Origin of the sequence: Comamonas sp. wu1-DMT (assembly GCF_040187805.1) — a bacterium.
In the GTDB taxonomy this organism is placed as follows: Bacteria; Pseudomonadota; Gammaproteobacteria; order Burkholderiales; family Burkholderiaceae_C; genus Comamonas; species Comamonas thiooxydans.
On sequence record NZ_JBANEM010000023.1, the window covers coordinates 1 to 55873 of the forward strand.

Here is a 55873-nt window from a genome sequence, read left to right on the forward strand (position 1 = left end):
CCCCTGGCCGACAAGCTGGGTGCGGCCATCGGTGCCAGCCGTGCGGCCGTTGATGCGGGCTACGCGCCCAACGACCTGCAAGTGGGCCAGACGGGCAAGATCGTGGCGCCCCAGCTGTACATCGCCTGTGGCATCTCGGGCGCGATCCAGCATCTGGCGGGGATGAAGGATTCCAAGGTGATCGTGGCGATCAACAAGGACCCCGAAGCACCGATCTTCTCGGTGGCCGATTACGGTCTGGAAGCCGATCTGTTCACGGCCGTGCCCGAACTGGTCAACGCGCTGTAATTTGGCGCACATCAAAAGAGGGGCTTCAAGCCCCTCTTTTTCCATGGGCGCCTGGCTCGTACAGGTCAGGTCATCAACAATAATTCGGCAGCTGCATGGGCGCTTCAGACCCACTGCATTGATGGAGAGGGAGACTCTGAATGAATCGCAAGCATTGGGTGTTGGCGCGAGCCGGTTTGGTTGCCATGTGTGCAGGTGCTGTTTTGGTGGCACAGGCCTGGACGGTAGGGCAGGTGGCCCCGATGTCGGGGGCTGAAGCCAGTCAGGGGCGGGCCTATGCGCAGGGCATGCGTCTGTACTTTGACCAGGTCAACAAGGCTGGAGGTGTGCAGGGCCAGTCTGTGGAGCTGGCCGTGCTCGATGATGTGGGCCATCCCGAAGAGACCGTGACCAAGACGCGCAAGCTGCTGAGCGAATCCAAGCCCGTGGTGCTGGCAGGCTATTTCGGCAATCGCAATCTCTCGGCCTTGCTGGAGAGCAAGGCTCTGGATGGCTCGCAGATTCCGCTGGTGGGTTATCAAAGCACGGACACCCGTGTGCTGGCATCACCCCAGATGTTCTCCACGCGTGCAGGGCTTGTCGAGCAGATCGCAAAGATTTCCACCCATCTGGCCACCGTAGGCATCACGCGGCTGGCGTTGGTGTTCGAGGAGCGACCCGATGCACAGGAGCTGACGGCCTTGGTGACCAAGGCCGTGAACCCCAGCGGGGCCAAGCTGGTCGCATCGGCCATGCTCAAGAGCCGAGGTGGCTCGGACAAGGCTGTGCAGGAGCTGCAGGCTGCGAAGACTTCGCCTCAAGCCATTCTGTTGGTGGCTTCCAGCCCTGCCACGGCGGCATTTGTCGAGGCATATCGTATGGAGGGCGGTACCGCCCAGGTCTATGCCACGGCCGAGGCCGATATCGAGCAGTTGGCCAAGCGTCTTCCTGTGGAGTACATGAGCGGTCTGTCGATTGCCCAGGTGGTGCCCAGTCCCTACAAGGTCTCGGGCAAGCTCAACAAGGAGTTTCGCGACGCGACGATTGCTGCGGGCAAGTCCCTGGACGTTCCGGTGAGCTTTGCGATGATGGAAGGCTTTGTGAATGCCAAAGTCATCGTGGAGGCCATGCGTCGCAGCCAGCCGGTGACGCCGGAAAAAATGAGTGCCGCCTTGCGCGGACTGGAGTCTTATGACCTGGGTGGCTATTGGGTGAACTTCAAGCCCGGTCAAGTGGGATCCAAATATGTGGACCTGTCCATCGTCAATGCCGCCGGGCGTGTGACGCAGTAAGAAACCAAGGCCTGACGCAGCACCGCGCTCAGGCCTTTTTTGCGGCTGCGCCCATCACGATGATCCTCCGTGCACAGAGAAGGCAAAAACTGTTGCCCTGGGGACAGGGAGTGGCGCGATGGCAGGCGAAACTGGCCAAAGGCCAGTCGGACGGCTTCACCGTCGGCACAGGGGTGCAAACAGTGAGCCGTCCTTCGAACTGCTTCTGAAATAAGAGCTGCCTGCGTATTTGGAACAAACGCTACAGCCCTTTTTATTTATAAAACGAAGAAGGAGACAACATATGTCCAATCTGCCACCCGCCCTCAAAAAGCTGGCTCTGCCTGTCATCGGCTCGCCGCTTTTCATCATCAGCAATCCCAAGCTTGTCATCGAGCAGTGCAAGGCCGGTATCGTCGGCTCCATGCCTTCTCTCAATGCCCGCCCGGCCGAGCAGCTGGAGGACTGGCTGGCAGAGATCACCGAGACTCTGGCGGCCTGGGACAAGGCCCATCCCGATCGCCCTTCGGCACCATTCGCCATCAATCAGATCGTGCACAAGAGCAATGACCGTCTCGAGCACGACATGCAGGTCTGCGCCAAGTACAAGGTGCCCATCATCATCACCAGCCTGGGCGCGCGTGAAGATGTGAATCAGGCCGTGCATGGCTGGGGCGGTGTGGTGCTGCACGACATCATCAACAACAAGTTTGCTCGCAAGGCCATTGAAAAAGGTGCCGATGGCCTGATCGCCGTGGCAGCCGGTGCTGGCGGCCATGCGGGTGTGAAGAGTCCATTTGCCCTGGTGCAGGAAATTCGTCAATGGTTTGACGGCCCTCTGGCGCTGTCCGGCTCGATTGCCACGGGGGGGGGCGGTTCTCGCGGCCCAGGCCATGGGTGCGGACTTTGCCTATATCGGATCGGCCTTCATTGCCACCGACGAGGCGCGCGCCGTAGAAGCCTACAAGCAGGCGATCGTCGAGGGCAGCTCCGACGACGTGGTCTACAGCAATCTGTTCACAGGCGTGCATGGCAACTATCTGGCACCTTCGATTCGTGCGGCCGGTCTGGATCCGGAAAACCTGCCCGAATCCGACCCCAGCAAGATGAATTTTGGCGGTGGTGCGCAAAAGGCCTGGAAGGATATCTGGGGTTGTGGCCAGGGTATCGGTGCCATTGACAAGGTGCAGTCCACGGCGGAGCTGGTGGCTCGCCTCAAGCGTGAGTACGCCGAAGCCAAGGCAAGCCTGCTGGTTGCCTGAGGCAGTTCACTGTCTTCTGTGCCAACGGCGTCTTCGGACGCCGTTTTTTATGGGCGGCTTGCTCGCTTGATGTTGCTCAAGTACGACTTGCTCAAGGGTTAACCCTTGTTAAATCGCTTCGAAGTTGATGCGTATCAATGTAGGCCTGGTCCTGCAATTGGCTTTTGCATATCAAGTCATGATGATTGTCAAAAGAAGAGTAGTATTCCGTTAATTTCAGTAAATACTGAAAATTGAGAAATGCAACACACCCCTTCTTCCTCCACCGACAATCAGGTCGATACAGCACATGCCGAGTTGGCGAGCGTCATCCGTCGCCCCAGCGCGGGAGCTGTGTGGCAGGTGCTTGCCGGGCTGATATGGCTGCCGCAGGCAGCCTTGCTGGCCTGGGCTGTGCAACTCATGGCCAACGGTCAGGGCATGGCGGCCGTCTGGCCCATGGCGGCTGGCGTGTTGTTGCTGGGCTTGCTGCGAGCCTGGGCAGAAGGCCATGGCGGCATGCTGGCCAACCGTGCAGCGCGTGCGCAGCTCAGCAGCTTGCGCGCCCGGGTGGCGCAGTCGCTGGCTCAGACATCGCCGCTGGACAAGAGCCGCCCAGCTTCCGGCCAGGCCGCCAGTGCCATGGCCGAGCAGGCCGAGGCCATTGTTCCGTGGCTGGCGCGTTACCAGAGCGCGATGTGGCGTGTGCGTTTGCTGCCCTTGGTGATTTTGGCTGCCGTGGCCTTGCAGTCATGGGTCGCTGCTCTGATTTTGATGGTTGCCGCGCCGCTGATTCCGCTTTTCATGGCGATCGTGGGCTGGCGTGCCAAGGCGGCCAGCGAAGAGCAGATGCTGCAGCTCGGTCATATGAACGCTTTCTTGCTGGACCGCCTGCGCGGCCTGAGCACGCTGCGTGCTCTGCATGCCGTGGAGCTGACGGGCCAGCGGCTGCGTGACCATGCCGAAGACCTGCGCACCCGCACCATGCGCGTGCTGCGCATTGCCTTTCTGTCTTCTGCGGTGCTGGAGCTTTTCTCGGCACTGGGCGTGGCCATGGTGGCCGTCTATATAGGTTTTCACCTGCTGGGCACGCTGAATTTCGGCGCCTGGGGCGACAAGCTCGGTCTGGGCCAGGCCATGTTTGTGCTGCTGCTGGCGCCGGCATTTTTCGAGCCTTTGCGCGATCTCTCGGCCGTCTGGCATGACAGAGCTGCGGGCGAGGCCGCACTGCAGACCTTGCAGAGCATGCAGGCGCAGTCCATGCAGGTTGTCGGTGCGCAGCATGCCGCTGAAGCATCTCCGGTCGATGAGCAGTCATGGCCTGGCCAGCCTGTGTCCGTAAGCGTTTCGGAACTCAAGGTTCAGGTGCCAGGCAGTGACTCCAGCCTCGCGCCGCTGTCTTTGCACATACAGGCTGGCGAGCATGTGGCGCTGTGGAGTCCCAGCGGCAGCGGCAAGTCCGTGCTGCTGGCGCAGATTGCCGGCCTTTTGCCGGTACAGCAAGGCCGTATCGAAGTCGGCCGGCAAACGCTTGATGGCGGCAGTGCTACCCAGCTGCGCCGGCGCATGGCCTGGCTGGGTCAGTTGCCCCATGTCTTTGCAGGCTCGGCCGCGCGCAATATTGCGCTGGAGCGACGTTCTGTAGGACCTGAACAGATTGCCGAAGCTACGCAGCTGGCGGCACTTGATGAGGCCCTGGCGCATCGCCCCGGCGCAAGCCTGGGTGAGGGCGGCGCAGGCCTTTCCGGTGGCGAGGTGGTACGTTTGGCTCTGGCACGTATGGCCGCGCAGACACAGGCCGGACTGCTGCTGGTCGATGAACCTACTGCTCATCTCGATCCCGAGACAGCAGCCCAGATCACACAGTCTCTGCGCCATCTGGCCAGGGGGCGCACCATGTTGGTCGCCACCCACGATGCACAGCTGGCCGCTGCCATGGATCGCGTGATCGAGTTGCCGCTGCTGCGACCGGCGCGGGAGCCGCAGCCATGAAGATGCAAACCATTTCAATGCGCGAGATGCTGAAGCTGCTGGGCCAGATGGCGCCGCGCAATCTCTGGCTGGGAGGTGCAGCCCTGGCAGCGCTTACGGTGCTGATGGGCATGGCATTGCTGGGCTTGTCGGGCTGGTTCATCACGGCCACGGCACTGGCCGGGCTGGTGCCTGCCACGGCCCTGGTGTTCGATGTGTTCATGCCGTCGGCCGGCATTCGCTTGCTGGCCGTGGGCCGTACCGGTGCCCGCTATGCCGAGCGCCTGGTGACCCATGATGCCACGCTGGCCGTGCTGGCCGCTTTGCGCCAGAGACTGTTCCTGAGCTGGGCTCGCCCGCAGGCCGCCCGCCTGCTGCTGCAGCGCCCGGCAAGGCTGTTGCAGCGTCTGACCTCCGATGTGGATGCCCTGGACAATCTTTATCTGCGCCTGCTGGTGCCCGCCGTAGCGGCGCTGGGCGCTGCCTTGCTGGCGGCTCTGGCCTACGGATTCATGCGCTGGTGGCTGGGCCTGTTGACCCTGGCGTGGCTGCTGCTGACTGGCTGGGGCATCGCCCTGTGGCATGGTTTGCGCAGCCGCAAGGCTGCCGTACGCCGTGCCATGGCACTGGAGGCCATGCGTGCCCAAACCGTGGATCTGGTTGCAGGCCAGACCGAGCTGCTGATGGCAGGCCAGTTGCCTGCCCAGGTGCAGCAAGTGCTGCATAGCGATGCGCGCTGCGCCCTGGCCGATGAGCGGCTTTATCAATCCGAAGCGGCTGCCGCCCAGGCTTATGGTGCGGTGTCGGCCATTACCTTGAGCGCATCCGTGCTGTTGATGGCCTGGTTGATGGAGCAGGGCCGCATCAGCGCGCCGGTTGCTGCGCTGGGTATTTTGCTGGCACTGTCGGCAATGGAGCCGTTTGCAGCTCTGCGCAGAGGGGCAGAACAGGCCGGGCGTACCTGGCTGGCGCTGCGCAGGCTGGCTCCACCGCTGGCGGCCAAGGCCGAAGTGGCAGAGAGTCCGCAGCAGCCTGTGCAGAAGCTGGCCGTCAGCCTGCAGTCTGTCCGACTGCGTCAATTGGGTCCGATAGACCTGAACGTGCGCCAAGGCGAGCGCGTGGCGCTGATTGGCAGCAGCGGCGCAGGCAAGACCAGCTTGCTGCATTTGATGGCGGGTGAGCTGCAGCCGGACGAAGGCGTGGTTCAGGCCCGCGGCTGCAGCTGGATGACACAGAGAACCGAGCTTTTTCAGGACAGCCTGCGCAACAACCTGAGGCTTGCCGATGCCAAGGCCGACGATGAGCAGCTGTGGGACGTCCTGCAGGCTGCAGGTCTCAGAAGCGACGTCATGGCCCTGCCACAGGGGCTGGACACCATGCTGGGTGAAGGCGGTCAGGGTCTGTCCGGAGGCCAGTCGCGCCGGCTGGCACTGGCCAGACTGCTGCTGAGCCCAGACCGCTGCTGGCTGCTTGATGAGGTGACCGAGGGACTGGATGCCGTCACTGCTGCCGATGTGCTGAAGCGGTTGGTGCAGGCGGCTGAGAGCGGCGCGCGAACGCTGATTTTTGCCACGCATTGGCAGCGTGAGGCGAGCCTCGCCGATCGCATCGTGTATCTGCAGGCAGGACAGGTGAGAGCGCAGGCCCTGCGCGGCACCCCAGAGTTTGAGCAGCTGATGGCAAGGCTGCGACCCGATGCGCTGGGTGCTGTTGCACCGCAGTCCATATGTTTTTCCGATTGATTTTTGAAGTACCGAGAGAAAGGACCTGACCATGGACCTCGATATCGTCGATTTATCGCGACTGCAGTTTGCGATAACGGCGCTCTACCACTTTCTGTTTGTGCCGCTGACACTGGGCCTGTCCATACTCGTTGCCATCATGGAAACGGTGTATGTGATGACCGGACGAGCCATCTGGCGCGACATGACCAAGTTCTGGGGCGTGCTGTTCGGCATCAACTTCGCCATGGGTGTGGCCACCGGCGTGGTGATGGAGTTCCAGTTCGGCATGAACTGGAGCTACTACAGCCACTATGTGGGCGACATCTTTGGTGCACCGCTGGCGATCGAGGGTTTGATGGCCTTCTTCATGGAGGCGACCTTTGTCGGCCTGTTCTTCTTTGGCTGGGATCGCCTCTCCAAGGTCAAGCACCTGATCGTCACCTGCCTGATGGCCATAGGCACCAACTTCTCGGCGCTATGGATTCTGGTCGCCAATGGCTGGATGCAGAACCCCGTGGGTGCTACTTTCAACCCCCAGACCATGCGCATGGAAGTGAATGACTTCTTTGCCGTGCTCACCAATCCCGTGGCGCAGGCCAAGTTTGTGCACACGGTGTCGGCGGGTTATGTCATGGCCTCGCTGTTCGTGCTGGGTATTTCGGCCTGGTATCTGCTCAAGGGTCGTCATATCCATCTGGCCAAGCGCTCGATGACGGTGGCCGCATCCTTTGGTCTGGCTGCTTCGCTGTCGGTGGTGGTGCTGGGCGATGAGTCCGGCTATCTGTCATCCGAACACCAGAAGATGAAGCTGGCGTCGATCGAAGCCATGTGGGAGACCGAGCCCGCACCAGCTTCCTTCACGGCCTTTGGTTTCCCCGACCGCGAGGCGCGCGAGACCCACTTTGCCGTGCACATCCCATGGGTCATGGGCCTGATCGGTACGCGTTCGCTGGACACCCAAATTCCCGGCATCAACGAATTGGTCAAGAGTGCGGAGGGCAATATCCGCAACGGTATCGACGCCTATGACGCGCTGCAGACCATTCGCAAGGCCAGGACCGATGCCGAGATTCCCGCCGAGGCACGTCTGCGCTTTGAGAACAATGGCGCCAATCTGGGTTACGCCCTGCTGCTGATGCGCTATGTGGATGACCCACGCAAGGCGACCGAAGCACAGATCCACCAGGCGGCAATGGATACAGTGCCGCCGGTCGGTCCGCTGTTCTGGACCTTCCGCATCATGGTGGCCTTGGGCATGTTCTTCATCGTACTGACCGGCACCTTCTTCTGGCTGGCTGCCCGCCATAGGCTTGAGGCCTACCCCTGGCTGCTCAAAGTTGCCGTGTTCTCGATTCCGCTGCCCTGGATCGCCGCCGAATGTGGCTGGGTGGTGGCCGAGCTGGGTCGTCAGCCCTGGATCATCGAAGGCGTGCTGCCCACGGCCATGGCGGTTTCCAATCTGGGCGCGAAGACGCTGTTGCTGACCATAGCCGGCTTCGTGCTGATCTACACCGTGCTGCTGGTTATCGAGCTCAAGCTGATGGTCAAGGCCATCAAGAAGGGCCCCGAGCATGAGAGCGAACCTCACCTCAGCCTCTACGAACCCATGATCAAGAAGCTGGCACGCGGCCAAAGCTGAGAGGAGCAACCAAATGATCTTGCATGAACTGATTTCATATGACGTGCTGCGCCTCATCTGGTGGCTGCTGCTCGGCGTGCTGCTGGTGGGCTTTGCCGTCACCGACGGCTTTGACCTCGGCGCCATGGGCCTGCTGCGCGCCACGGCCAAGACCGATGTCGAGCGCCGCACGGCCATCAACTCCGTCGGCCCCGTGTGGGAAGGCAATCAGGTGTGGCTGATTCTGGGTGGCGGCGCCATCTTTGCGGCCTGGCCCCAGCTTTACGCCGTGTCCTTTTCGGGCTTTTACCTGGCCATGTTTGCCGTGCTGGTGCCGCTGATCCTGCGCCCCGTGGCGTTCAAGTTCCGCAGCAAGCATGAGGATGCGGCCTGGCGCAATCGCTGGGACTGGGTGCTGTGCATCACGGGTCTGGTGCCAGCGCTGCTGTTCGGCGTGGCAGTGGGCAATGTGATCCTCGGCGTGCCATTTCGTCTGGGTGACGATATGCGCATTTACTATGACGGCAGCTTCTTCGGTCTGCTCACGCCTTTCGCATTGCTGTGCGGTCTGGTCTCGCTGTCCATGCTGCTCATGCACGGTGCGGCCTGGCTGATGTTCAAGACCGATGGAGAAGTCGCCAGCCGCGCCGCCAGGTACGGCACATGGATTGCCGTGCTGACCACCGTGCTGTTTGCGGCTGCCGGCCTGTGGCTGGCTACAGGCATCAACGGCTATGTGATTACCAGCGAGATCAACCCCGTCGGTCCCTCCAACCCCTTGAACAAGACCGCAGCCGTGGCTGCCGGTGCATGGATGGCCAACTTCAAGTCCTATCCCTTGCTCTGGCTGGTGCCCGGTATCGGCCTGCTTATGCCGCTGATCGTGGCCATCGGCTTGCGCAGCCGTCGCGAGTGGCTGGCGCTGCTGGCAAGCGGCCTGGCGATTGCCGGAATCATCCTGACCGTGGGCGCTGCCATGTTCCCCATGATCCTGCCTTCCAGCATTGATCCGCGCTTCAGTCTGACGGTCTGGGACTCGTCTTCCAGCCATGTTGTGCTGTTCATCATGCTGGTCTGCGTGCTGATCTTCCTGCCCTTGATCCTGGCCTATACCAGCTGGGTGTACTCGGTGCTGCGAGGCAAGGTGGACGTGAAGGCCATCGTGACCGGTCAGGGCCACTCGTATTGAGATGGGACGCCCCTCGGACGCCATGCTGCGTTCTTCCTTCTGTGTGAGGGGCGGTTCGAATATTGTTGGCCCATGCATTGGATGGGCCGAATGAAAGGAAACTTATGTGGTATTTCGCCTGGTTGCTGGGTCTGCCGCTGGCAGCAGCCTTTGCCGTGCTCAATGCGATCTGGTTCGAGTTGATGGATGACGAGGCAACGCGTCGCAAGCTTCTGGAGCGAACCAAGTCGCTGCCGGATGTCTGAGTCGCCAAGACATGGAAAAGCCCGGTCGGCTTGGAGCTGACCGGGCTTTTTTTATGGATGAGGCCTTGTCTTGCTCAGGCCGTGCGAGAGCTTCTCAACGCCTGCGTGGCCTGAGCCAGCTCGGTGATGAGTGACCAGTTGCCACTCTCCACTGCACTGGCGGGGACCAGCCAGGAGCCGCCCACGCAGACCACATTGGACAGCGCCAGAAACTCCGCTGCGTTGCCGGGCGAGATGCCGCCCGTGGGGCAGAAACGCAGCTCTCCGAACGGACCTTGCCAGGCCTTCAGCATCTGGATGCCGCCCGACTGCACGGCGGGGAAGAACTTGAGCTCGGTAAAACCGTCTTCCTGAGCCATCATGATTTCGCTGCTGGTTGCGACACCGGGCAGCAGCGGCAGGTTCAGATCGCGGCAGGCCTGGCCCAGCTTGCTGGTATAGCCAGGACTGACGGCAAATCTTGCGCCGGCCCGAGCAGCCGCCGCGGCATCGGCTGCATTGCGCACGGTGCCCGCACCGACGATGGCTTCGGGCAGTTGCTTGGCGATGGCCTCTATGCAGGCCAGGCCCTGAGGCGTGCGCAGCGTGACCTCCAGAGCCCTGATGCCGCCGGCCAGCAGTGCTTTGGCCATGGGCACTGCATGCTCTGCGTTGTGCAGCACGATGACCGGAATCACCGGTGCATCCTGCATGATGGACAAGGCGGTCATTTGAGCAGCCATGTGCAAGCTCCTTCTTCTGCGCTCAGCGCATTGCGCCGGAATCCGGCAAACAGTTCACGGCCCAGGCCGCGGTGATTGGCTTGCTGCAACGCTGTCGGCATGATGGCCAGCGGCCTGGCAGCCCATTCGGCATCCGTCAGCTCGGCTTGCAGCAGGCCGGTGGGGGCATCGAGCACGATGATGTCGCCGCTTTGCACCTTGGCCAGCGGGCCGCCTGCCAGTGCTTCGGGACTGACATGGATGGCCGCCGGAACCTTGCCCGATGCACCGCTCATGCGGCCGTCGGTGACCAGGGCCACGACATAGCCCTTGCCTTGCAGCACGGCCAGCGGAGGGGTGAGCTTGTGCAGCTCGGGCATGCCATTGGCCTGCGGACCCTGCCAGCGCACTACGCAGACGACGCCATTGAAGCCATTGGTCTGGCAGGCCTGCTCCAGCGCACCGGATTTGAAGGCCGCCTGCAATTCATCCTGCGAATCAAAGACCCATGCCGGTGCCCGCAGTGCGTGGCGATCTTCAGGTACGGCGCTGATCTTGATGACACTGCGGCCAAGATTGCCTTTGAGAAGCTTCAAGCCGCCCGTAGGGCTGAAGGGGCGGCTGGCAGGGCGCAGAACAGTGTCATCGCCGGAGATGCCCGCATCCCGCCATTGCAGTTGATGGTTTTCGACATGGGGGATGCGCCCGAAGGCAGCCAGCCCCTCGGGCCTCACCGTGAGCACATCGCCATGCATGAGTCCGGCCTGCAGCAGCTGGGCGATCACGTAACCAGGGCCGCCTGCGGCCTGGAACTGATTCACATCGGCGCTGCCATTGGGGTAGACGCGGGCCAGCAGGGGAACTACCGCAGACAGCTGCTCGAAGTCATCCCAGTCGATGACGATTCCGGCAGCTCGGGCCACGGCCACCCAGTGGATCAGGTGATTGGTGGAGCCGCCGGTCGCCAGCAGGGCCACCATGGCGTTGACGATGCAGCGCTCGTCCACGACATGCCCTATGGGGGCAAAGCGCCGGCCCCGGGTGATGGACAGCACGGTACGCATGGCTTCGCGCGTGAGCAGTTCACGCTCTGCGTCGGCGGGGTTGATGAAGGCTGTGCCGGGAACATGCAGGCCCATGGCTTCGAGCAGCATCTGATTGCTGTTGGCCGTTCCGTAGAAGGTGCAGGTGCCCTGATCATGGTAGGCCGCGTTTTCTGCCGCGAGCAGCTCCTGCCGGCCGACCAGGCCCTGCGCCGCCTGCTCGCGTACCTTGGCCTTGTCGCTGTTGGACAGGCCCGAAGTCATGGGTCCGGCAGGCACGAACACCATGGGCAGGTGGCCGAAGTGCAGGGCGCCGATCAGCAGGCCGGGAACGATCTTGTCGCAGACGCCCAGCATCAGGGCCGCATCGAAAGTGTCATGCGTGAGAGCCACGGCGGTGGACATGGCAATCGTGTCGCGGCTGAACAGGCTCAGCTCCATGCCCGGCATGCCCTGGGTCACGCCGTCGCACATGGCAGGTACACCGCCGGCCACCTGGGCCGTTGCGCCGTTGCGCCGGGCTTCGTCTTTCAGAATATCGGGGTAATGCGCAAACGGCGCATGGGCGGAGAGCACATCGTTATAGGCCGTGACGATGCCGACATTGGGGCCTTTTTCCTCAACGATGCGAATCTTGTCCGTGCCGGGCAGAGCCGCAAAGGCGTGGGCCACATTGGCGCAGCCCATGGTGCGTACTTGCGGAGGGCGCGCGGCCATGGCATCGACCTGTGCCAGATAGTCGGAGCGGCTGGCGCGGCTGCGCTCCTGGATGCGCCGCGTCACCTGGTCCAGAACGGGGTGAAGTGCCATGATGAAAGTCCTTGGGCAGCAATGCCTGTGCTTGGGGCGCAGGCATTGTCTTGGAATGAGTCAGAGCCATGCCCGGGGCATGGCTCCATGGTTGGGCGCTTATTTGGCGCGAGCTTGCTTGACGGCTGCCTGCACAGAGTCCCAGGTACCTTGACCCACGGACTTGGCAATGCCGGCATTGACGGTGCCGAGCTTGTCGCGCATGCGGCCTGCTTCGGCGGCTGGCAGTTCGTTGACCTGCATGCCCTTGGTCTTGATCTCGGCCAGGGCCTTGGCGGCTTCTTCGCGCGTATCCTTGCGCTCGAATTCACGGCTCTTGATCGCAGCATCCTGCAGCACCTTCTTCTCGGCAGGGCTCAGCGTGTCCCACCACTTCTTGCTGACCGTCACGATCCAGGGGCTGTAGACATGGTTGGAGACGGTCAGGTACTTCTGCACTTCATAGAACTTGCTCGACAGCACCGTGTTGAAGGGGTTTTCCTGACCGTCCACGGCCTTGGTTTCCAGCGCCGTGAACAGCTCGGAGAAGGGCAGGGGAACGGCATTGGCGCCCAGGGTCTTGAAGCTGTCCAGGAAGACATTGTTCTGCATCACGCGCAGCTTCACGTCCTGAAGATCTTCCAGCTTGGTGATGGGGCGCTTGTTGTTGGTCAGATTGCGAAATCCATTTTCCCAATAGACCAGACCCACCATGCCCTTGGGCTCCAGAGTGGCCTTGACTTTCTCTCCCACGGGGCCGTCCAGCACGGCATCGGCCTCCTTGGTGTTGGCAAACAGAAAAGGGGTGTCCCAGATCGCCATTTCGGGCGACAGGCCCACCAGCGTGGCGGTGGAGCCGACCATCATTTCCTGGGCGCCGCCGATCAGGGCCTGCTGCATCTGCGTGTCCGAGCCCAGGGATGCGTTGCCGATGGCGCGGACCTTCATCTTGCCACCGCTGGCCTTTTCCACTTCCTTGGCGAACATGCGCACGGCACGACCCTGGTTGGAGTCTTCCACCAGGCCGTAGCCGAACCGCACCAGGCGGGGCTTGAAGTCCTGCGCCTGAACGGCACCGGCGGCCAGCAACATTGCCGTGAGGCCCGCGACTGCAAATTTGATACGCATACCCGTCTCCTTGCTTGATTGGGCCTGGGCCCTTTGATGAAATTGGAACTGCCGTGATGCGCTTGACTGAAGTGCGCACCATGCTATGAACTTAAGATCTTTCATGAATGGAATGCCGTTCTCAGTGCATCCATTTGAGCGGACCCGTGACCAGCTGAGGGAAGATCACGAAGAGCACGGCCAGCAGCACATAAACCATCAGGAAGGGATTCGTGCCCTTGATCACGGTCTCCATGCGCAGCCTGCCGACCCCGGCCACCACGTTCTGCACCGTGCCCACCGGAGGGGTGATCAGGCCGATACAGCCCACATAGATGAACATGAAGCCGAAGTACACGGGATCGATGCCGGCCTTGACGGCCAGCGGCGCGCAGACCGGACCGAAGATCAGAATGGTCGGGGTCAGATCCATGGCGGTGCCGACCACGAGCAGGAAGAGCATCATCACGGCCATGAAGAGCATGGGCTGATCCAGCAGACCCGAGAAGCTGTCGGCCAGCATATTGGGCAGGTCGGCGAGCGTGATCATGTAGGCGGTCACAGTGGCCGCTCCGCAGAGGAACATCACCACGGCGGTGGTCTTGGATGCGCCCAGAAAGACTTCGTAGAGCCTGCTCCAGCTCATCTCCCGATAGACCACCATGGACACGAACAGCGCGTAGACCGCGGCCACCACTGCGGCTTCTGTCGGCGTGAAGACGCCGCCCTTGAGGCCGCCCAGAATGATGACAGGCATCATCATGGCCCAGAAGCTCTTGGCCAGTGCCTTGAGGCGCAGGCCCCAGCTCACGCGTTCACCCGAGGTCAGCTGGTATTTGCGCGCGATGAACCACCAGGCGGCAATCAGAAAACCGCCCATGAACAGGCCGGGAACGACGCCCGAGAGAAACAGCTTGCTGATGGAGGTGTTGGTGGTGACGCCGTAGATCACGAACGGCATCGAAGGCGGAATGATGGGGGCGATGATGCCGCCCGACGCCAGCAGGCCGGCGCTGTAGCTGTCGGGATACTTCTGGTCGCGCATCATCGGCAGCAAGATGGTGGCCAGCGCGGCGGTGTCGGCAATGGCCGATCCGCTCATCGAGGCCAGCAGCACGGCTGCGCCGATGGCCACGTAACCGAGGCCCCCCGGGATATGACCGACAAAGGCGCGGGCCAGATCGATGATGCGGCGCGACAGGCCGCCGGCATTCATCAGCTCACCTGCCAGGATGAAGAATGGCACGGCCAGCAGCGGGAAATTGTCGAACCCGGCTTGCAGGTTCTGCGCGAGCAGCTGGGTGTCGAAAAAGTCCAGGTGCCACATCAGTGCAACACCGGTGAGTATCAATGCATGCGCAATCGGCATGCCGATCACCATGCCACCTATCAGCACGGCGAGAAAAATCAGGGTAACGACCATTGCGCTCTCCTTACTCCACGCTGGTTTCAGAAGATTCGGACGGGGTGCCGCGCAGCATGTCGCGCACCACGACCAGCAGCATGCCTATGGCCAGCACCAGCGTCGCCGCTGCGCCCAGAGCCAGGGGATAGCCCAGCACGGTGCTGTAGCTGCTCCAGCCGGCAATGACCTGCTCCCAGGAGCCCCACAGCAGCAGGGCCATGCAGGCGCCGATCAGCAGTTGCGAGACCCAGAACAGGACTTTGCGGGTGATCGGGCCGACCCGCGATGTCACCATGTCGAAGCCCAGATGGGCGCCTTCGAAAGCCGCCACGATGGCGCCGATGGCCACCAGCCACACAAACAGCAGGCGCGAGATCTCCTCATAGGAGACGATGCTGGTGTGGAAAACGTAGCGCAGCACCACGTTGACGAAAACGGCAACCACCATGCCGGCCAGGGCCAGCACCATCAGGCCTTCGGCCAGGCGCTTGAGCCATGGCTTGCGGCCCTGTGCCTCTTTGCGATCTTCAGACATTGGCTGTCTCCTGCTGTCTTTATGCTTGGGATTCGCGCCTTGCCCATTGCCGGGCCGCGAGCGCGATGTCGTTGAGATTCATGGTGGCGCTGACGGTCAGAACATCGGGCTCCTGACGCGGGTCTTCCAGCGTCGTGAACTGATTGGCTACCAGGTCGGGCGAGAAGAAATGCCCGGGTCGGGTCTGGACGCGTTCCAGGGCCGTGGCATAGTCGAGATCGAGAAACACAAAACCCAGCTGCTGGGCGCTGCGCAACTGGTCGCGGTACTTGCGCTTGAGCGCCGAGCAGGTCAGTACCAGGCCGTGTTCGGCATCTGCCTGAGCCAGTCGCTGCGCCAGGCGTTCCAGCCAGCCTTCGCGGTCGGCATCCGTCAGGGCAATGCCGGCCTGCATCTTGGCCACACTCTGGGGGGAGTGGTAGCTGTCGCCTTCCACCAAGGTCCACCCCAGTTGACGGGCGATGGCTTCTCCTGCGCTCGATTTGCCGCAGCCGGAAACACCCATGACGACGAGTGCCGACATGGTGCCCTGAGGCTGGATCTTGCTTTGAATCATTTTTGGATAGCGCTATCCGATGTGGTTAAAAAATGAGCAGCCTGCTGCTTTCTGAGATTGGCTTCAGACCTTGGTCGAAGGCAAGTCAGTGCTTTCATCAAGCTGCTTTTACAGACTTCATTTCAAGTCCGGATAGCGCTATCATACTCAAAAAACTTCAGGCATCTGATTAGGAGATTCCCTTGCCTCCCGAGACCCGTACCAAGAGTGAAACCCCGGCCGACAGCGCTTCTTCAAGGCGATCTCGTGCCAGCGGGCGTGTCACCCTCAGCGATGTGGCACAGGCTGCGGGCGTGAGTCCGATGACGGTCTCCAGAGCCTTGCGCGGAGAGCGTAGAGTAGCTGCTGCCCTGGTCGACAAAGTGCGCGAGGTTGCGGATTCTCTGGGTTATGTGCCCGATCTGGCAGCGCGTGCACTGGCCTCGCAAAAAAGCACCCAGGTGCTGGTACTGGTACCCATGCTCTCCAACACCTTGTTTGTGGAGGTCCTGGAGGCTGTGCACAAGGTGCTGTTTGCCCAGGGCTATCACATGCTGATCGGCGTGACCCACTACGACCCTGCGGAGGAAGAGCAGTTGCTGCGGGCCTATCTGCCCATGCGACCTGCCGGGCTGTTGCTGACCGGGTTTGATCACAGCGAAGAGTCGCGGAAATTATTGGCTGTCAATCCCGTGCCGCGCGTGCATCTCATGGAGTTGCGCGAGCCCGGCACGGGCCCCGATTGCTACAGCGTAGGTTTTTCTCAGATTGCAGCTGGCGCTGAGATGACCCGTCATCTGCTGGACAAGGGATACAGACGCATCGCATTTTGCGGAGCCCAGCTCGACGCGCGTGTCATGCAGCGCCTGGAAGGTTATCGGCAGGTGCTCAAACAGGCCGGCCTGTATGACCAGAGCCTGGAGATTCTCAATCCCGAGCGTTCATCGCTGGCGCTGGGTGCAAGGCAGTTTGAGACACTTCTCAAGGCGCGGACTACGGTGGATGCCATCTTTTTCTGCAATGACGACATTGCACAAGGCGCATTGCTGGAGGCCAATCGCATGGGGGTCAAGGTGCCGCAGCAGGTGGCGATCGCCGGGTTCAACGATCTGCCTGGCAGTGATCAGATGGTGCCGCCTCTGACCACCATCCATACACCCAGGGATGAAGTGGGCAGAAAAGCTGCCAGCATGCTGCTGCAGTTGCTGGCAGGGGACACCGTCAGAGAGGCCATCGTGGATCTGGGCTTCAGGCTGGTGCCCAGGGCCAGCACCTGAGTTGTCGGCGTCAGGCTTCCGAGCCTGACTTGCCTCGCCCGGTAATCTTGTCTTTCAGGTCCAGCAGTCGGGTCACGGCGGAGCCCATGCCCATGAGCTGCATGGCGGTCTCTGGCGACAGACGCTGAACATCGTCAAACCAGCTCATCAGCTTGTCGATGAGCTCGTGCATATCGCGCATGCGTTGCTGGGCGTAGCGTTCTTCGTCGGTGCTGGCTTCTTCCATCATGGCGGCACGCAGCATGGACTGCGTGGGCTCGATCTCGCGGCGGCGGCGCTCTTCGGCCAGTCGCTTGAAGATTTCCCAGACATCCTCGGGTGCCTGGAAGTATTCGCGCCGGTCGCCGGGTTGGTGACGCAGCTGAACCAGCCGCCAGGCCTGCAGCTCCTTGAGCCCCATGCTCACATTGGAGCGCGAGAATTCCAGCGTGTCGGCAATCTGGTCTGCGTTCAGCGGCTCGGGCGAAATGAACAGCAGGGCATAGATCTGCCCCACGGTGCGATTGATGCCCCAGCGGCTGCCCATCTCGCCGAAATGCGAAACAAATTGTCGGCTCAGCTCCGACAGTGGTTTGGCTTGCGTCATGGCCTCCATTGTGCCTTTGCCCGGGGTTCTCAGTGGGGCAGGGAAATCAAGCCGGTGTGCAATCGCTCTGGTTTTGTTCATGCTTGGCGCATGAAGCCCGCGCAGATATGTTTCGTAAAACTTGCAACGCTGTCAGCAAATTGTTGGGAATCGGCGCAAAATCGCCATCCTGTTTTAAGTCGGCTTCTTTACGTTGCCTGTTGCCGGGCAAACTCACCCTGCTGCCGGGCAGCCCATGGGCTGCGGGCGGCCGTGATCTGATGGTTCAAAGTTCTATTTCCTCTCATTCCCGCAGTGCCCTGATCGACTGTACCAAGGGGCTGGCTTGTGCTGCCATCGTCTGGCATCACCTGGCTTTCTACGGCCCCATGTCCGATGTGGCTCACCCTGTCATGCCCGACCTGCTGGACTGGCTCTATGAGTACGCCCGTATGGCCGTGCAGATCTTTCTGGTGATCGGCGGTTTTCTGGCTGCAGCCAGCCTGGCTCCCATGGGTCTGGCGCGGTTTGATTCACCTTGGTCCAAGATTGGCAAGCGCTTTGTGCGTCTGGTCGTGCCTTATGCCGTGGCACTGGTGGTGACGATTGTGGTGTCTGCGGCGATTCGTCCCTGGTTCGATCACGAGTCCGTGTCTGCCGACCCCGATCTATGGCAGCTCATGGCCCATGCTTTGCTGCTGCAGGGCATTGTGGGCGAGGAGTCACTGTCGGCTGGCGTCTGGTATGTGTCCATAGACTTTCAGCTGTTCGCCGCGACCGTGCTGCTGCTGGCCGGAGTGCGCTGGCTGCAGCAATGGGCGCTGAAACGCTGGGGCGATACGGCCATGAAGCGCTGGTGGCCCTGGGCTGTGACTGGCATGCAGGGGCTGGTGGTCGTGGGGACGGCAGCTTCGTTGCTGAGCTTCAATCTCGATGCAGACCTGGATGTCTGGGCGATTTATTTCATGGGCGCCTATGGCGTCGGCATGATGGCCTTCTGGGCGGTGGCGGCAGACAAGCGCCTGACGGCCTGGAGCTGGGGCCTGCTGATTGCTGCTCTGATCATCGGCGCGCTGGTCTATGAGTGGCGCGACCGCATTTTTCTCGCCGGCGTGACCGCGATGCTGCTGATCGTTTGCATGCGTACCGAGGTCATTGCCCGCTGGCAGGGTTTTGCGCCGCTGCGTCGCCTGGGAGAGATTTCCTACTCGGTATTTCTGATTCACTTTTCCATCTGCCTGCTGGTCAACGCAGTGGTCAACCATTTCTGGCACGGTTCGGTCACCGCCGCCGTGGTGGGCATCCCGTTTGCCTTTGTGCTTTCACTGACTGCCGGCTACGCGCTGTATCAATTGGTGGAGCGCCATGTTTCGTCATGGAGTCAGGCCCTGCGCTGGCAGGCAGGCCTGATCGGCGCGGGTCTGCTGACCACCATGCTGGCCGGCTTGCGCTGAGTCTGATCCAGGCAACAAAAAAGCAGCTCCGGTGAGCTGCTTTTTTGTTGGGTGAGCCGGTTCAGCGATGGAGCTCGCCCGCGCTTTCGGGCTGGAACTCGATGGCATCCACACGCACGGTTACCTGGCCGGTAGGGCTGGGCATCTTGAACTCATCGCCCACTGACAGGCCCAGCAGGGCGATGCCTACCGGCGCAAAGATGGAGACCTTGTCGGCGCTGCCATCCATATCCTTGGGGTAGACCAGTGTCAGCGTATTGGTCTTGGCGATCTCGAGAATGGTGAAGCGCACGGTGGAGTTCATCGTCACCACGTTGGCGGGTATTTCTGCGGGGTCGAGTACATCCGCGCGGTCCAGCTCCGCCTCCAGTGCATCACGGCCAGGGAACTGGCTGTTGTTCTTTTCCAGCAGCGATTCAATGCGATCCAGGTCCAAGGAGGACAGAGTGATATTGGGCTTGCGCTCCATGTAGTAACTCCCTTGCGAGATGGTGTGGTTGGCGCTTTTGCGTTGCGCAAACGGACAAAAGCCCGGGCAACGGTGTTGTCCGGGCCAAGGCATTCAGTGAAAGGCACCAACTTGGTGCATTGAAGGGATTGTCGGCGCTGAATCGCAAACTGCCAAGCCATCTCGCACTCACTGAGTGCGGATTGACTTTGAACTTGCTCTAGTTAATGGAGCGTGCTAAGCCTGTAGAGCAATGGGCGCAGTCATTTCTCATCCAGATCTGACTCAATCAACCCTCACCGTATTGACCGGGATGCAGCCATGGTTAGTGCCCATTTCTTGCAATGAATAACTGTATTTATGTACAGTTGTTTTATGAAGAAACTTTCCTCATCCTCTGGACTGGAATCCATTCGGACCGATGTGCCGGTGCGGCTCATCAAGGGGCGAGGGGCTGCCAGCCAGATCACGCACCGGTTTGCACGGGAGCTGCGCCAGGGTTTCGATGACGGCTGGGGCAAGTCCGAACAGGATGAAGGAAGCGAAGAGGGTGAGGAGGTCAAGACCTGGTGCACCCATCTGGAGTGGGAGCGGGCTAAATCAGCCCTGAGCCGCCACGAATCGCCGGATCTGCCTTTTCATCTGGGGCTCAATCCCTATAGAGGATGCGAGCACGGATGCATCTATTGCTATGCCCGGCCCACGCATGGCTATCTGGGCTATTCGCCGGGTCTGGATTTCGAAACCCGGCTGATTGCCAAGCAGAACCTGCCCGAGGTGCTGCGCGCCGAGTTATCCCGGTCCAGCCATGTGGCCGCCCCCATCATGCTCGGCTCGGTCACGGACTGCTACCAGCCTGTGGAGCGCGAAGTCGGGTTGACGCGCCGCGTGATAGAGGTCCTGGCGCAGGCCAGGCATCCGTTTTCCATCGTCACCAAGGGCAGCGGCATCGAGCGCGACCTTGATTTGCTGGTGCCGCTGGCACAGCAGCATCTGGTGGCCGTTTATGTGACGCTGACCACCTTGCAGCCCGAGCTGGCCCGGCAGCTGGAACCACGCGCCGCCGCACCGCATCGGCGGCTGCGCATGATTCGGACTCTGAGCGAGGCAGGCATACCCGTGGGCGTCAGCCTGGCACCGCAGATTCCGTTCCTGAACGACGATATGGAGCAGGTGCTGGCCGCAGCCAGCGAGGCCGGTGCAAGACAGGCTTTTTATGCAGTGCTGCGTCTGCCGTGGGAAGTGGCTCCGTTGTTCAATGAATGGCTGACGCTGCACTATCCCGAGCGCGCCCAACGCGTGATGGAGCGGGTGCAGGATCTGCATGGGATCAGCGAAGCGGGCAGAGCCGACGGCAAGGTCTACAACAGCAGGTTTGGCCAGCGCATGAAGGGAACGGGCGCCTGGGCCGATATGCTGGCGCAACGCTTTGCACTGGCCTGCCGCAAGCTTGGGCTGAACCGTGAGCGCGTGCAACTGGACTGCGATCAGTACCATCATTCCTTTCTGTCGCCGCAGCAAAGTCTTTTCTGATGTTTCGTCTCAGTCCGTTGCGTGCCGACTCGGAACGGGTCGACGCAGCGAGCTGCAGCTACCCGGTTGCAAGAAGCCGGAATCTGGCGTGACTCCGGCCTTTTGGGCGCCTGAACTGTTTACTGAGCTTGGTAATCAATGGACTTGAGCAAGGCCTGCTGGCGCTGATAGGCCTTCTGCAGTTCGTTCATCAGCGCTTCCGGGGTCGCGTCGGTGCCCGACTCCATGCCCATGTCCCTGAGCCTGGCCTCGACCTGGGGCTGCTTGAAATACTGCAGCGCGATCTCTCTGACCCTGGCCTGCACATCGGCAGGGATATCCGGGCGCGACCAGACGCCGAACCAGCTTACTTCGGACAGTTGCGGGTAGCCCAGTTCCTTGAAAGTGGGCACATCGGGCAGTTGGACCATGCGCGTAGGGTAGTTCACGGCCAGCGGCTTGACCTTGCCGGCCTTGATCAGCGGCAGGGCGGTGGTGAGCCCGTCCATCATCAGCGGCACATGGCCGCCCATCAGGTCGCTGAGTGCCGGAGGGGAGCCCTTGTAGCCCAGGTGCTTCATCTTGATATTGAGCAACTGCCCCAGCAGCATGCCCGAGGTATGGCCGCGCATGCCTGTGGCATACGAGGCAAAGTCCAGTCCGTCGGCCTGCTTTTTGCCGTAGTCGCCGAGTTGCTGCAGATTGCTGGCCGGGAAGTCCTTGTTGGCAATCAGCACCAGACCGTTGCGGCTGAGCTGGGCCAGAGGTTTCAGATCCTTGAAGGGCTGATAGCTGACTTTGTAGGCCAGCGGCGTCTCGCTGACTATGCCGCCCTGGATCAGCAAGAACGTGTGGGCGTCCTTGCCGTTGGCGAGCAGGTCGTTGACGGCCAGCACGCCGGCCGCTCCGGACTTGGATTCGACAATCACGGGCTTGCCCAGCTGCTTTTGCATGCCGTCGGCCAACAGGCGTGCCAGCGAGTCGGCATTGCCGCCGGCCGGGCCGCCCACCACCAGGCGTATGGACTTGACGGGCCAGGGCGCTTGCTGCGCCATGGTCGCTGCACTCAGGCTCAGGCCGGTTGCCAGAGCAACGGCCCTCCAGAGCATGGTTTGTTTCATCATTGTCTCCTCTGTTTTTTTGACTGCCCGGCAGCCACCGCTGTGCCTGCGCCACGGGCCGCCGCACCGTCTCGGCGAGAGAGTTCTGGCCGAGGTGCCCGGGCAGCACTGTCAAAAAATTCTCGGCGCAAGGGGAGCAGAGGGTTTGACGAATTACGCCAGCTTCTTGGCCGTTGGAGCGATCAAGGGTTTTGGAGCGGTCAGTAGTACAGGCAGATTGGGAGCCGCGCTGCCTTCAATGGCCTTGAGGAAGGAGCGCACCAGCAGACTTTCGCTGCGCTCCTTCATGCAATAGACATAGGTGGTGGTGCTGGCCGGGTCGCCGGCAATGCGCACGGGCCTGAAGCGCGGGTCGGCGATGAATTCGGCTTCGGACACGGCGCCGATGCCCAGGCCGCGCGCCACGGCCTCGCGTATGGCTTCGCGGCTGCCGATCTCCAGCTGGGTGCGGGGCTTCACGCCGGCTGCCTGCAGCGCTTTCTCGATAGCGGTGCGCGTGGTCGAGCCTTGCTCACGAAGCAAGAGCGGCAGGCCGTGCAGCTCGCCCAACTCGACTTGCTCGCGCCTTGCCAGCGGATGGTCGATATGGGCAAACAGGATGATGGCGTGACGCGCGTATTCGCGCACCAGCAGCTCGGGCCTGTCATAGAGACCGGCCAGCACCGCCACATCGGTGGTGTAGTTCTCCAGATCGTGCAGCACCTGCTGCGAGTTGCCCATGCGAATCGACAGCTTCATGCCGGGATGGCGGGCGCTGTAGGCCGCCACCATCTCGATCACGTGAAACGGCCCCACGGCGCCGATCTTGAGCTCGCCCTGGTTGAGCTGGCCCGAGTCGCGCAGAAAGAATTCTGTTTCCGCCTCCAGTGCCAGCAGCTTCTGTGCCAGCGTCATGAGCTTGTGGCCGGCGCCGGTGAGCGTCATGCGATAGCCCTGGCGATGGAAGAGCTCGATCTGGCTTTGCCGCTCCAGCGTGGCTATCTGGCTGGAGACCGTGGGCTGGCTGACGCCCAGGGCGCGGGCCGCCGCGCTCAGGCTGCCTTGCTGGGCCACGGCGATAAAGGCTCGATAGCGGGCGGTGCTCATGCAGGTTTCATCTCAAGGTTTGATCTATGGAAGCTGTCAAAACTGATTCTGAAACCTTCACATGACAGTCATATGTCGTCCCTAATATTTGCGTCAACGCACTGCAGTGACGGTGCGATGGCGGCAGCTCAGCCGCACTCTACTGACGCACTTGCAAAGGATGAAATCCATGACGATGACCCGCAACACCTGGCTTAAAGCCGCAGCCGCCAGCTTGGCCCTGGCCGCCACCACCGGCGTCATGGCGCAGCAACCCACCGAGCTGCGCGTGGGCCTGGTCCCTTCCGAGGATGCCCAGGCCATGATGCGCGCCAGCCAGCAGGTCATGGACCAGCTGGCCGCCAAGACCGGGCTGAAGATCAAGCCCTTTGTGGCCAATGACTACAACGGCGTGATCGAAGCCATGCGCTCGGGCAAGATCGACGTGGCCTACTTCGGGCCCTTCTCCTATGTGCTGGCCAGCCAGCTGGCAAATGCCGAGGCCTTTGCCATTCCCGTGGCCAAGAAGTCGGGCAAGAGCTCGTACAACAGCATCATCATCAGCAAAAAGGACAAGGGCCTGGGCACCGTGCCCCAGTTGCAGGGCAAGACCTTTGCCTTTGTCGATCCCAGCTCGGCATCGGGCCATCTGTTTCCCAAGGCCGGCCTCAAGGGCGAGGGCATCGATACCGACAAGTATTTCTCCCGCGTGATCTTCTCGGGCTCGCATGACGCCAGCATCATGGCCGTGGCCAACGGCAAGGTGGATGCGGCGGCCGTGGCCGATCCCATCTTCCAGACGGCGGTGGCCAAGGGCCATGTGAAGGCCGAGGATTTCCAGGTCATCTGGCGCTCCAAGGACATCCCCGAGTCGCCCATGGCCTGGCGCAAGAATCTGGACGAAGCCACCAAGAAGAAAGTGGCTGCGGCACTGGCCGAGATCAAGGGCCTGCCCTGGGGCGACCGTGGCGAGCTCAACGGTTTTGCGCCCACCAGCGATCAGGCCTACGACGTGGTGCGCCAGACTGCCAAGGCGCTGAATCTGGACCTCGGGAAGATGAAATGATCAGCATCCGCAATCTGCGCAAAAGCTATGGCAGCAACCATGTGCTGAATGGCATAGACATGGATGTGAAGGCCGGCGAGTTCGTGGTGATGTTAGGTCTGTCGGGTGCCGGCAAGTCCACCTTGTTGCGCTGCATGAACGGGCTGAATCAGCCCGACAGCGGCCAGCTGCAGGTGGGCGGCATCGACCTGATGCGCAGGCACTCGCGCCGCGAGCTGGCCCGCCATGTGGCCATGGTCTTTCAGCACCACAACCTGGTGCAGCGCCTGTCGGTGCGCAAGAACGTGCTCACGGGGCGGTTGGGTCAGGTCGGCACGCTGGCCTCGGTGCTGCAGCTGTTCAAGCAAAGCGATATCGCACTGGCCGATGCCTGCCTGCAGCGTGTGGGCCTGGCCCACAAGGCCGATGAGCGCACCGAAGCGCTCTCGGGCGGGCAGATGCAGCGCGTGGGCATTGCCCGTGCCTTGGCGCAGCAGCCGCAGCTGATTCTGGCCGACGAGCCCGTGGCCAGCCTGGATCCCAAGACCGCGCGCAGCGTGCTGCAGTATCTGCGCGATGCCACGCGCGAGCTCGGCATTGCCGTGGTCTGCAATCTGCACCAGGTTGATTACGCCCGGGAGTTTGGCGATCGCATCGTCGGCCTGTCGCAAGGGCGCATGGTGTTTGACGGCGTACCGGCGATGTTGGACGAGGCTGCGCTCAACGCCATCTACAGCGGCGAGCCGCAGCCCGCCGGACATGCGGCAGAGCAGGGCGGTGCGTTGCATGTCAGCAGCACCGCAGCCGGCAACTGGCTGCCCGGGGCGATGTCGCCCGCTGCGGTCGCAGGAGGTCTGCAATGAACAGTCAGAGCCTGAAACAGCCAGACCGCTGGCAATGGACGGCCGCACGCCCGCAAGGCACGGGCGGCTGGCTGGGCTATGCCGCGCTGGCCCTGGCCATCGGCTGGGTGCTGCACTGGAGCGCTGCGGGCGCGCAGATGAGCTGGAGCGAGCTGGCGGGCGGCATGCCGCAGATTGGCGACTTTCTCTCGCGCTCGGTGCCGCCGGACTGGAGCATGCTGCCGCGCCTGTGGGCACCGGCACTGGAGACAATACAGATCGCCATCTGGGGGACTTTGCTGAGCGTGATTCTGGCCCTGCCTTTGTCTTTCATTGCCGCCAGCAATCTGCACGGCTGGCACTGGCTGCGCCGCATCACGCGCCAGTTTCTCAATGTGATCCGCAGCATCAACGAGCTGATTCTGGCGCTGGTATTTGTCTCGGCCGTGGGCCTGGGGCCCTTTCCCGGCGTGCTGGCCCTGGCCCTGCACGGCATGGGCATGCTGGCCAAGTTCTTTGCCGAGGCGATCGAGGAGATCGACGATGGCCCGCTGCAGGCTCTGCGCAGCGCCGGCGCCAGCCAGCTGCAGATCATCGCCTTCGGTGTGGTGCCTCAGGTCATCACCGCCTGGATTGCCGTGGTGCTCTACCGCTTCGAGGTCAATCTGCGTTCGGCCACCGTGCTGGGCATGGTGGGAGCGGGCGGTCTGGGCTTCGAGCTGGTCAGCAGCCTCAAGCTGTTCCGCTACCAGGAGACCGCGACCTGCATCATCGTCATCACGGTGATGGTGATTGCCGCCGACATGGCATCGAACTGGCTGCGCAGCCGCATACAGCAGGGCGCTCGCCACTGATCTCGCTGCGGTGCCTGTGTGCACCGCAGTGCTTGAAAACATCAAAAATATGAGCTATCAGCGCTTATTGCATAAGCGCTAAGGGCTGATTTCGCTCAAAAAACGTCAAAGGGCTTTCTCGTGTGGACCTATCACAACCCCGTGCACATCAGCGTGGGTCGCAACAGTCTCGATCAGCTGCCGGCCTTGCTGGCCGGGCGCAGCTGCCTGCTGGTCACTTTCCCCGAGGCCGAAAGCCTGGGCCTGGTGCAGCGCATGCGCCAGCTGCTGGGAGCGCAGCTGCGCGGCGTGATCGACAGCATTGCCCCCAATCCCGATGTGCAGTGGCTGGAACCGCTGTACGAGCAGGTGCAGCGTGACCATGCCGAGGTGCCCGTGATCGTGGCCCTGGGTGGCGGCAGCGCCATCGACTCGGCCAAGGCCTTGATTTGCCACACGCCTTCAGGCCGGTTTGCCGACCTGCTGGCGCTGCTCAAGCAGGGTGGCCAGTTGGGGCAGGAAGGGCACAAGGCCTTGATCGCCATCCCCACTACGGCCGGAACCGGCAGCGAAGTCACGCCCTGGGCCACGATCTGGGATCAGGCCGCCGGCCAGAAGTATTCGCTGCACCAGTCCTGCACCTGGCCCGAGGCCGCGGTGATCGATGCCGAGCTGATGATCAGCCTGCCGGCGGGTGCCACTCTGGCTTCGGGGCTGGATGCGCTGTCGCATGCGCTGGAATCCATCTGGAACGTGAACCGCAACCCCGTCTCCATGGCGCTGGCCGTGCAGTCTGCCCGCCGCACCCTGGCCACGCTGCCCGCGCTGATGCAGGATCTGGGCAGCGCGCAGCTGCGCAGCGAGATGGCCGAGGCAGCGCTGATGGCCGGCCTGGCGTTTTCCAACACCAAGACCGCGCTGGCGCATTCGCTGTCCTACGACATCACACTGCAGCATGGCGTACCGCACGGCCTGGCCTGTTCGTTCAGCCTGCCCCTGGTGCTGGAGATGGCGCTGGGCGCAGACGCGGCGGCCGATGCGGCCTTGCTCTCCATCTTCGACGCCAGCACGCCTGAAGCGGCGATCGAGCATCTGCGCGGCGTTCTGCAAGGGCTGGGCGTTGCCACCGATCCGGCCCACTATGGAGTGCAGCCCCAGGCCTGGAGCGCCATGCTGCAAAAAGCCGCCAGCGGCCCGCGCGGCCGTAACTTCATTCGCTCTCTGAACTGAGTCCCGGAACCTGAACCGGTTTCCGCTTTCCATCCTCTTGAAGCCATCACTGAAGACCATGAACTCCATCGCTCAAGCTGAAACTCTGGTGCTGTCTCAGCCCGCTGCCGATCTGTCGCCGCTGCAAGCCGTCATCTTTGACTGGGCCGGCACGCTGGTGGACTTTGGTTCGCTCGCACCCACGCAGATTTTTGTCGAGGCCTTTGCCAGCTTTGGCATCACCATAACCCTGGCCCAGGCACGCGGCCCCATGGGCCTGTCCAAATGGGACCATATCCACCAGCTTCTGCAGGATGAAAGCATTGCTGCGCAGTGGCAGGCCGCTTTTGGCCGGACGCCGACCGACGAGGATGTGGATGCCATCTACGCACGCTTCATGCCTTTGCAGATTGCCAAGGTGGGCGAGTTCTCGGCCCCCATTGAAGGCGCTGTGCAGATGCTGCAATGGCTGCGCGCCCAGGGCCTGAAGGTCGGCTCCTGCTCGGGTTACCCGCGCGAAGTACTCAACCAGTTGCTGCCGCAGGCCGAGGGCGCAGGCCTCAAGCCCGACTATGTGGTGGCGGGCGACGAGCTGGAAGCCGGTGGTCGCCCCGGGCCCTTCATGGCACTGGCGAATGTGCTGGCGCTGGGCATTGGCGATGTGCGTGCCTGCGTGAAGGTGGACGACACCGTACCCGGCATTGAGGAGGGGCTGCGCGCAGGCATGTGGACCGTGGGCCTGAGCCTGTCGGGCAACGAGGTCGGCTACAGCGTGCAGGAGTTTGCCTGTGCGCCCGAGCAAGAGGTCGAGGCCCGTGTCGCCGTGGCCGAAGCCAAGCTCAAAAAGGCCGGTGCCCATTACGTGGTGCGCAGCGTGGCCGATCTGCCGGCCGTGCTGGTGCAGATCGCGGCCGAGATGCGTGCGGGAAAAATGCCGTTCTAGGACTCGGTTCTGGAGCTTGCAGACCCGGTTGCGAGCCCGGCCCTGAAAAGCCAAGCCCCAGGCCTGACGGCCCGGGGCTTTTTTATGCAGTTGGGGCTCAGCCTGCGGGTGTCTGCGCCTCGGGATCGAGCTGCTCGTGGTGCTCGATGACCTTGCGCATCAGCTGTGTGAAGAGTTCGCGCTCGGTCTCGCTCAGCGGGTCCAGCATCTGCTGCTGGGCTTGCAGCACGGAGGGGCCGGCATCCGCCAGCAGGGCCTGGCCCTCGGGCGTCAGGGACAGCAGACGCACGCGTCTATCCTTGGCCGTGTGCTGGCGCAACAGCAGACCACGAGCTTCCAGGCGGTCGATCACGCCGCCGATGGTGGATTTGTCAAAGCCCACTTCCATGCTCAGCGTGCGCTGGTCTATGCCCGGCAGATGCACCAGTTTCTGTAGCACGGCAAATTGCAGCGGCGTCACGCCCCAGGCTTCGGTGGCCTGGCTGAACACAGCCACGGCCACCTGCTGCAGGCGGCGTATGCCGTGGCCGGGAAAGGTTTCCACCTCCAGGCGTGGAAAGACGGGGTGGCTGCTGGCGCTGTCTGAGGCAACGTTTGGCAGTGCAGAGTTAATCATGGTTTTCCCTAGGTGGGGTTGGCATTTCAAGTTTCGAATAATACGATGCATGCATTTGGTATGCATACATACTATTTGTGTGCGGAATGATTGGGCAGACACTGGCGTCTGCGCACTTGAAGAACTTGAGGCCTCCATGCAGTTTCATTTGAACGGTTTTCGTCCTGGCAACCCCTTGATCGCTCCAGCTTCGCCGCTGGCCCCTGCCCATACCGAGACCGTGCCCTCGCAGGTCGATGTGCTGATCGTGGGCTGCGGCCCTGCCGGCCTGACGCTGGCCGCGCAACTGGCGGCCTTCCCCGATATCCGAACCTGCATCGTGGAACAAAAGGAAGGCCCCATGGAGCTGGGCCAGGCCGATGGCATTGCCTGCCGCACCATGGAGATGTTCGAGGCCTTCGAGTTCGCCGACTCCATCCTCAAGGAGGCCTGCTGGATCAACGACGTTACTTTCTGGAAGCCCGACCCCGTCCAGCCCGGCCGGATCGCCCGCCATGGTCGCGTGCAGGACACGGAAGACGGTCTGTCCGAGTTCCCTCACGTCATCCTGAACCAGGCGCGCGTGCACGACCACTATCTGGAGCGCATGCGCAACTCGCCCAGCCGTCTGCAGCCGCACTACGCCCGCCGAGTGCTGGATGTGAAGGTCGACCACGGCGCTGCCGACTATCCGGTCACCGTGACGCTGGAGCGATGCGACGCCGCCCATGCCGGTCAGATCGAAACCGTGCAGGCCCGCTATGTGGTGGGCTGCGACGGCGCGCGCAGCAATGTGCGCCGGGCCATTGGCCGCCAGCTGGTCGGCGATTCGGCCAACCAGGCCTGGGGCGTGATGGATGTGCTGGCCGTGACGGACTTCCCCGATGTGCGCTACAAGGTGGCCATTCAGTCCGAGCAGGGCAATGTGCTCATCATCCCGCGCGAAGGCGGCCACCTGGTGCGCTTTTATGTGGAGATGGACAAGCTCGATGCCGACGAGCGTGTGGCCAGCCGCAACATCACGGTGGAGCAACTGATAGCAACCGCCCAGCGCGTGCTCCATCCCTACAAGCTTGACGTCAAGAATGTGCCCTGGTGGTCGGTGTATGAGATCGGCCAGCGCATCTGCGCCAAATATGACGATGTGGCCGATGCCGTGGCCACGCCGGACTCGCCCCTGCCGCGCGTCTTCATCGCCGGCGATGCCTGCCACACCCACAGCCCCAAGGCCGGGCAGGGCATGAATTTCTCCATGCAGGACAGCTTCAACCTGGGCTGGAAGCTGGCCGCCGTGCTGCGCAAGCAATGTGCGCCCGAGCTGCTGCACACCTATTCGTCCGAGCGCCAGGTCGTGGCCCAGCAATTGATCGACTTCGACCGCGAATGGGCCAAGATGTTCAGCGACCCAGCCAAGGAAGGCGGCCAGGGCGGTGTGGACCCCAAGGAATTCCAGAAGTACTTCGAACAGCATGGCCGCTTCACGGCTGGCGTGGGCACGCACTATGCGCCATCCGTGCTGACGGGGCAGGCCACGCATCAGGCACTGGCCAGCGGCTTCACGGTGGGCATGCGCTTCCATTCCGCACCGGTGGTGCGCGTCTGTGATGCCAAGCCCGTGCAACTGGGTCACTGCGGCAAGGCCGATGGCCGCTGGCGCCTGTATGCGTTTGCAGGCCAGAGCGACCTGACGCAGCCCGAGTCCGGCCTGCTGGCGCTGTGCCGCTTCCTGGAGAGCGATACCGCATCGCCGCTGCGCCGCTTTACGCCGGCCGGCCAGGATATCGACAGCATCTTTGATCTGCGTGCCATCTTCCCTCAGGCATATACCGAAGTGGCGCTGGAGACGCTGCCTGCCTTGCTGCTGCCCCCCAAGGGCCAGCTGGGAATGATCGACTATGAAAAGGTGTTCAGCCCCGATCTGAAGAATGCCGGCCAGGACATCTTCGAGCTGCGCGGCATCGACCGCCAGCAGGGCGCTTTGGTGGTGGTGCGTCCCGATCAGTATGTGGCCCAGGTCCTGCCCCTGGGCGACCACGCTGCATTGAGCGCCTATTTCGAGTCCTTCATGCGGGCCTGAGGACTGCTGATCAGCATCAACGCCTGGAAGGTGTTTCAGGGAGGGCATGGCCCTCCCTTTTTTGCGTCCGGGGCGGTGCGAGCGGGCGCTGCTTGCTACGATGTTTGCTTGTGCTCAAGAGGAGAAGACATGCTGTTGATCGTGGGTACCGTGCGTTTGCCATCCGAAAACCTGGCCCTTGCCCGACCTGCCATGCGTGCCATGGTGGAGGCCTCGCGTGCCGAGCCGGGCTGTCTCGAATACGGCTATGCCGAGGATGTGCTGGTGCCGGGGCTGATCCATGTGAAGGAGCTGTGGGCGGATCAGGCGGCGCTGGATGCACATTTCGCCTCCGCGCATATCCAGGCCTGGCGTGCCGCCTGGCCGGAGCTGGGGATCGGGCAGCGGGATCTGCGGCTCTACGAGGTGCAGGCCCCGCGCGCCACCTGAGCTGTATGCCGCCCGGCTGTGGCCGCCGCTTAAAGGCACCTGGATTGACGGCACCTAGCCTGGAGCCTGCTGCAGCTTGATGATGTCGACCGAAATTTCCACCGCCGTCACGGCGCAGCGGTTTTCAAGCCAGTGCGTGGTGTTTCTGTCTTCGGGCCAGCCCACGCCCGGGCCGTAGTCGGTGGCCACGCCGTTTCTATGGTCGGTGATGCAACCTTCAAGGATGTAGACCATGCCGGGTCGGTCTTTGTGGTCGTGAACCGGGCCGAAGACGCCGCCTGGCGCCATGGTCACCAGGCGCATGCGAAGCTGGCGTCCCGACATGCCTTCGATCTCGGGGCCCAGGTCGAGCGTGGCCAGCATTTGCACGGCCACCCCCCTGGTCTGGGGGACTTGCTGTTGCTTGGACATTCTTTGCTCCTTCGCGCCTCGTCATGGCCGTTGAAGCGAACCTGTCTTCGCTCAGGCCGGTTGCCAAAAGTGTGATCTCTTGCTGGCGCACAGCAAAGCCAAACCCATGTCATTGGCGTGGCGCATTTTCCATGTCCATTGCTGGGCGGGGAGAGGCGCTGCGGCCTGCACGGCCTGGCACTTGTCCCCGGAGCAGACGCCTGGAGGGCGATTCCCCGACAATGCGCAAATGACTTCCCAAGAACAACCGCGCAACCCGCTGCATGGGCTGACGCTTGAGCGCATCGTTACCGATCTGGTGGATTACTACGGCTGGCGCGAGCTGGGGCGCCGGGTGCCCGTGCGCTGCTTCAATCTGGATCCCAGCATCTCTTCGAGCCTGAAATTTCTGCGCAAGACGCCCTGGGCGCGCGAACAGGTGGAGCAGCTGTATGTACAGACCCAGCGTGCCGATGAGCGCGAGCAGCAGCGGCGCGCGAGAAGATCGGAGCGCTCCGAGGACTGATCCGGCGCCGGACCGCATCAAGAAGAAACCGCAGTCAGGCGGCTTTTGCCCGTGTGGGGTGACAGCTATGGCTGGGCAGTCTCGGCTGCGCGAACCCGTTCCAAAGAATCAGGCGCCCAGTTGCTGCGCATGGTGGCGCAGATGGTCGTCGACAAAGCTCTGGATGAAATAGTAGCCATGGTCGTAGCCCGCATGCCGGCGCAGCGTGAGCGGCTGACCGGCCTTGGCGCAGGCGGCTTCGAAGGCTTCGGGCAGCAATTGCTTTTCGATCAGGAACTTGTCGGCCAGGCCCTGGTCGATGAGGATGCCTGCGGGATAGGGGGCAGAGGCTTGCGCGCCCATCAGCTCGCTGGCGTCATGCCTGGCCCATTCGGCCTTGTCTTCGCCCAGATAGCCGCTGAAAGCCTTGTGGCCCCAGGGGCAGTTGAGCGGGTTGGCAATCGGTGCAAAGGCTGAGACCGACTTGAACCGGCCGGGGTGGCGCAATGCCAGGGTCAGCGCGCCGTGGCCGCCCATGCTGTGGCCGAAGATGCCCAGACGCTGCAGGTCCACGGGCAGCTTGCTGCCGACCAGGGGCAGCAGGTCATTGAGGATGTAGCTCTCCATGCGCCAGTGCAGCGCCCAGGGCTTGGTGGTTGCGTCCAGGTAGAAACCGGCGCCCACGCCAAAGTCCCAGCTGTCGGCCTCGCCCGCCAGACCCGCGCCGCGCGGGCTGGTATCGGGGCAGATCAGGGCGATATTGAGTTCGGAGGCCAGGCGCTGGGCGCCGGCCTTGATCATGAAGGTTTCCTCGGTACAGGTCAGACCCGCCAGATAGAGCAGGGCCGGCACCTTCTCGCCCATCACGGCCTTGGGCGGCAGATAGACCGAGAACTTCATGGCGAGGCCGATCTCGGAACTATGGTGTTCGTAATAGCGCTGAGCGCCGCCAAAGCAGGCGTGGGCGTTCTTGAGTTCCATGGCAGTCACTCCTAAAAGAAAAGCTGCTTGCGCTCGTCAATCAAGCGTTTGCAGCTGTTTTATATATAAATATGAATCAAAGCATGCGCAAGCAGCTATGAAATTAAAAGCGCTGGGTGGTTCTTCAAAACTGGCGCGGGCCATCGATGAGACACCGAGGAAGCGCCGCCGCGCACCGAGGGTGTCGTCCCCCTTCCGCGAAGCGAGAAAGGGGGAAGGCGCGGGGCCGCCCAGGCGAAGCGCCTCAGGGGGTTACGAAGCGTCAGCGTAGTTCACCACCGAGCGGATCGACTTGCCTTCGTGCATCAGGTCGAAGGCTTCGTTGATCTTGGCCAGGCCCATGGTGTGGGTGACGAAGGGTTCGAGCTGAATCTTGCCAGCCATGGCGTCTTCCACCATGCCGGGCAGCTCGCTGCGGCCCTTGACGCCGCCAAAGGCCGTGCCCAGCCACTTGCGGCCGGTCACCAGCTGGAAGGGGCGGGTCTTGATCTCCTGACCGGCACCGGCCACGCCGATGATGACCGACTGGCCCCAGCCGCGGTGGGCGCATTCCAGCGCCGCGCGCATCACGTCCACATTGCCTATGCATTCAAAGCTGTGGTCCACGCCCCAGCCCGTCATCTCGACGATCACTTGCTGGATGGGCTTGTCGAAGTCCTTGGGGTTCACGCAGTCGGTGGCGCCAAAGGTCCTGGCCAGCTCGAACTTGCCGGGGTTGGTGTCGACGGCGATGATGCGGCCGGCCTTGGCCAGCTTGGCGCCCTGGATCACGGCCAGGCCGATGCCGCCCAGGCCGAACACGGCCACGGTGTCGCCTTCCTGCACCTTGGCAGTGTTCTTGACTGCGCCCAGACCGGTGGTCACGCCGCAGCCCAGCAGGCAGACCTGCTCGGGGTTGGCATCGGGGTTGACCTTGGCCAGCGAGACGGCAGCAACCACGGTGTATTCGCTGAAGGTCGAGCAGCCCATGTAGTGATAGATGGGCTCGCCCTTGTAGCTGAAGCGCGTCGTGCCGTCGGGCATCACGCCCTTGCCCTGGGTGGCGCGCACGGCCACGCACAGATTGGTCTTGCCGCTCTTGCAGAACAGGCATTCGCCGCATTCGGCGGTGTACAGCGGAATCACATGATCGCCGGGCTTGACGCTGGTTACGCCTTCGCCCACTTCCACCACGATGCCTGCGCCTTCGTGACCCAGCACGGCGGGGAAGATGCCTTCGGGGTCGTCACCGCTCAGGGTGAAGGCGTCGGTGTGACAGACGCCGGTATGGGTGATCTTGACCAGCACCTCGCCAGCCTTGGGCGGCGCGACGTCGATCTCGACGATTTGCAGGGGTTCTCCAGCTTTGAAGGCTACGGCGGCGCGGGATTTCATGGGCAGGTCTTTCTTGGAAGGCTGAGGATGCGGTGGCTGCCCGGGGCAGGGCCGAGGCCTGACTGGGCGCACCGGTTGTGAAGTGTGAATGTAGGCGATCCCGTCGCCCTATGGAAATTCGTGGCCGCAGATGGCGGCTCTTTGGCCGAATGTCACATGGTTCGCGGGATCGTCTTCTGTCGGCTGGCGATGCCATGAATCCTGATCAGCCGCTTTGCACTCCGGCTGAGGCGCCATCATAGGGACGGCATGGCCGGCGTCCATCCTGCCGCTGGCGGGCCCTTGAACATCATCAGCAACTTGACCGCGTTCTTGCTGGCGGTTCGGGCAGCATGCGTTGCAGCATTGATCGGGGAGGACCTGGTCGTCACACCCGAGTCGGATCATCGCGGGCAGCACGGAGTATTGGCGCGCCTAGCGTCTCCAGCTCAATCCTCATTCGGTATCAGCGTCCCCCATACCGGCAGGTGTGCGTCCGGTGGTGCCGGGCCGTCATAGGCCGGCTGCACCTCAATGGCGGGCTTGCCCTCCTGGCAATCGATGAAGCCCCATTGACTGGGACGGTAGCGCGCCTCGGGGCCGTCGGGGGCGCCGACCAGAAACTCGGCCTGAATGTCATAGTCGATCAAGGGCACATGCAGGCTGGCGATATCGCCCTTGCGGCATTCCAGATAGGAGCGCTTCGGGTCGACCACCCAGGCGCCATAACCCGGGTTGACGTCGGGATCGAAGTGGAACACCGGACCGAGGCGCTGGTCGCGGGCAAGCTCCAACACGCCGTTGCCGATGGCGCTGACCCAGGCACCTGCAATTTGCACCGGTTGCGTAAAGCGCGCCGCACTCAGTCCTCGCAGGCCAAGCGGTCGCTGGCGCTCGCCGTTGTCAAAGGCGTCGTAGCGGTTGATCAAGGTGCCTTTGGGGAATAGCTGCTCCCCATAGCGGAAGTCCTCGGGCAGCACGAAGCGCTGTCGGCTTTCGCGATAGTGGGCCCGCAGCGTCACGGCCTCTTCAATCTGCACTAGCTTGCGCGCCAGCACCAGGCCCCAGAGATCGCCGGCCAGGGCCAATATGGCCACCACCACGACGGGCCAGTGCCAGAACGGCGGGCGCTCGGAGGCGGGCGTGTGTCTATGGCGCAGCCACCAGAACAGCCCGCGCAGCAGCAGCCACAGGCTCAGGCCGGCTGCCACCAGGGGGGCGAGCAGCAGCAACAGCATGGGCAGGGTAAAAAGAGGTCCGGGAATCATGGGCGGAAAAAGGGGCAGAAGCCCCGGACTTTAGCAGTGGATGCGACTGCCTGCACTAGCTGCCGAGAGGGCTTGCGTATAGTCGAGGCTCGTGCGCTGCAAGTGCCTGCAGCGCTGGTTGTATATGCTCGAACTGCTCTGTTTTTGTATGGAACACCATCACGCTGGCGCCCACCGCGTCGATCTGGTTGTCTACCCCGGCTTCAAGGCGCTGGAGGCCATAGGCCCCATGTCCGTGTTTGACTATGCCAATGTGCATCTGCGGCACAAAGGCCTGCCTGACGGATATGTGGTGCGGGTGGTGGCGTCACAGGCCGGTCTGGTGCCCTCGGACACCTTGATGGGCTTGCAGGCCAGCCATACCCTGGCGCAGGTCGAGGCCGAGGGCACGGGGTGCACGGTGCTGCTGGTGGGTGCGCGCCATATCGAGCAAGTGCTGGCGGCTTCGCCCGAGCTGGTGGACTGGGTGGCGCGAGTGGCTCCCGGGGTCGGGCGCATGATCGCGCTGTGCAGCGGCAGTTTTTTTTCTGGCAGCAGCCGGTTTGCTCAATGATCGCCGCGCGGCCACGCACTGGAGTGTGGCCGGGGCGCTTGCCCAGCGTTATCCGCGGGTGCAGGTGGATGCCGATGCGATCTATGTGTGCGACGAAATCAAGGACAGCGACGGCATGCGTCAGCTCTGGACTTCGGCCGGTGTCACTGCCGGCATTGATCTGGCACTGGCGGTGGTGGAGCATGATTTCGGCCATGCGCTGGCACTGCAGGTGGCGCGCGATCTGGTCATGTATCTCAAACGCCCTGGCGGCCAGTCGCAGTTCAGCGTATCCCTGGCCGCACAGGCCACGCAGCACAGCGCAGTGCAGGCCGCTCAGCAGTGGGTGCTGGAGCACCTGGACCAGCCCATGCCGCTGGCGCTGCTGGCGGGCAAGGCGGCGATGAGCGAGCGCAATTTTCGCCGCGTCTTTCAGCAGGAGACCGGCTGCAGTCCCAGCAGCTTTGTGGAAAACGCTCGCCTGGAGCGGGCCAAGCAGCTGTTGGAGAATCTGGGCTCTGTGCCCCTCAAGACCGTGGCCGCCAAGGTCGGGTTGGGCTCGGAGCAAGCGCTGCGACATCTGTTCGTGCGCAAGCTGGGTATCACGCCTGTGGCTTACCGGGAGCGGTTCGGAGACTGATGGGCTTGCGGCGTTCTGTCGGAAGCAGCCGGCTTTCGGCCAGCCGATCAGAACAGAGGGCTCTTGAAGAAATCCAGAGCGGCCTTGGCGGCAGCAAAATTGCGCTCGATCTGCGCCTGTTGCTCATCGTGGTTCGCGGTCTCGACGGCAGGTTCGGCAGCGGACTTGGTCCTCTTTGGCGCCGCAGTTCTTTTCCTGTCTAGGCAGGGGGCATCCGAGCGGGATGCGGGTGCCAGTGCTGGAGCCTTGGGTGCGAGCAACCGGGTCAGGTCCAGCTCGGGATTGAGCTGCCACAGGCAGGACACATAGGTCGCCATGGCCACGGCCGGGTCGCCGCGCTCTATGCGTGCCATGGTGGGCTGGGAAATACCCAGCCGCTCTGCCCACTGCGTCTGTGTTTCGCACCGACTCTTGCGCAGGGCCACGATGTGCTGGGCCAGCTGCGTTATCTGCAAAAGAATGGCGGGCGGAAACTCTGCGGGACTGGTGTTCTGGCGAGGCATATGCCAATAGTAGGCAGATTTGGGGAGTGCTCAGGGCAAACAGGGCACTCTTTGCATTGAGTCAGCAGTTTTCTTGACTGTCCTACGAAGCGGCCAGATCAAGTCTGCAAGCATGGGCGGCGATGGATCGTCAACACGGTCCTGGAGTTGCTCATGAAGTTTGTTCACTGGCTCTACACCCTGACCCATTCGCTGATTGCCCTGCTGTTCGGCCTGGCGGCGTTGTGCCTGATCTGGATGGCGGTCACCAAGGCCTGGGCCGTAATTGCTGCCGGTCTGGAGCCGGAGGCCACGCTGCATGTGGTGGAGGCGCTGGGCATTCTGGCCTCAGGCGTGGTGGCTCTGCAGATTTCCCAGACCGTGATTGAAGAAGAGGTGGTGCGCGACGCCCATATCAGCGGCCCGACAAGAGTGCGTCGCTTTCTCTCACGCTTTATGGTGGTGCTGGTGGTCGCCCTGGCCGTCGAGGGATTGGTCGCCACCTTCAAGGCCCAGGAGCAGCCCGAGAAGCTGCTGTATTCCGCCGCCTTGGTCATTGCCGTCGGCATGCTCATGGTCGGCTGGGGGGTGTTTGTGCACCTGAATCGTTCGGCGGAGGAACTGGAGCCCGAGGCCATGGAGGAGGCCAAGAGCGAGGACCGCAAGGTCAGCAACGACCACTGACTCAGGACTCAGGTCGGCAGTCGATACAGCGTCCCGTTGAATGCCACGGCGCCGCTGCCATGCAGCGCATCGAGCTGCGTCAGCACCAGCTCGCGTACCGGCGCGGTGACAGCGCTCAGGCCCAGCAGCCGGGCCACAGCAACGGGCAGTTCCTCGCGCTGGCCGCCCAGGCTGCTCCTGAGGGCCAGAGCAATCGCTGCACGGATCTCGGCTGGCGGCAGGCAATCGATGCGGCGCAGATTGGCCGAGCCTACCTCTGCGCGATTGCGTACCCGCACCGCTCGTCCCGGCAGGTCGAGAAACTCTCCCTCTGCGGCCAGTGCCTCATCGGCCAGCAGCGATTGGCGTGCCTGCTCCAGCGCATCGCGCACGCGGCTGCCGGCGCGTTGCAGGCCCCAAAGCGTACGCATGCGGGTGACCAGTTCGTCGAAATGAATCGGTCCTTCCAGCTCCACTGCCTGGTGCATCAGCTGGGCCAGCTTTGCGGTGGATTGGCTGTGCAGTTCTCCGGCGGGAACGGCAAAGCGGGCTTCCTGGTAGAGGCTGTCGTCAGGGCCGGCGGCCGATTCCGTCTCGGCGCTTCCTGCATCGGACCGTGCTGCGCGTTCTATGACTTCTGTGGCTGTCTGTGACTGATGGGGGGCCATTACCGGCTGAACTGGTTCGGCCTGTTTGCGCTGCCTGGCAGCTTCGACGGCGGCCAGGACGCGCTCGGTCTGGGCACGCGGCTGGCGGAACCAGTCGCAGCCCCAGATGCGCAGCAGCGTCCAGCCCTGGCTCTCCAGCACGGACTGGCGCAGGCGGTCGCGGTCGCGCGCAGAGCGGCTGTGGTGATAGCTCATGCCGTCGCACTCGATGCCCAGCAGATAGCGGCCCGGCTGTTCTGGATCGACCACGGCCAGATCGATGAAGAAGCCCGCAATGCCGATCTGAGTCTGCACCTGCAGACCCTGGGCCGTCAGCGCTTCGTACACATCTTCTTCGAGCGGCGACTCCAGATCGCGTCCGCTGATGCCGGCCAGGGTCAACTGACCGGTGGCCGCGTATTGCAGGAATACCTTGAGCGCAGCCACGCCTTTGCCCTTGCCGCGTTCCAGATCGATATCGTCGGCGGTGATGGACGAAAACACCTCGCAGCGTTGCTTGGCGCGCGAGATCAGCACGTTCAGGCGGCGCTCGCCGCCATCGGCGCTCACCGGGCCGAAGCGCATGGGCAGATAGCCTTGCGCGTTGCGCGCATAGGCCACCGAGATGAAGATCACATCGCGCTCGTCGCCCTGCACGTTTTCCAGGTTCTTGATGAAGAAGGGTTCGTTGGGATGGGCGACAAAAAAGGACTCTGCCTCGGGCTGCTGGCGACGCAGCAGTTCCAGCTCGTCCTGGATGGCGACTTTTTGCTGCAGCGAGAAAGCGGCCACGCCCAGGCTGAGCTGCGGCGACTGCTGTGCGTGCTTCATGATGGCGCGTGCAATGGTCTGGGCCTCGATGCGGTTGATGCGGCTGGCGCCGCTGTCAAAGCGGCCTTCGGGCAGATGGTGAAAGCGCAACCCCATGCCCGAGCGGGCCGTGTAGGGGCTGGGCACGACGTAAAGGCTGCTGTTGTAGAACTGCTGGTTGGACACCGCAATCAGCGACTGGTGGCGGCTGCGGTAATGCCAGCGCAGCATGAGCTGGGGCATGCCCTTGGCCAGGCACAGGCTCAGAATGCTCTCCACATCGGCGGCTCCGGCGATGAGCTGGTCTTCGTCCTCGTCGTCGAACTCGTCCTGCTCGCTGGTCATGCGCGAGAAAAAACGCGTGGGCGGCAGCTGGCGGTCGTCGCCCACCACCACCAGCTGCTTGCAGCGGGCGATGGCGCCCAGCGCATCCACGGGCTCGATCTGGCTGGCTTCGTCAATCACCAGCAGATCGAACTCGACCGCAGCAGGTTCCAGAAACTGGGCCACGGACAGCGGGCTCATCATGAACACGGGCTTGATGGCCTGGACGGCTTCGCCTGCGAGCTTGAACAGCTTGCGCAGCGGCATATGGCCGCGCTTGCGCGCAATCTCGCCATTGAGCACGCCAAGCGGGCCCATGCCGGATGCGCTGCGTGGCACCTGCTCGTAATGCGAGAGTGCCGACTGGGCGCGCGCGAGTTCGATGCGCTCCAGATCCAGCGCCCGGAACTGGCGCACTTTCTGGCTGTGCTGATCGCCGTTGAAGGCGACCAGCTCGGGGTGAGCCTGGGTGGCCTGACGCAGCAGCGCTTCGTAATAAGCGCGCTCGAAGATGGCGGGCAGGGCTCCTTGTGCAATGGATTCATTCTCGAGCTGCTGCACCAGGACGGCCATGCCGGCCGCACGCGCCTGCTCACGGGTGGCGTGGTACGAGGTCCAGTCGAGCAAGGCGTTGGGCTCGGCGACCCATTGTGCAAGGCGCTCGCCAAAGTCGGCCAGCGGGATGCGGGCCAGATTGGTGGCGCCAAAGGCTTCCTGCGTCTCGAGCCGGTAGCCGTCCAGCAAGCTTTGCGCAGCATCCTCGAATGCCTGCAGCGAGGCACTGGCCCGGGCGGCCAGGTCCGCGCAATGTGCGGGCGATGGCAGCTGGGCATAGAGCTGGCGAAAGGCGGCACTGCGGCCCTGTCCGTCGGGGCCGGCCATCCAGCCCAGCACGGCCTGCAGTTGCGCCCAGTCGCTTTGCTCGTCCAGCCACAGGCTGCCAAAGGCATCTGCCCCCAGGGTCTGCTGCTGGCCCAGGTTCTGGCGCAGTTGCTGGGCTTCGATCAGGCTGTCGAGCAGGTTCAGACGCTCTGCCCGTGAGCTCGGCAATGTCGTTTTCAGCTGGCCCTTGAGGTTGGCAATCGCCGCGCGGTAGCCGCTGTTGAAAATGCGAAACAGCGAGTCGCCATATGCTGCGATGCTCTGGCGTGGGGCACTCCAGTCCGCCGTCCAGGCGGATTCGGCAAAGCTGCTGCCCAGGTTCTGTGCCTTCAGGCTGAACCGTGTGCCGCATTCCACCAGCTTGTGCAACTGGCCCAGGCCCTGATCCCAGATGCTGTTGGCGACGGCCTGCCGGTCTATGGACGGGGCACTGGCGAGCTGCTGCGCCAGAGTGATCTGCTCATGCAGAGTCTGCAGAGTCTGTGCCGCCGGTGCGCTCAGGGATTGCGCCAGCAGCTCAGCATCCTGCTGCAACCGGGCCAGCATTGCTTGCAGCGTCGGCAATTGCTGGGCGAAGCGTTGCGCATCCAGCTTGAGCAGCGCCGGATGGCATACGCCGCGCCACGGGTGCCTGGCCACCGGGCTCACCTTGGACACCGCCTGGCGCAGTGCTTCGACAATCTGCTGGCGTGAATGAAAGTCCTCGGGTGACCAGTTCTGTGTGCCTTGCAGCAGATCGGGCAGATGCGCGATCTGCACTGCATCCAGACGCGCCAGCTGGCCCAGGATCTGATAGGGCGTGAGTGTGCAGGGCGCCAGCGCCTGATGCATGGTCCGGCTGTGTGCGTTGAGCTGCTGCTGCACGTTGCTCAGCTCATGGATGATTTGCTCGCGGTGCTCCACACGCGGTTTGCCCAGATCGCGCGTGGCCTTGAGTTCCTCCAGCACCTTGCGCTTGTTGGCATGGTGGCTGTGCAGTTCCAGACAGGCAGGCCCAAGGCCCACGGATTTGAGGCGGCGGTTTACCACCTCCAGTGCGGCCATCTTCTCTGAGATGAACAGCACTTTCTTGCCGTCGGCAATCGCCGCTGCAATCACGTTGGTGATGGTCTGGGACTTGCCCGTGCCCGGCGGGCCTTGAATGACCAGGTTCTCGCCGCGGCGCACGGCTTCGATGGCCAGTGACTGCGAGCTGTCCGCATCGACCACATGGCGCTGGCTGTCCACGGGGATCAGTTGGTCCACATCGGCGTCTTCGGGGAACAGATGTTCGCGTGCCTCGAAGCCGTCCTGCAGCGCGGCGGCAATCAGCGCCTGCTGGTCGAGCCGCTTTTCCGGCGGCCAGGTCGCAGTGTCCAGATCGCGGTACATCAGGAACTTGGCAAAGCTGAAGAAGCCCAGCGTCATGGCGTCGGGAAGCACTTGCCAGCCGGGCTGGGCCGCAGCCATGGCGGCGACCGCGGCCAGATAGGCGCGGGGGTCGAAGTCGTCGCCGGCATTGAATTCGGGCAGCTCGAGGCCAAAGTCGGCCTTGAGCTTGGCCGCCAGCGACAGGTTCTCCGCCGCATCTTCCTGCAACCAGGACAGGGTGAAGCGCTCGGCCGCGCTTTTGCGCTCCAGTGCCACGGGCAGCAGAATCAGCGGTGCAAAACGCGGCTTGTCGGGGGCATTGCGGTCGAACCATTGCAGCTGACCCAGCGCCAGAAACAAGATGTTGACGCCCTGTTCCTCGATAAAGGTGCGGGCATCGGAATACATGTCCAGCAGCCGGCGCTGCAGCTTCTCGCTGGACAGGCGCGTCTGCAATTTCAAGTCACGATGGCGCTGGGCCACACCGCGCGCATCGAGCTGCTCGTCGACGCTTTCTTCGGGCTGGGGCAGGGCGAGGGTGGCCTGTGTCTCCTGGGCCTCTGCAGGGTCTGCGGCCGCTTGCTCCTCCTCGGCCTTTGCCGGCGCAAAGCTCATGGCTTTGCTTTCGCCCGCCAGCAGGCGATAGACCTCGTCCGTGCGTTCATCTGCAAAATGCAGCACGCGTGCCGTGGCGGCCTGAGGCAGGCTCAGCAGCCGGTTGCGTGTGGAGAGGTCCAGCAGCGCCTGGCGGTTTTTTTCGAGCTGGCGGGTGATGAGGGCGGAATTCGAGTCTGCGTGCATGGGGCATCAAAAAGCACAGTGAGCTGGCACTTTAGCGCGCTCCCTGGTGCTGATGATGCTGATTGGCAATGTGCGCACTGCGGTTCCGTACCCGTTTTACAAATTGATCACAGTTTCCAGCCGAACTCGAGCGCAATGAAAGCCGAGCATTGGCCGCAGGTCTTGGGTGCAGCGCGGACCGTAACGCTGTAGCGCTCACCCTGCCAGCGCACCAGGGCTCCGGCGGCCGCCATGACGGGGCTTGTGTAGTTGGTGCGCAAGCCGGCATAAACGCCAGAGTGCAGATTGCCAAAAGTCAGCGGCGTGTACTCGCCTATGGCGTAGGTACTCCAGCGGTCGATGCTGTTGCGATAGAAGCCGGCCTGCACGGAGAAATTGCTGGAAAACTCTCGTCTGATGCCCAGGCCCAGGTTTTCCTCGTTCCATGTTTTGCCATGTTTCCGTTCGCTGAAATGGTGGCTGACCGTGTGCAGATTGATATGCCATGCGCCCGCTGCCTGGCTGACCTGGGCAGACTGATTGACCTCGACGGGCTGAGTGGTCTCGGCAGACTGATCGGCTTCGTCGGCCTGGACTGCGGAGCAGGCAATGACGATGGTCAACCCTGCCAGTGCTTTCAACGATTTCATTGCCGTTCCCCCCGCATCGCTTCACAGGCGCATGCAGACAGGTCAGTGACATCCTTGGCTCGCGTTCGCAGTGCTGCCAAGGGACCTGGCTTACCAATTTTTATTTAAAAAATTCATGTAAACCATGTTTCCTAATGTCTATGACTATCGATGTGGTTGATGTAAGAATAGTTCTTATCTATCGGTGATTGAACTTCAATTGGACTTATGAGGATTTGGAGATTTCTCTGTCGAAAAAGCGGCAGGAAGAGGGAGCGGCTGCGTCCGGCCAGGTTGAAGGCGGTCTCTGTCAGACGCAAAAAAGGCCGCAGGGGCGGCCTTTTTGATGAGCTGAGGCGAGGGAGTTCTCGGCCTTGCGCGGCAGCTTAATCGGCTGGCTGCTGCTTTGCGGCTGCAGCAGCAGCGCGCAGCTTGTCCTTCTTGCTGGGTCTGCGGCCCTTGATGCCGCCGTTGCCGTCCTGCGCGACCGGCGGTGGCGGGACGGCTTCGGTAGGCTCGAAGCCCTGGATTTGCTCCAGATCGATTTCCAGCTGATTGCGCTTGCAGATCAGTTTCCAGTGTGCGGTGTCGGCGGGGCTTACAAAAGTGATGGCGCAACCAGCATGCCCTGCACGGCCCGTGCGGCCAATTCTATGAATATAGTCGGCGGGCGAGCGGGGCAGGTCGTAGTTGATGACCGTGGGCAACTGCGCGATATCGATGCCGCGCGCGGCCAGGTCGGTGGTGATGAGCAGTTGCCAGCGCTTGGCCTTGAACTGGTCGAGCACGTCCTTGCGCGCACCCTGGCTCATATCGCCGTGGAAGGTGGTGGCGTAGATGCCCGCCTTGTAGAGCTTGTCGGCCAGCATTTCGGCAGTGTGGCGCTTGGCGACAAAGACCAGGGCTCGCTCCCATTCGGGCTGGTTCTCGCCTTGTTTGACGAGCTGGCGCAGCAACTGGGTGCGGCGGGGGCCGTCCACGGCAATGGCGCGCTGGCTGATGTTCTCGGGGCTGGCCGAATGCTCGGCGGCCTGGTCGGCATCGACCTGCACCCGAACGGGGTCGTGCAGCAGACGGGCCGCCAGCGCTTCCACGTTCTGTGGGAAGGTGGCCGAGAGCAGCAGGGTCTGGCGTTTCGCGGGCAGCAAGGCCAGCACGCGGTTGAGTTCTTCGGCAAAGCCCTGGTCCAGCAGGCGATCCGCCTCGTCCAGAACCAGGTGCTGCACCGCGTTCAGGCGCACGGCGTTGTTCTCCACCAGATCCAGCAGGCGGCCCGGCGTGGCGACCAGAAAGTCGGCGCTGCCACGCAGCTGCATCATCTGCGGGTTGATGGAGACACCGCCATAGACCACGCGGCTGCGTGGTTGCTCACGCAACTGGCGCGTGATGTCGCTCAGGTTTTCATGAACCTGCAGGGCCAGCTCGCGCGTGGGCACCAGAATCAGGGTGGCCAGAGGCCGCACAAAGCCGGTGTGGCTGCGCTTTTGCGCCAGCCAGGCCTGCAGCAGGGGCAGCAGATAGGCCATGGTCTTGCCCGAGCCCGTGGGCGCGCAGGCCCAGAGATCGCGTCCGGCCAGCACGGCGGGGATGGCCTCGGTCTGAATCGGCGTCGCGTCGCGCAGACCCAGATCGAGTGTGGCATCCAGAAGCTCGGCGCGCAGGCCTAGGGGGGCAAAAGACATAGAAGAATCAATAGCGGTGTGCAGGAGGCGCATTGTGCGGGAATTGCCGCGTCGCAGCGAGGCGCAGGGACAAGCACGGTGCAGGCTACATTCGCAGGATTACAACCCGCAAGGAGCACTAGCCATGAGTCAGATCACGCATCAAGCCATTGTCATGACGGAATACGGAGGCCCTGAGGTTCTGCAGATCGCCTCGGTCGCTTCGCTGCCGCTGACGGCTGGACAGGTGCGCGTGCGACACACGCGCATTGGTGTGAACTTTCACGATATCTATGTGCGCTCCGGGCTGTACAAGACGCTGGCGCTGCCGGGCACGCCCGGCATCGAAGCCGTGGGAGTAGTGGCCGAAGTGGGGGAGGGCGTGACTCGCTTCAGACCCGGCGACCGGGTCTGCTATGTCTCTGGCGCCTATGCCATCTACGCCGCCGAGCGCGTGATTGCGGGCGACGAGCTGATTGCCGTGCCCGATGACCTCAGCGACGCGCTGGTCGCATCCAGCCTGCTGCGCGGGCTGACGGCCGATGTGCTGCTGCACCGGGTGGCCCGGGTAGGCCAGGGATCGCGGATCCTGGTCCAGGCCGCCGGTGGCGGCATGGGGCAGATCCTGAGCCAGTGGGCAACGCAACTGGGGGCCATGGTGATCGGCACGGCGGGCAGCGATGCCACGGCAAAAAAGGCCGACCAGGCCGGTTGTGTGGAGGTGATCCGCTATCGTGGCGTGGGCGCCCAGGATGTGGCTGTGCGTGTGCAGCAGTTGACCGGCGGCGAAGGCGTGGATGTGGCTTATGACGGCGTGGGCAAGGACAGTTTCGATGCCTCGCTGGCCAGTCTGGGCATCGGCGGCCAGCTGGTGATGTACGGGCAGTCTTCCGGTCCGGTGCCGCCGCTGGAGATTGCGCGTCTAGCCGCGAAGTCGAACAGCGTGTGCCGGCCCATGGTGTTTCACTTCGTCAAAAAGCCCAGAGAGCGCGATGCCATGGCCGCGCGCCTGTTCGAGGCGCTGCGCAAAAAGCATTTCCGTATGGGCGAGCCGCAGGAGTTTGCGCTGGCCGATGCCGCGCAGGCCCACCGGCAACTGGAAGCGCATGGCGCCCAGCAGCCGATTTTGCTCGTGCCATGACGGGAGTGGTCTGCGGTGCGGTCTTATTGCGCGCCAGCCTGGGGGCGCGGCAGATAGACCTCGCGCCATAGGCTGACTTTTTCGTGTTCGTCAAAACGCATGAGCAGCATGGCGACAAAGTGCTGGGCGCTGCCATCGGCCTTGGTGATGCAGACATCCATGGAAAAGACCACGGAGTCCTCGTCGGCCGTGGTGTGCCGGATGTCGTAGCGAATGCCTTCCATGTCCTGCTTCATGCCTTCGAGAAATTCGCGATAGCTCTCGAGGTCCGCTGCATAGTGGCGGCCGTTGGGCTCGACCACGAATTGCTCGGCAAAGCATTCGGCGACCTGCTCGCGGCTCAGCGTGGTGTGACGGTTCAGGTGGCGCTGGTTCCAGTCGAGCACGGCATGGGCCAGCTCCAGATTGCGTTGTCGTTTTGCGTGCATGAAGACCAGTATAGAAGAGCCGATTCCGGGCTCGCTCCGCATTTCTGATGTGGATCGATTTATAAATTTCTATAGCGGCTAGCGCTTTGTATCAATGGATACTGAGATGATTCACACTTGAAATCGACCTGTGTCTTGCGTAACCAGCTATGGTTTTACCAAAGCTGAGATCGGGGGGGGACGTAAAAAAGCCCGCGGACTTTGCAGTCTGCGGGCTTTTTGCCACCCTGAGACCCGGAAATCCGGGCCTGGGTGTGCCGATCAACGCTGAGCGATAGGCTTGACGTCGCGCGACACGGAGCCGGTGAACAGCTGGCGGGGACGGCCGATCTTGTACTCGGGGTCGGCCATTTGTTCGTTGAGCTGAGCGATCCAGCCCACGGTGCGGGCCAGAGCGAAGATGCCGGTGAACAGGTTGACGGGGATGCCGATGGCGCGCTGCACGATGCCGGAGTAGAAGTCCACGTTGGGGTAGAGCTTGCGCTGGACGAAGTAGTCGTCTTCCAGGGCAATCTTTTCCAGCTTCTTGGCCAGGGCGAACAGGGGATCGTTTTCCAGACCCAGTTCGGCCAGGATTTCGTTGCAGGTTTCCTGCATCAGCTTGGCGCGGGGGTCGTAGTTCTTGTAGACGCGGTGGCCAAAGCCCATCAGCTTCACGCCGCTGGTCTTGTCCTTGACCTGCTCCATGAACTCGCCGACCTTTTCGATGCCGCCATTGGCCTGGATGCCTTCCAGCATGTTCAGGCAGGCTTCGTTGGCGCCGCCGTGGGCAGGGCCCCACAGACAGGCCACGCCAGCGGAGATGGCCGCGAAGGGGTTGGTGCCCGAAGAGCCGCACAGACGCACGGTGGAGGTCGAGGCATTTTGCTCGTGGTCGGCGTGCAGGATGAAGATGCGGTCCAGAGCGCGCTCAACCACGGGGTTGACCTTGTACTCTTCGCAAGGGTTGCCGAACATCATGCGCATGAAGTTGCCGGCATACGACAGGTCGTTCTTGGGGTACATGTAGGGTTGGCCCATACCGTACTTGTATGCCATGGCGACCAGCGTAGGCATCTTGGCGATCAGGCGGATCGCAGCGATGTTGCGGTGCTCTGGGTTGGTGATGTCGGTGCTGTCGTGGTAGAAGGCCGACATGCCGCCCACCAGACCGGTCAGCACGGCCATGGGGTGAGCGTCACGACGGAAGCCGCGCAGGAAGAACTGCATCTGCTCGTTGACCATGGTGTGCTTGGTCACCAGCTCTTCGAAGTTGGCCTTTTCCTTCTCGTTGGGCAGTTCCCCGTACAGCAGCAGGTAGCAGGTTTCCAGGAAGTTGCAGTTCTTGGCCAGTTGTTCGATGGGGTAGCCGCGGTACAGCAGCTCGCCCTTGTCGCCATCGATGTAGGTGATGGCGGATTGGCAGGCGGCGGTAGAGAGGAAGCCCGGGTCATACGTGAACATGCCAGTCTGGGCATAGAGCTTGCGGATGTCGATCACATCCGGGCCGATATTGCCCTGGTACACCGGCATTTCCACACTGGGAGCGCCATTGCTGAAAGACAGCGTTGCTTTGTTGTCAGCGAGTTTCATTTCCAAACTTCCTTCTCTAGTTTGCCTAGCCTACTGGGGACAGTTACCGGGCTGGCGCTTGCGCACCATCTCCAGCACTTCCCTGACTTCTTGGGTATCGAGTTGTCCTTCAGGTTCCTTGCGACGCAAGAAAAGATCCATCAGGTCGTTGTCTGCCAGATCCATCAAGGCAGACAGGCCAGTCGCGTGTCTCCGCGTGAGCTGGCTTCCGTAGGTGGCGAAGAACTGCTCGATGAACAGATCGTTCTCAACCAGACCACGGCGGCTGCGCCACCTCAGCAGGTCGCGCTCACGTTCGTCGAGCAGAGTATTCGTCATCAGCATCAGATGGTTCGACGAACCATCAGCTCCTTGATCTTGCCAATGGCTGCTGTGGGGTTCAGGTGCTTGGGGCACACGTCCACGCAGTTCATGATGGTGTGGCAGCGGAAGAGGCGGTAAGGATCTTCCAGATTGTCAAGGCGCTCGCCCGTGGCTGTGTCGCGGCTGTCCGCGATGAAGCGGTAAGCCTGCAGCAGACCGGCCGGGCCCACGAATTTGTCGGGGTTCCACCAGAACGAGGGGCAGCTGGTGGAGCAGCTGGCGCACAGAATGCACTCGTACAGGCCGTTGAGCTCTTCGCGCTCTTCGGGCGACTGCAGGCGCTCCTTGCTGGGCGATGCGTAGACATCGCTTTGCAGGTAGGGCTTGATCGAGTGGTACTGCTTGAAGAACTGGGTCATGTCCACGATCAGATCGCGGATGACGGGCAGGCCGGGCAGGGGCTTGAGAACGATGTCGCCCTTGAGGGTGTTCATGTTCGTCAGGCAGGCCAGACCGTTCTTGCCGTTGATGTTCATGGCGTCGGAGCCGCACACGCCTTCACGGCAGGAGCGACGGAAGGCAATGGAGGGGTCCATGGCCTTGAGCTTGACCAGGGCGTCCAGCAGCATGCGCTCGTGACCGTCCAGCTCCACTTGCACGGTTTGCATGTAGGGCTTGGCGTCTTTATCCGGATCGTAGCGGTAGATTTTGAATGTGCGCTTCATTTTGATCTTCTCTCGTGGGCTGCTGAATTAGAACGTGCGGACCTTGGGAGGAACGCTGGCAACGGTCAGGGGCTTGAGGTTCACAGGCTTGTAGGTCAGGCTGTTGGTCGCGCTGTCCCACAGTGTGTGCTTGAGCCATTCCTTGTCGTTGCGGCCCAGGGGGAATTCGGCGTGGTCGGCAGGGTGCTCGTAGTCGTACACGGTGTGTGCGCCACGGCATTCCTTGCGGGCTGCGGCCGAGGTCATGGTGGCTTGTGCCACTTCGATCAGGTTGTCCACTTCCAGGGCTTCCATGCGAGCGGTGTTCCACACCATGGACTTGTCCTTCAGGGTCACGGAGCCGACCTTCTCGCGGATCGCGTTGATCTTTTCCACGCCTTCGTCCATGCTCTTTTGCGTGCGGAACACGCCAGCATGAGTCTGCATGGATTGACGGATCTCGCCGGCGACGTCCTGGGCGTAAGTGCCGTCCTTGGAGTCTTGCAGCTGGTTGAGGCGGGCCAGGGTGCGGTCAGCGCCGTCGGCAGGCACTTCGTGGTGAGCGCCGAAGCCGTTGACGAATTCCACGATGTGCTTGCCGGCAGACTTGCCGAAGACCAGCAGGTCCAGCAGCGAGTTGGTGCCCAGGCGGTTGGCACCGTGCACGGACACGCACGAGCATTCGCCCACGGCGTAGAGGCCGTTGACCACATTGTTCTGCTGACCGTCCCAGACCACGACCTGACCGTTGATGTTGGTCGGGATGCCGCCCATCTGGTAGTGGATGGTGGGAACCACGGGAATGGGTTCCTTGGTGATGTCCACGTTGGCGAAGTTGTGGCCGATTTCTTCCACGGAAGGCAGACGCTTGCGGATGGTTTCTGCACCCAGGTGGTCCAGCTTCATCAGGATGTAGTCCTTGTTGGGACCGCAGCCGCGACCTTCCTTGATTTCCTGGTCCATCGAACGCGACACGAAGTCACGCGGTGCCAGATCCTTCAGCGTGGGAGCGTAGCGCTCCATGAAGCGCTCGCCTTCGCTATTCAAGAGAATAGCGCCTTCGCCGCGGCAGCCTTCGGTCAGCAGCACGCCGGCACCGGCCACGCCGGTGGGGTGGAACTGCCAGAACTCCATGTCCTGCAGAGGAATGCCGGCGCGAGCAGCCATGCCCAGGCCGTCACCGGTGTTGATGAAGGCATTGGTCGAAGCCTGGAAGATGCGACCGGCACCGCCGGTGGCCAGCAGCACGGCCTTGGCGTGCAGCTCGTACAAATCGCCGGTTTCCAGTTCCAGTGCGGTCACGCCGACCACATCGCCCTGGGTGTTGCGGATCAGGTCCAGCGCCATCCACTCCACGAAGAAGTTGGTCTTGGACTTGACGTTCTGCTGGTACAGCGTGTGCAGCATGGCGTGACCGGTGCGGTCAGCGGCAGCGCAGGCGCGTTGCACGGGCTTTTCGCCGTAGTTGGCGGTGTGGCCGCCGAAGGGGCGCTGGTAGATGGTGCCGTCGGCATTGCGGTCGAAAGGCATGCCGAAGTGCTCGAGCTCGATCACGACGTTCGGCGCTTCACGGCACATGAACTCGATGGCGTCCTGGTCGCCCAGCCAGTCGGAGCCCTTGATGGTGTCGTAGAAGTGATAGTGCCAGTTGTCTTCGCTCATATTGCCCAGCGAAGCGGACACGCCGCCTTGGGCAGCCACAGTGTGCGAGCGAGTGGGGAAAACCTTGGACAGCGAGGCGACGGACAGACCGGCGCGCGACAGTTCCAGCGCAGCGCGCAGGCCGGAGCCGCCGGCACCGACGATCACGACGTCAAACTTGCGCTTGGTGATATTTGCTTTGGAGTAGCTCATTCTTAACCTTCAATCGTGGAGACTGTGTCTCAATCAGAGACGCCACAGAACCTGGATGCCCCAGCCGATGCAGCCGACCAGCCAGACAATGGTGACCACTTGCAGTGCAAGGCGCAGGCCCACGGGCTTGACGTAGTCCATCCAGATGTCACGCACGCCGATCCAGGCATGCCAGCCCAGAGCCACGAAGAGGGCCAGGGTCAGAAACTTCATCCACTGGGGAGCAAAAATGCCGGCCCACTGCTCGTAGCCCACGGGGCCGCCGACCGTCAGAAAGCGCACCAGCAGCACAACGGTGTACAGCGCCATCAGGACGGCGGTAGAGCGTTGAGCCAGAAAGTCGCGGGTGCCATAGTGCGCACCGACAACGGTGCGCTTGGAGCCGTAATTCACGGACATGGTTGTTTCCTTATCGTGAGGTGTTATTGACTGGGCGCTGATCAGTACAGGCCGAACAGCTTGGCGCCAAGCACCACGGTCAGGGCAACGCTGATGCACAGAACGACGGCGGCGGTGGACTTGCCGGTCTGCTTGTTCACGGCGTGGTGGTTCACGTCCATCACCAGATGGCGGACACCTGCGCAGAAGTGGTGCAGATAGGCCCAGATCAGTGCCAGGCAGACGAGCTTGGCAAACCAGCCAAAGGGACCTGCGAATACCGACGTGAAGGAATCAAACGAAATTTCCGACGAGATCGAGTTGTCGAACATCCAGATGATGAACGGCAGCAGGATCGCCATCAGCAGGCCGCTGACGCGGTGCAGAATGGACACAATGCCTGCCAGGGGCAGGCGATAGGTCGGTAGGTCCGAGAAGAAGTTGATATTGCGGAACTCTGGCCGCTGTTTTGCTTTTTGCTCTGTCATGGCAGGGTACTTTCGTGGATGTAACTGCGTTGTAATCGCTAGTGCGAAGCGACACAAAATTCTATTGCAATGCAGCAGAATCCGTTAGCCGAATTTGCATAGCAGATGGTTGGGCTCTGTTGCAATCAACGCTTTTACGGGGGGATTCAGTTCAAAGCATTGCGGTAATGATGGGTGTCGGTGCGGTACAGGCCGCGCCGTAACTCCATGGGAACATCGTTGTATGTGTAAGCAGTTCGCTCCACGCTGAGCAGCGGCGTAGTGCTGGGAATGTTCAGCAGCTGGGCTTGCTCGGCATCCGGCAGAACGGCGCGAATTTTCTCGTCGGCCCGCACCATGCGCACGCCATAGTCGAGTTCGAACATGGCGTAAGTCGGGCCCTGGTAGTTGGACATCTGTTCGGTCGTCAGCCCCTTGAAGGCGTTGCCAGGCAGCCAGATGTCCTCCAAAATAGTCGGGATTGCGGCAAAGGACAGGGTGCGGCGTACATGCATCACGGCGTCGCCGGTGCGCAGGGCCAGGGCGCGGGCCACTTCGGCAGGCGCGCGCAGGCGGCGGCACTCGAGGATGTGGCGCTCTGCGCGGCCTTCGCCCTGCAGGTCGCCGGCATCGGGGCGCAGATTCAGAAAGCGGTACTGCACCTGCTGGGCAGCGTGAGTGGCCACAAACGTGCCTTTGCCCTGGCGGCGCATGACCAGGTTTTCGGCAGCCAGTTCATCGATTGCCTTGCGCACCGTGCCCTGGCTGACCTTGAAGCGGGCTGCCAGCTCCATTTCACTGGGGATCAGTTCTCCGGGGCGCCATTCGCCAGCTTCCAGACTTTGCAGGATCAGGCCCTTGATCTGCTGGTACAGAGGGCTGAAGGCTGGGGTGGAGACGCCGGCACCACCGCTATGGCTGGCGTTGTTGTCCGGGGCTGTGTTGTGGGGGCTGGGCATAGTTGGTTTTGAAGGTATCGCCTCCGCGATGCGATGCACAAAAAACAGTCGATTTGACTCTGGTCGCTAAGTGAAGATCATATCTTATATAAGACATAAGACAAATTGACCGGGCTTTGATTTCGGCAGTACACTTGCCGCATGTTTGCGGAGCTTGCGCTACTGGTGGTTACGCTGGTGCAACCTGGCGCCCATAACATCTCACTTTTTTCCAATCTTGGAGTTTCACCATGAGCAAGAAGCCCGTCCGTGTCGCCGTTACCGGCGCAGCTGGCCAAATCGGTTACGCCCTGTTGTTCCGCATCGCCTCCGGCGAAATGCTGGGTAAAGATCAGCCCGTTATTCTGCAACTGCTGGAAATCCCCGACGAAAAGGCTCAAAACGCTCTGAAGGGCGTGATCATGGAGCTGGAAGACTGCGCCTTCCCCCTGCTGGCCGGCATCGAAGCCCACGCCGACCCCATGACCGCCTTCAAGGACACCGACTACGCTCTGCTGGTGGGCGCCCGTCCTCGTGGCCCCGGCATGGAACGTGCTGACCTGCTGGCTGCCAACGCCCAGATCTTCACCGCCCAGGGCAAGGCTCTGAACGCCGTGGCTTCGCGCAATGTCAAGGTTCTGGTGGTCGGCAACCCCGCCAACACCAACGCCTACATCGCCATGAAGTCGGCTCCCGATCTGCCCGCGAAGAACTTCACCGCCATGCTGCGCCTGGACCACAACCGCGCTGCTTCCCAGCTGGCTGCCAAGGGCGGCTTCAAGGTCGGCGACATCAAGAAGCTGACCGTGTGGGGCAACCACTCGCCCACCATGTACGCCGACTACCGCTTCGCCACCGTGGACGGCAAGTCCGTGAAGGAAGCCATCAACGACCAGGAATGGAATGCCAACGTGTTCCTGCCCACCGTGGGCAAGCGCGGCGCCGCCATCATCGCTGCTCGCGGTCTGTCGTCGGCTGCTTCCGCTGCCAACGCTGCTATCGATCACATGCGTGACTGGGCCCTGGGCTCCAACGGCGAATGGGTCACCATGGGCGTGCCTTCCAACGGCGAGTACGGCATCCCCGCCGGTATCGTGTTCGGTTTCCCCGTGACCACCACGGCTGACGGCGAATACAAGATCGTCGAAGGTCTGGAAATCGATGCCTTCTCGCAAGAGTGCATCAACAAGACTCTGGCTGAGCTGCAAGGCGAGCAGGACGGCGTCAAGCACCTGCTGTAATCAGCGCAAAACCTATGCAAGACTGGAACCCCGCGCTGTATCTGCGCTTTGCCAATGAGCGCACGCGCCCTGCGGCAGAACTGCTGGCAAGAGTACCTTCCAGCTTGCATTCACCCGCTCGCAGCCTCCGCATCGTGGATCTGGGCTGCGGGCCGGGCAACTCCACCGAACTTCTGGTGGAGCGTTTCCCCGGCGCCGATGTGATCGGTGTCGACAATTCCGAAGCCATGCTGGAGACTGCGCGCAAGCAGTTGCCGCAGGCCAGGTTCGAGGCCGGTGATATTGCCTCCTGGGCACCTGCTGAAGGTGAGTCAGCACCTGATTTGATCTATGCGAATGCCTCCATCCAGTGGGTGGGCGGGCATGAGAGCCTGATTCCCCGTCTGTTTTCCTTGCTGGCGCCCGGTGGCGTGCTGGCCGTGCAGATGCCTGACAACCGTCAGGAACCCTCGCACCGAAACATGCGCGAAGTCGCCCAACTGCCCCGGTTTGCGGCGCATATCGGGGACGCGAGCAAGGTGCGTACCGAGATTTTGCCCATAGGGGTGTATTACGACCTGCTGGCAGCGCCTCAGCCGGCGGCTCCCGCCAATGAGGCTGCGAGCGTCGATGTGTGGCACACCGTCTATCAGCATCCTATGGACTCGGCCGCAGCGATTGTGCAGTGGCTCAGCAGCACGGGCCTCAAGCCTTTCGTGGAAGGTTTGCCCCGGGAGCTGCAAGCCGAGTACCTGACCGAGTATCAAAGCCGCATCGATGTGGCGTATCCGGAGCGAGCCGACGGCAAGCGTCTGCTGGCTTTTCCCCGACTTTTCATGGTGGCTCAGCGCAAGTCATGACGAAAGAACTGGTTCATCCCGCCACCGTGCTTCTCGATGCTCAGGGTGGCGCTCAGCGTCTGCCCGTCTGCGATCACTACAGTGGCGTGGAAGCGCGCATGCGCAAAAGCCTGCAGCTGCAGGCAGAGATGATGCAGGAGTTCGGCACCTGCGTGTTCGACGTGACGCTGGACTGCGAGGATGGCGCTCCTGTCGGCCAGGAGGCCGAGCACGCGCGTCTGGTGGTCGAGCTGGCGAATGGAGCGGCTCAAGGCGCGCGCGTGGCGGCCCGGGTGCATGCGGTGGAGCATGCTCATTTCCAGGCAGACATGGACATCATTGCCGGCGGCGCGGCAGACAAGCTCTGCCACATCATGATTCCCAAGGTGGAGTCGGTGGATGACGTCATCAAGGCCGAAGCAGCCCTGCAGCGTGCGACAGACAAGCGTGTGCCGCTACATGTCTTGATTGAGTCTCCTGCTGCCGTGCAGCAGGCCTTCGACATTGCCGCGCACCCGGCCGTGCAAAGCATCTCCTTCGGGCTGATGGATTTTGTCTCGGCCCATGGCGGCGCCATCCCGGCTTCCGCCATGACGGCACAGGGCCAGTTCGAGCATCCCTTGGTCGTTCGTGCCAAGCTCGAGATCGCGGCAGCCTGCCATGCCCACGGCAAGGTGCCCTCGCACTGCGTGGTCACGGAATTCAAGAATCCTGAAGCTTTGCAGGCTTGCGCGCAAAAAGCCTCGCGTGAGCTTGGCTACACACGCATGTGGAGCATCCATCCTGACCAGATTCGCCCGATTCTGCGTGCATTTGCGCCAGCAGAGGACGAAGTTCTACAGGCGGCACAAATACTTACCTCTGCAGCGGTGCAGAATTGGGCGCCCATCAGTTTTGGTGGTGTACTACACGACCGCGCGAGCTACCGCTATTTTTGGCAGTTGCTGGAGCGCGCTCACCAGACGGGGCAGGTCTTGCCGGTTGAAGTTCAACCCTGGTTTGCCCCGGCCTCAATCCGTTGAACTCATAACAAGTCTGCAGGAGCTAATTCCTATGAAGACCCTGATCGCCACTTT

The 55873-nt window shown here is 62.4% G+C and carries 51 protein-coding genes and 2 pseudogenes (1 of these 53 cut by a window edge); 26 read left to right on the plus strand and 27 right to left on the minus strand.

Annotated elements, in window-relative coordinates:
• From V8Z78_RS23365 to cydX, 8 genes and pseudogenes are all read left to right on the plus strand, one after another.
• Nucleotides 1-288, plus strand: a 288-nt coding sequence (locus tag V8Z78_RS23365) for an electron transfer flavoprotein subunit alpha/FixB family protein (protein ID WP_349732245.1), incomplete at its 5' end; no start/stop codon positions are given.
• A gap of 140 nt (nt 289-428) precedes the next feature.
• Nucleotides 429-1559, plus strand: coding sequence for an ABC transporter substrate-binding protein (locus V8Z78_RS23370; RefSeq protein WP_039050670.1), 1131 nt, complete (start codon nt 429-431; stop codon nt 1557-1559).
• 283 nt (nt 1560-1842) lie between these two features.
• Nucleotides 1843-2800 (plus strand): annotated as a pseudogene (locus V8Z78_RS23375) (NAD(P)H-dependent flavin oxidoreductase).
• 240 nt (nt 2801-3040) lie between these two features.
• Nucleotides 3041-4771, plus strand: coding sequence for a thiol reductant ABC exporter subunit CydD (gene cydD, locus V8Z78_RS23380; protein ID WP_349732246.1), 1731 nt, complete (start codon nt 3041-3043; stop codon nt 4769-4771).
• On the plus strand, nt 4768-6492 hold the full coding sequence (locus tag V8Z78_RS23385; protein WP_349732247.1) for an amino acid ABC transporter ATP-binding/permease protein: 1725 nt from the start codon (nt 4768-4770) through the stop codon (nt 6490-6492). The genes cydD and V8Z78_RS23385 overlap by 4 nt, the downstream gene beginning before the upstream one ends.
• A 31-nt stretch (nt 6493-6523) precedes the next feature.
• Nucleotides 6524-8113, plus strand: a complete 1590-nt coding sequence (locus tag V8Z78_RS23390; RefSeq protein WP_003065743.1) for a cytochrome ubiquinol oxidase subunit I — start codon at nt 6524-6526, stop codon at nt 8111-8113.
• Between the two features lie 13 nt (nt 8114-8126).
• Nucleotides 8127-9281 carry a cytochrome d ubiquinol oxidase subunit II gene (cydB, locus tag V8Z78_RS23395; protein WP_349732248.1) on the plus strand — a complete coding sequence of 385 codons (1155 nt, stop codon included), beginning with the start codon at nt 8127-8129 and terminating at the stop codon, nt 9279-9281.
• A gap of 104 nt (nt 9282-9385) precedes the next feature.
• Nucleotides 9386-9526 carry a cytochrome bd-I oxidase subunit CydX gene (gene cydX / locus V8Z78_RS23400; protein ID WP_349732249.1) on the plus strand — a complete coding sequence of 47 codons (141 nt, stop codon included), beginning with the start codon at nt 9386-9388 and terminating at the stop codon, nt 9524-9526.
• Between the two features lie 74 nt (nt 9527-9600).
• On the opposite strand, the gene eda is transcribed toward cydX, so the two are convergent.
• From eda to V8Z78_RS23430, 6 genes are all read right to left on the minus strand, one after another.
• Entirely contained in the window at nt 9601-10248 is a 648-nt protein-coding gene (gene eda, locus V8Z78_RS23405; RefSeq protein WP_349732250.1) for a bifunctional 4-hydroxy-2-oxoglutarate aldolase/2-dehydro-3-deoxy-phosphogluconate aldolase, read from the minus strand.
• Nucleotides 10233-12080 carry a phosphogluconate dehydratase gene (gene edd, locus V8Z78_RS23410; RefSeq protein WP_057092840.1) on the minus strand — a complete coding sequence of 616 codons (1848 nt, stop codon included), beginning with the start codon at nt 12078-12080 and terminating at the stop codon, nt 10233-10235. Before edd ends, eda begins: the two co-directional genes overlap by 16 nt.
• 99 nt (nt 12081-12179) lie before the next feature.
• A complete protein-coding gene (locus tag V8Z78_RS23415; protein WP_003065736.1) occupies nt 12180-13187 on the minus strand; it encodes a TRAP transporter substrate-binding protein in 1008 nt (335 codons plus the stop codon).
• Between the two features lie 121 nt (nt 13188-13308).
• The gene (locus V8Z78_RS23420; RefSeq protein ID WP_012839281.1) at nt 13309-14589 is read right to left on the minus strand and encodes a TRAP transporter large permease; all 1281 of its coding nucleotides are present in this window, start codon (nt 14587-14589) and stop codon (nt 13309-13311) included.
• A 10-nt stretch (nt 14590-14599) separates the two neighbouring features.
• Nucleotides 14600-15106 (minus strand): TRAP transporter small permease, encoded by a 507-nt coding sequence (locus tag V8Z78_RS23425; RefSeq protein WP_003065731.1) that lies wholly within the window; start codon nt 15104-15106, stop codon nt 14600-14602.
• Between the two features lie 19 nt (nt 15107-15125).
• Nucleotides 15126-15662 carry a gluconokinase gene (locus V8Z78_RS23430; RefSeq protein WP_003065728.1) on the minus strand — a complete coding sequence of 179 codons (537 nt, stop codon included), beginning with the start codon at nt 15660-15662 and terminating at the stop codon, nt 15126-15128.
• Between the two features lie 182 nt (nt 15663-15844).
• Here V8Z78_RS23430 and gntR point away from each other — a divergent pair, with 182 nt between their 5' ends.
• Complete coding sequence (gene gntR / locus V8Z78_RS23435; RefSeq protein ID WP_349732251.1) at nt 15845-16918, plus strand: HTH-type transcriptional regulator GntR; 1074 nt, start codon at nt 15845-15847, stop codon at nt 16916-16918.
• Between the two features lie 10 nt (nt 16919-16928).
• On the opposite strand, the gene V8Z78_RS23440 is transcribed toward gntR, so the two are convergent.
• Nucleotides 16929-17513, minus strand: a complete 585-nt coding sequence (locus tag V8Z78_RS23440) for a GbsR/MarR family transcriptional regulator (protein ID WP_003053080.1) — start codon at nt 17511-17513, stop codon at nt 16929-16931.
• Nucleotides 17514-17764: 251 nt separating this feature from the next.
• Between V8Z78_RS23440 and V8Z78_RS23445 the strand changes: the two genes are divergently transcribed.
• Entirely contained in the window at nt 17765-18937 is a 1173-nt protein-coding gene (locus V8Z78_RS23445) for an acyltransferase family protein (protein ID WP_314352473.1), read from the plus strand.
• A 61-nt stretch (nt 18938-18998) separates the two neighbouring features.
• On the opposite strand, the gene rnk is transcribed toward V8Z78_RS23445, so the two are convergent.
• Nucleotides 18999-19406: a nucleoside diphosphate kinase regulator gene (gene rnk / locus V8Z78_RS23450; protein ID WP_003063629.1), complete on the minus strand. Its 408-nt coding sequence runs from the start codon at nt 19404-19406 to the stop codon at nt 18999-19001.
• Between the two features lie 354 nt (nt 19407-19760).
• Between rnk and V8Z78_RS23455 the strand changes: the two genes are divergently transcribed.
• A complete protein-coding gene (locus V8Z78_RS23455) occupies nt 19761-20918 on the plus strand; it encodes a PA0069 family radical SAM protein (RefSeq protein WP_349732252.1) in 1158 nt (385 codons plus the stop codon).
• Nucleotides 20919-21037: 119 nt separating this feature from the next.
• Here the strand turns inward: V8Z78_RS23455 and V8Z78_RS23460 are convergent, their stop codons facing one another.
• On the minus strand, nt 21038-22018 hold the full coding sequence (locus V8Z78_RS23460; protein ID WP_349732253.1) for a Bug family tripartite tricarboxylate transporter substrate binding protein: 981 nt from the start codon (nt 22016-22018) through the stop codon (nt 21038-21040).
• Nucleotides 22019-22171: 153 nt separating this feature from the next.
• Complete coding sequence (locus V8Z78_RS23465) at nt 22172-23104, minus strand: LysR substrate-binding domain-containing protein (RefSeq protein ID WP_003063623.1); 933 nt, start codon at nt 23102-23104, stop codon at nt 22172-22174.
• A gap of 169 nt (nt 23105-23273) precedes the next feature.
• Here V8Z78_RS23465 and phnD point away from each other — a divergent pair, with 169 nt between their 5' ends.
• The 5 genes from phnD (at nt 23274) to phnX (ending at nt 27955) form a co-directional block, all read left to right on the plus strand.
• Nucleotides 23274-24149: a phosphonate ABC transporter substrate-binding protein gene (phnD, locus tag V8Z78_RS23470; RefSeq protein WP_349732254.1), complete on the plus strand. Its 876-nt coding sequence runs from the start codon at nt 23274-23276 to the stop codon at nt 24147-24149.
• Nucleotides 24146-24991: a phosphonate ABC transporter ATP-binding protein gene (gene phnC, locus V8Z78_RS23475; RefSeq protein ID WP_349732255.1), complete on the plus strand. Its 846-nt coding sequence runs from the start codon at nt 24146-24148 to the stop codon at nt 24989-24991. The genes phnD and phnC overlap by 4 nt, the downstream gene beginning before the upstream one ends.
• Nucleotides 24988-25824 carry a phosphonate ABC transporter, permease protein PhnE gene (phnE, locus tag V8Z78_RS23480; protein WP_349732256.1) on the plus strand — a complete coding sequence of 279 codons (837 nt, stop codon included), beginning with the start codon at nt 24988-24990 and terminating at the stop codon, nt 25822-25824. The genes phnC and phnE overlap by 4 nt, the downstream gene beginning before the upstream one ends.
• 120 nt (nt 25825-25944) lie before the next feature.
• Entirely contained in the window at nt 25945-27033 is a 1089-nt protein-coding gene (gene psrA / locus V8Z78_RS23485) for an iron-containing alcohol dehydrogenase PsrA (RefSeq protein WP_349732257.1), read from the plus strand.
• Nucleotides 27034-27091: 58 nt separating this feature from the next.
• Nucleotides 27092-27955 (plus strand): phosphonoacetaldehyde hydrolase, encoded by an 864-nt coding sequence (gene phnX, locus V8Z78_RS23490; protein WP_349732258.1) that lies wholly within the window; start codon nt 27092-27094, stop codon nt 27953-27955.
• A gap of 97 nt (nt 27956-28052) precedes the next feature.
• Here the strand turns inward: phnX and V8Z78_RS23495 are convergent, their stop codons facing one another.
• Nucleotides 28053-28571: a MarR family winged helix-turn-helix transcriptional regulator gene (locus V8Z78_RS23495; protein ID WP_003063610.1), complete on the minus strand. Its 519-nt coding sequence runs from the start codon at nt 28569-28571 to the stop codon at nt 28053-28055.
• Nucleotides 28572-28707: 136 nt separating this feature from the next.
• Between V8Z78_RS23495 and V8Z78_RS23500 the strand changes: the two genes are divergently transcribed.
• Both V8Z78_RS23500 and V8Z78_RS23505 read left to right on the plus strand, forming a co-directional pair.
• Nucleotides 28708-30627, plus strand: coding sequence for an FAD-binding monooxygenase (locus V8Z78_RS23500; RefSeq protein ID WP_349732259.1), 1920 nt, complete (start codon nt 28708-28710; stop codon nt 30625-30627).
• Between the two features lie 129 nt (nt 30628-30756).
• The gene (locus tag V8Z78_RS23505) at nt 30757-31056 is read left to right on the plus strand and encodes a putative quinol monooxygenase (RefSeq protein WP_280032464.1); all 300 of its coding nucleotides are present in this window, start codon (nt 30757-30759) and stop codon (nt 31054-31056) included.
• Between the two features lie 54 nt (nt 31057-31110).
• Here V8Z78_RS23505 and V8Z78_RS23510 read toward each other — a convergent pair whose 3' ends face one another.
• Nucleotides 31111-31467, minus strand: a complete 357-nt coding sequence (locus V8Z78_RS23510; RefSeq protein WP_279089711.1) for a cupin domain-containing protein — start codon at nt 31465-31467, stop codon at nt 31111-31113.
• A gap of 229 nt (nt 31468-31696) precedes the next feature.
• Between V8Z78_RS23510 and V8Z78_RS23515 the strand changes: the two genes are divergently transcribed.
• A complete protein-coding gene (locus tag V8Z78_RS23515) occupies nt 31697-31972 on the plus strand; it encodes a VF530 family protein (protein ID WP_003063602.1) in 276 nt (91 codons plus the stop codon).
• Nucleotides 31973-32080: 108 nt separating this feature from the next.
• Here V8Z78_RS23515 and fghA read toward each other — a convergent pair whose 3' ends face one another.
• The 3 genes from fghA to V8Z78_RS23530 form a co-directional block, all read right to left on the minus strand.
• Complete coding sequence (fghA, locus tag V8Z78_RS23520) at nt 32081-32932, minus strand: S-formylglutathione hydrolase (protein WP_003063600.1); 852 nt, start codon at nt 32930-32932, stop codon at nt 32081-32083.
• Nucleotides 32933-33184: 252 nt separating this feature from the next.
• On the minus strand, nt 33185-34306 hold the full coding sequence (locus V8Z78_RS23525; RefSeq protein WP_003063597.1) for an S-(hydroxymethyl)glutathione dehydrogenase/class III alcohol dehydrogenase: 1122 nt from the start codon (nt 34304-34306) through the stop codon (nt 33185-33187).
• Between the two features lie 428 nt (nt 34307-34734).
• On the minus strand, nt 34735-35553 hold the full coding sequence (locus V8Z78_RS23530; RefSeq protein ID WP_229227459.1) for a hypothetical protein: 819 nt from the start codon (nt 35551-35553) through the stop codon (nt 34735-34737).
• Nucleotides 35554-35701: 148 nt separating this feature from the next.
• On the opposite strand from V8Z78_RS23530, the pseudogene V8Z78_RS23535 reads away from it, so the two are divergent.
• Nucleotides 35702-36725 (plus strand): annotated as a pseudogene (locus V8Z78_RS23535) (GlxA family transcriptional regulator).
• A 47-nt stretch (nt 36726-36772) separates the two neighbouring features.
• On the opposite strand, the gene V8Z78_RS23540 reads toward V8Z78_RS23535, so the two are convergent.
• Nucleotides 36773-37228, minus strand: a complete 456-nt coding sequence (locus tag V8Z78_RS23540) for a helix-turn-helix domain-containing protein (RefSeq protein WP_179626591.1) — start codon at nt 37226-37228, stop codon at nt 36773-36775.
• Between the two features lie 153 nt (nt 37229-37381).
• Between V8Z78_RS23540 and V8Z78_RS23545 the strand changes: the two genes are divergently transcribed.
• On the plus strand, nt 37382-37891 hold the full coding sequence (locus tag V8Z78_RS23545; protein ID WP_003063591.1) for a hypothetical protein: 510 nt from the start codon (nt 37382-37384) through the stop codon (nt 37889-37891).
• An 8-nt stretch (nt 37892-37899) separates the two neighbouring features.
• Here the strand turns inward: V8Z78_RS23545 and proA are convergent, their stop codons facing one another.
• From proA to V8Z78_RS23560, 3 genes are all read right to left on the minus strand, one after another.
• Nucleotides 37900-42684: an anti-phage protein ProA gene (proA, locus tag V8Z78_RS23550; RefSeq protein WP_349732260.1), complete on the minus strand. Its 4785-nt coding sequence runs from the start codon at nt 42682-42684 to the stop codon at nt 37900-37902.
• Between the two features lie 107 nt (nt 42685-42791).
• Nucleotides 42792-43313 carry a hypothetical protein gene (locus tag V8Z78_RS23555; RefSeq protein ID WP_046462701.1) on the minus strand — a complete coding sequence of 174 codons (522 nt, stop codon included), beginning with the start codon at nt 43311-43313 and terminating at the stop codon, nt 42792-42794.
• Between the two features lie 365 nt (nt 43314-43678).
• Nucleotides 43679-44974, minus strand: coding sequence for a DEAD/DEAH box helicase (locus tag V8Z78_RS23560; RefSeq protein WP_057092812.1), 1296 nt, complete (start codon nt 44972-44974; stop codon nt 43679-43681).
• 124 nt (nt 44975-45098) lie between these two features.
• On the opposite strand from V8Z78_RS23560, the gene V8Z78_RS23565 reads away from it, so the two are divergent.
• Nucleotides 45099-46094: a quinone oxidoreductase family protein gene (locus V8Z78_RS23565; protein ID WP_046462703.1), complete on the plus strand. Its 996-nt coding sequence runs from the start codon at nt 45099-45101 to the stop codon at nt 46092-46094.
• A gap of 23 nt (nt 46095-46117) precedes the next feature.
• On the opposite strand, the gene V8Z78_RS23570 is transcribed toward V8Z78_RS23565, so the two are convergent.
• The 8 genes from V8Z78_RS23570 to V8Z78_RS23605 all read right to left on the minus strand — a co-directional run bounded on the left by V8Z78_RS23570 (nt 46118) and on the right by V8Z78_RS23605 (nt 52759).
• Nucleotides 46118-46522 carry a nuclear transport factor 2 family protein gene (locus V8Z78_RS23570; protein ID WP_171832534.1) on the minus strand — a complete coding sequence of 135 codons (405 nt, stop codon included), beginning with the start codon at nt 46520-46522 and terminating at the stop codon, nt 46118-46120.
• Nucleotides 46523-46783: 261 nt separating this feature from the next.
• Entirely contained in the window at nt 46784-48094 is a 1311-nt protein-coding gene (locus V8Z78_RS23575; protein ID WP_003063579.1) for a citrate synthase, read from the minus strand.
• A gap of 30 nt (nt 48095-48124) precedes the next feature.
• The gene (locus V8Z78_RS23580) at nt 48125-48418 is read right to left on the minus strand and encodes an FAD assembly factor SdhE (protein WP_003053208.1); all 294 of its coding nucleotides are present in this window, start codon (nt 48416-48418) and stop codon (nt 48125-48127) included.
• Nucleotides 48418-49122, minus strand: a complete 705-nt coding sequence (locus V8Z78_RS23585; protein ID WP_046462705.1) for a succinate dehydrogenase iron-sulfur subunit — start codon at nt 49120-49122, stop codon at nt 48418-48420. The genes V8Z78_RS23580 and V8Z78_RS23585 overlap by 1 nt, the downstream gene beginning before the upstream one ends.
• Before the next feature lie 27 nt (nt 49123-49149).
• On the minus strand, nt 49150-50955 hold the full coding sequence (sdhA, locus tag V8Z78_RS23590) for a succinate dehydrogenase flavoprotein subunit (protein ID WP_012839256.1): 1806 nt from the start codon (nt 50953-50955) through the stop codon (nt 49150-49152).
• 33 nt (nt 50956-50988) lie between these two features.
• Entirely contained in the window at nt 50989-51354 is a 366-nt protein-coding gene (gene sdhD, locus V8Z78_RS23595) for a succinate dehydrogenase, hydrophobic membrane anchor protein (RefSeq protein ID WP_003063575.1), read from the minus strand.
• A gap of 41 nt (nt 51355-51395) precedes the next feature.
• Nucleotides 51396-51821 (minus strand): succinate dehydrogenase, cytochrome b556 subunit, encoded by a 426-nt coding sequence (gene sdhC, locus V8Z78_RS23600; RefSeq protein WP_003063573.1) that lies wholly within the window; start codon nt 51819-51821, stop codon nt 51396-51398.
• 146 nt (nt 51822-51967) lie between these two features.
• Complete coding sequence (locus tag V8Z78_RS23605; RefSeq protein WP_003063570.1) at nt 51968-52759, minus strand: GntR family transcriptional regulator; 792 nt, start codon at nt 52757-52759, stop codon at nt 51968-51970.
• A gap of 230 nt (nt 52760-52989) precedes the next feature.
• Here V8Z78_RS23605 and V8Z78_RS23610 point away from each other — a divergent pair, with 230 nt between their 5' ends.
• The 4 genes in view from V8Z78_RS23610 to V8Z78_RS23625 are tightly spaced (at most 31 nt apart) and all read left to right on the plus strand, a layout consistent with a single transcriptional unit that may run on beyond the window.
• The gene (locus V8Z78_RS23610; protein ID WP_003063568.1) at nt 52990-53979 is read left to right on the plus strand and encodes a malate dehydrogenase; all 990 of its coding nucleotides are present in this window, start codon (nt 52990-52992) and stop codon (nt 53977-53979) included.
• Between the two features lie 14 nt (nt 53980-53993).
• Nucleotides 53994-54818, plus strand: coding sequence for a trans-aconitate 2-methyltransferase (gene tam / locus V8Z78_RS23615; protein WP_349732261.1), 825 nt, complete (start codon nt 53994-53996; stop codon nt 54816-54818).
• Nucleotides 54815-55819, plus strand: coding sequence for an HpcH/HpaI aldolase/citrate lyase family protein (locus V8Z78_RS23620; protein ID WP_034356844.1), 1005 nt, complete (start codon nt 54815-54817; stop codon nt 55817-55819). The genes tam and V8Z78_RS23620 overlap by 4 nt, the downstream gene beginning before the upstream one ends.
• Nucleotides 55820-55850: 31 nt before the next feature.
• On the plus strand, nt 55851-55873 hold the start of the coding sequence (locus V8Z78_RS23625) for a hypothetical protein (protein WP_003063562.1). The gene runs 550 nt beyond the window's last position; 23 of the gene's 573 nt are visible here — the first part of the coding sequence; it begins with the start codon at nt 55851-55853; the stop codon falls past the right edge of the window.

Bases quoted from the DNA above. Each gene is read 5' to 3' on its own strand.
- V8Z78_RS23370 (WP_039050670.1), top strand. From the start codon at position 429: ATGAATCGCAAGCATTGGGTGTTGGCGCGAGCCGGTTTGGTTGCCATG.
- cydD (WP_349732246.1), top strand. From the start codon at position 3,041: ATGCAACACACCCCTTCTTCCTCCACCGACAATCAGGTCGATACAGCA.
- V8Z78_RS23385 (WP_349732247.1), top strand. From the start codon at position 4,768: ATGAAGATGCAAACCATTTCAATGCGCGAGATGCTGAAGCTGCTGGGC.
- V8Z78_RS23390 (WP_003065743.1), top strand. From the start codon at position 6,524: ATGGACCTCGATATCGTCGATTTATCGCGACTGCAGTTTGCGATAACG.
- cydB (WP_349732248.1), top strand. From the start codon at position 8,127: ATGATCTTGCATGAACTGATTTCATATGACGTGCTGCGCCTCATCTGG.
- cydX (WP_349732249.1), top strand. From the start codon at position 9,386: ATGTGGTATTTCGCCTGGTTGCTGGGTCTGCCGCTGGCAGCAGCCTTT.
- eda (WP_349732250.1), bottom strand. From the start codon at position 10,248: ATGGCTGCTCAAATGACCGCCTTGTCCATCATGCAGGATGCACCGGTG.
- edd (WP_057092840.1), bottom strand. From the start codon at position 12,080: ATGGCACTTCACCCCGTTCTGGACCAGGTGACGCGGCGCATCCAGGAG.
- V8Z78_RS23415 (WP_003065736.1), bottom strand. From the start codon at position 13,187: ATGCGTATCAAATTTGCAGTCGCGGGCCTCACGGCAATGTTGCTGGCC.
- V8Z78_RS23420 (WP_012839281.1), bottom strand. From the start codon at position 14,589: ATGGTCGTTACCCTGATTTTTCTCGCCGTGCTGATAGGTGGCATGGTG.
- V8Z78_RS23425 (WP_003065731.1), bottom strand. From the start codon at position 15,106: ATGTCTGAAGATCGCAAAGAGGCACAGGGCCGCAAGCCATGGCTCAAG.
- V8Z78_RS23430 (WP_003065728.1), bottom strand. From the start codon at position 15,662: ATGATTCAAAGCAAGATCCAGCCTCAGGGCACCATGTCGGCACTCGTC.
- V8Z78_RS23440 (WP_003053080.1), bottom strand. From the start codon at position 17,513: ATGGAGGCCATGACGCAAGCCAAACCACTGTCGGAGCTGAGCCGACAA.
- V8Z78_RS23445 (WP_314352473.1), top strand. From the start codon at position 17,765: ATGGTTCAAAGTTCTATTTCCTCTCATTCCCGCAGTGCCCTGATCGAC.
- rnk (WP_003063629.1), bottom strand. From the start codon at position 19,406: ATGGAGCGCAAGCCCAATATCACTCTGTCCTCCTTGGACCTGGATCGC.
- V8Z78_RS23455 (WP_349732252.1), top strand. From the start codon at position 19,761: ATGAAGAAACTTTCCTCATCCTCTGGACTGGAATCCATTCGGACCGAT.
- V8Z78_RS23460 (WP_349732253.1), bottom strand. From the start codon at position 22,018: ATGAAACAAACCATGCTCTGGAGGGCCGTTGCTCTGGCAACCGGCCTG.
- V8Z78_RS23465 (WP_003063623.1), bottom strand. From the start codon at position 23,104: ATGAGCACCGCCCGCTATCGAGCCTTTATCGCCGTGGCCCAGCAAGGC.
- phnD (WP_349732254.1), top strand. From the start codon at position 23,274: ATGACGATGACCCGCAACACCTGGCTTAAAGCCGCAGCCGCCAGCTTG.
- phnC (WP_349732255.1), top strand. From the start codon at position 24,146: ATGATCAGCATCCGCAATCTGCGCAAAAGCTATGGCAGCAACCATGTG.
- phnE (WP_349732256.1), top strand. From the start codon at position 24,988: ATGAACAGTCAGAGCCTGAAACAGCCAGACCGCTGGCAATGGACGGCC.
- phnX (WP_349732258.1), top strand. From the start codon at position 27,092: ATGAACTCCATCGCTCAAGCTGAAACTCTGGTGCTGTCTCAGCCCGCT.
- V8Z78_RS23495 (WP_003063610.1), bottom strand. From the start codon at position 28,571: ATGATTAACTCTGCACTGCCAAACGTTGCCTCAGACAGCGCCAGCAGC.
- V8Z78_RS23500 (WP_349732259.1), top strand. From the start codon at position 28,708: ATGCAGTTTCATTTGAACGGTTTTCGTCCTGGCAACCCCTTGATCGCT.
- V8Z78_RS23505 (WP_280032464.1), top strand. From the start codon at position 30,757: ATGCTGTTGATCGTGGGTACCGTGCGTTTGCCATCCGAAAACCTGGCC.
- V8Z78_RS23510 (WP_279089711.1), bottom strand. From the start codon at position 31,467: ATGTCCAAGCAACAGCAAGTCCCCCAGACCAGGGGGGTGGCCGTGCAA.
- V8Z78_RS23515 (WP_003063602.1), top strand. From the start codon at position 31,697: ATGACTTCCCAAGAACAACCGCGCAACCCGCTGCATGGGCTGACGCTT.
- fghA (WP_003063600.1), bottom strand. From the start codon at position 32,932: ATGGAACTCAAGAACGCCCACGCCTGCTTTGGCGGCGCTCAGCGCTAT.
- V8Z78_RS23525 (WP_003063597.1), bottom strand. From the start codon at position 34,306: ATGAAATCCCGCGCCGCCGTAGCCTTCAAAGCTGGAGAACCCCTGCAA.
- V8Z78_RS23530 (WP_229227459.1), bottom strand. From the start codon at position 35,553: ATGATTCCCGGACCTCTTTTTACCCTGCCCATGCTGTTGCTGCTGCTC.
- V8Z78_RS23540 (WP_179626591.1), bottom strand. From the start codon at position 37,228: ATGCCTCGCCAGAACACCAGTCCCGCAGAGTTTCCGCCCGCCATTCTT.
- V8Z78_RS23545 (WP_003063591.1), top strand. From the start codon at position 37,382: ATGAAGTTTGTTCACTGGCTCTACACCCTGACCCATTCGCTGATTGCC.
- proA (WP_349732260.1), bottom strand. From the start codon at position 42,684: ATGCACGCAGACTCGAATTCCGCCCTCATCACCCGCCAGCTCGAAAAA.
- V8Z78_RS23555 (WP_046462701.1), bottom strand. From the start codon at position 43,313: ATGAAATCGTTGAAAGCACTGGCAGGGTTGACCATCGTCATTGCCTGC.
- V8Z78_RS23560 (WP_057092812.1), bottom strand. From the start codon at position 44,974: ATGTCTTTTGCCCCCCTAGGCCTGCGCGCCGAGCTTCTGGATGCCACA.
- V8Z78_RS23565 (WP_046462703.1), top strand. From the start codon at position 45,099: ATGAGTCAGATCACGCATCAAGCCATTGTCATGACGGAATACGGAGGC.
- V8Z78_RS23570 (WP_171832534.1), bottom strand. From the start codon at position 46,522: ATGCACGCAAAACGACAACGCAATCTGGAGCTGGCCCATGCCGTGCTC.
- V8Z78_RS23575 (WP_003063579.1), bottom strand. From the start codon at position 48,094: ATGAAACTCGCTGACAACAAAGCAACGCTGTCTTTCAGCAATGGCGCT.
- V8Z78_RS23580 (WP_003053208.1), bottom strand. From the start codon at position 48,418: ATGCTGATGACGAATACTCTGCTCGACGAACGTGAGCGCGACCTGCTG.
- V8Z78_RS23585 (WP_046462705.1), bottom strand. From the start codon at position 49,122: ATGAAGCGCACATTCAAAATCTACCGCTACGATCCGGATAAAGACGCC.
- sdhA (WP_012839256.1), bottom strand. From the start codon at position 50,955: ATGAGCTACTCCAAAGCAAATATCACCAAGCGCAAGTTTGACGTCGTG.
- sdhD (WP_003063575.1), bottom strand. From the start codon at position 51,354: ATGTCCGTGAATTACGGCTCCAAGCGCACCGTTGTCGGTGCGCACTAT.
- sdhC (WP_003063573.1), bottom strand. From the start codon at position 51,821: ATGACAGAGCAAAAAGCAAAACAGCGGCCAGAGTTCCGCAATATCAAC.
- V8Z78_RS23605 (WP_003063570.1), bottom strand. From the start codon at position 52,759: ATGCCCAGCCCCCACAACACAGCCCCGGACAACAACGCCAGCCATAGC.
- V8Z78_RS23610 (WP_003063568.1), top strand. From the start codon at position 52,990: ATGAGCAAGAAGCCCGTCCGTGTCGCCGTTACCGGCGCAGCTGGCCAA.
- tam (WP_349732261.1), top strand. From the start codon at position 53,994: ATGCAAGACTGGAACCCCGCGCTGTATCTGCGCTTTGCCAATGAGCGC.
- V8Z78_RS23620 (WP_034356844.1), top strand. From the start codon at position 54,815: ATGACGAAAGAACTGGTTCATCCCGCCACCGTGCTTCTCGATGCTCAG.